Below are 56,064 nucleotides of genomic sequence, written 5' to 3'. Positions count from 1 at the left end.
TCATCGCTCTCCCGAGGATTCTTTTCGCTCAGGCCGCGGAGCGCAGCTCCAGGGCCGCCAGGGGTACGAACCCGCCGCCCGTGCCTCCGGTGGCCGTCCCGGGGCCGGCCAGCCGCCGCAGCATCGCCAGCGCGATCCGCTCGCCCTGCGCCTTGGCCCGCTCGGCCCGCTGCCCCGCGTGCAGTCCGTCGACGCTCGCGTGCCAGAGCTGCACCCACCGGCCGAAGTGGGCGGCGGTGAGCGGCCGGGCGGTGTGGAGGGCGGCGTGCGGCGCGAAGGCGTCCCGGGCGTAGTCGGCGGTACGGAAGAGGGCCCGCTCCCAGAAGTCGGCGATGCGCGGCAGGTGGACCTCCAGGTCGGTCCCGGCGATCTCGGTGAAGAAGGGCCCGATCAGCGGATCGGCGAAGGCGGCGCCGTAGAAGCGCCGCAGCAGCACGTCGAGGTCGTGACGGTCGCTGATGTCCCGGGTGGCACGCATGCCCCCAGTCTGCCCACCGGCCCCCTCCTCCCCCAAGTGCCGAAGGTCCCCGGCCCCGCCGCCTCCCCTTCACCGCTTGTTGATGCACTGTCAACGCCGAACTCCTAGGTTGCGGAAGCGCGCGACCCCGTCGCCGACCGGCATGGCGGGGCGGTTCACCACCCTTCTCAGGAGTGAGACGTGGAGCGACGCAGTTTCCTGCGTGGAGCGGTCATCGGCACGTCGGTCGCCGCCTTCGGCGGCAGCCTGTGGCACGGAGCGGCGTTCGCCGCCCCGGCCCAGCCCGGAGCCGGCCCCTACGGGGCGCTCGGCGCGGCGGACGCGAACGGCATCCAGCTGCCGGCCGGGTTCACCAGCCGGGTGATCGCCCGGTCCGGCCAGACCGTGACCGGCACCTCGTACGCCTGGCACAACGCCCCCGACGGCGGCGCCTGCTTCGCCGACGGCACCGGCTGGATCTACGTCTCCAACTCGGAGATCAACCCGAGCGGCGGCGCCAGTGCGGTGAAGTTCGACGCGGCGGGCACGATCACCGGCGCGTACCGCATCCTCTCCGGCACCCGGCAGAACTGCGCCGGCGGCAAGACCCCGTGGAACACCTGGCTGTCCTGCGAGGAGGTGTCCCTCGGCTACGTCTACGAGACGAACCCCTGGGGCGGCACCGCGACCCGCCGGGACGCGATGGGCAGGTTCAAGCACGAGGCGGCGGCGGCCGACCCGGTGCGCCAGGTGATCTACCTGACCGAGGACGAGACGGACGGCTGCTTCTACCGCTTCATCCCCACCACCTGGGGCAACCTCTCCTCCGGCACCCTCCAGGTCTTCAAGGCGTCCACCGCCACCTCCGGCACCTTCACCTGGCAGAACGTCCCGGACCCCGACGGCTCCCCGACCGTCACCCGCAACCAGGTCTCCGGCGCCAAGCGCTTCAACGGCGGCGAGGGCTGCTACTACGCGAACGACACCGTCTGGTTCACCACCAAGGGCGACAACCGGGTCTGGCAGGTCGACCTGGCGGCCGGCACGTACGAGCTGGCGTACGACGACTCGCTGGTCTCCGGCGGCGGCGCCCCGCTCACCGGCGTCGACAACATCACGGGCACGTCCTCCGGCGACCTGTTCGTCGCGGAGGACGGCGGCAACATGGAGATCTGCCTGATCACCCCGGACGACATCGTCGCGCCGTTCCTGCGGATCACCGGCCAGTCCGGCTCCGAGATCACCGGACCGGCCTTCTCCCCCGACGGCACGCGGCTGTACTTCTCCAGCCAGCGCGGCACGAGCGGCAGCTCGTCGGGCGGTATCACCTACGAGGTGACCGGCCCGTTCCGCGCGTAGTCGCGCGTGTAGCAGCGCAGGTCCACCGTCCGTTGGGCGCCGCCGAGCAGGGCGGCGCCCAACGGCGTCAGGGTGTGCAGGACCGCGTTGCCGTTGCGGAGGGTCGCGATGAGCCCGGCCTCCCGCAGGACGCCCGCGTGCTGGCTCGCCGAGGCCAGGGACACCCCGGCCCGGCGGGCGAGCTCGCTCGTCGTCCCGCCGTCGCCGATGGCGTGCAGGACCGCCGAGCGGGTCTGGCCGACCAGCTTGGCCAGCGAGGAGCCGCCCGGCGAGCGGACGGTCGGCGCCTCGCCGTGTGTGACGGGGTAGACCAGGACCGGCGGCAGCGCGGGGTCGCGCAGCACGACCGGGGTCCCCCGGCAGAAGTACGAGGGCTGGAGCAGCAGCCCCCGCCCGTCGAGGTGGACGTCCCGGTCGACCGGGTAGTCGGCCTCCAGGACGGGCGCGCGCCAGCGCAGCATCGGCGGCAGCGAGGCCAGGAGTTCGTCCGCCCCGCCGTCGAGCAGGGCGCGGCCGCGCCGGGCGCGGTCGGCCTCGACCCGGGCCCGGATGTGCGGCCAGTACGGCTCGACGGCGGCCCGGTGGTAACTGCGCAGGGCCCCCACGAGCCGGTCGAAGGGCTCCGCGCCGCCGTCGGCGAGGGCGCGCAGCGAGTGGGGCACCGTACGGCCGCCGGAGCGGTCGGCGGCGAGCAGCGACAGCTCTCCGCGGAGCCGGCCGGTGCCGGTCGCGCGGATCGCCTGGAGGCCCTCTTCGAGCCCGTGGACGCCCTCCGCGGGCGTCAGGAAGTCGGGAAAATAGCCGCGGCTGGGCACGAGCGCGGCCAGCAGGCGGGTCTCACCGCCGAGCCGCATCCGGGTTTCCGAGCGCCATTCCCCGTAGACCACGGGTCCGCGCCGGTCCCTTAAACGGTGAAAGCTGAGAATCGTTTCCCACAGAACATCCGGCCGGGCAGCGGTCCGCACCCCCGCCAAGTCGTTTCCGGTGAAATGAATCCGCAGCATGACGTCCCCACCTGTGCACTCGCAACCACCCCCGACAACGAGTATGCACAGCATCACAGCACGTTACCAGGGTGTTTCAGCCACAGTTGAAAAGCATCGCGGCAATCGGGCGGAAACGAAAAGCTGTGCGGGTCGGGCAGGAAACCTTCAGGACCGAGGTGACGTGGCGAAGACCGTGGGGGGCTTTGCGCGTCTGGCGGCGGTCGGCGAGGTTGCGGCTCACCTGCCCGGCATCGGTAAAGGGCGCGGCCTCCGGGTGGGGATCCGGAGGTCGCGCCCGAACCGCTCTTTGCGGCGAGGAACAGAAAAGTTCAATAGCGAATAATTCAATCAGCCGCAATTGAACAGGAACTCACATCCGATCGACGACCGCGCGAAATGAGCGGGACGAAAGACGACGGGACGGACACCTCTGCACAAAGGTGTCCGTCCCGTCTCTGTGATTCCGGGGCCGCCGCCCGCCGGTGAGGGTCGAAAGATGACCGACGGCGGCCCCGGTGGTCCGGTGGTCCCGCTGCTGAACCGCGGGTCAGGAGGGCCCGACCGCCACTCCTGACCCCCGGTTCAGCAGGGCTCGGTGGCCGCTGCTGAACCTTCGTTCAGCAGGGCTCAGCGGCTGTCGCTGCCCTTCGCCTCGGCCGCCGCGCGGCCGGCCTCCAGGCGCGCCACCGGGATCCGGAAGGGCGAGCAGGAGACGTAGTCGAGGCCCACCTCGTGGAAGAAGTGCACCGACTCCGGGTCGCCGCCGTGCTCGCCGCAGACACCGAGCTTGATGTCGGGGCGGGTGGCCCGGCCGGCCTGCACGGCGCTGCGCACGAGGGCGCCGACGCCGTCCTTGTCGATGGTCTCGAAGGGGCTGACGCCGAAGATGCCCTTCTCCAGGTACGCGGTGAAGAACGATGCCTCCACGTCGTCGCGGGAGAAGCCCCAGACCGTCTGGGTCAGGTCGTTGGTGCCGAAGGAGAAGAACTCCGCGGCCTCGGCGATCTGACCGGCGGTCACGGCGGCGCGGGGCAGCTCGATCATGGTGCCGAGCGCGAGCTTGAGCTCGACGCCGGTCTGCGCCCGGACCTCGGCGATGACCTGCTCGGCCTCCTCGCGGACGATCTCCAGCTCCTGGACGGTGCCGACGAGCGGGATCATGATCTCCACGCGCGGGTCGCCCTTGGCGTCGATGCGCTGGGCCGCGGCCTCGGCGATCGCCCGGACCTGCATGGTGAACAGGCCGGGGATGACCAGGCCGAGGCGGACACCGCGCAGACCCAGCATCGGGTTCTGCTCGTGCAGCCGGTGCACGGCCTGGAGCAGGCGCAGGTCGTTCTCGTGCGGCTCCTTGCGGGACTCGGCGAGGGCGACGCGCACCGACAGCTCGGTGATGTCGGGCAGGAACTCGTGCAGCGGCGGGTCGAGCAGCCGGACCGTGACGGGCAGCCCGTCCATGGCCTCGAAGAGCTCGATGAAGTCCTGCTTCTGCAGCGGCAGGAGGGCCTTCAGCGACTCCTCGCGCTCCTCGTCGGTGTCGGCGAGGATGAGGCGCTCGACGTACTGGCGGCGCTCGCCGAGGAACATGTGCTCGGTGCGGCACAGGCCGATGCCCTGGGCGCCGAAACGGCGGGCGCGCAGCGCGTCCTCGGCGTTGTCGGCGTTGGCGCGGACGCGCAGCCGGCGGACGCGGTCCGCGTAGGCCATGATCCGGTGCACGGCGGCGACGAGCTCGTCGGCGTCGTCGGCGCCGGCGTGCATGCGGCCCTCGAAGTACTCGACGACCGGGGACGGTACGACGGGGACCTCACCGAGGTACACCTTGCCGGTGGAGCCGTCGATGGAGACGACGTCGCCCTCTTCGACGACCTGGCCGTCGGAGGTGGTCATCCGGCGGCGCTTGGTGTCGACCTCGAGCTCCTCGGCGCCGCAGACACAGGTCTTGCCCATGCCGCGGGCGACGACGGCGGCGTGCGAGGTCTTGCCGCCGCGGGAGGTGAGGATGCCCTCGGCGGCGATCATGCCGTCCAGGTCGTCCGGGTTGGTCTCGCGGCGGATCAGGATGACCTTCTCGCCCGAGCGGGACCACTTGACCGCGGTGTAGGAGTCGAAGACGGCCTTGCCGACGGCGGCGCCCGGGGAGGCGGCGATGCCGCGGCCGATCTGCTCGACCTTGGCGTTCTCGTCGAACTTGGGGAACATCAGCTGGGCGAGCTGGGCGCCGTTGACGCGCTGGAGCGCCTCGGCCTCGTCGATCAGGCCCTGGTCCACGAGCTGCGTGGCGATGCGGAAGGCGGCACCGGCGGTGCGCTTGCCGACACGGGTCTGGAGCATCCAGAGCTGGCCGCGCTCGATGGTGAACTCGATGTCGCAGAGATCCTTGTAGTGGGTCTCCAGCGTCTCCATGATGTGCATGAGCTGGTCGTACGACTTCTTGTCGATCGACTCGAGGTCGGCCAGCGGCACGGTGTTGCGGATACCGGCGACGACGTCCTCGCCCTGCGCGTTCTGCAGGTAGTCGCCGTAGACGCCGGCGTGGCCGGAGGCGGGGTCGCGGGTGAAGGCGACGCCGGTGCCGGAGTCGGGGCCGAGGTTGCCGAAGACCATCGAGCAGACGTTGACGGCGGTGCCGAGGTCGCCCGGAATGCGCTCCTGGCGGCGGTACAGCTTGGCGCGGTCGGTGTTCCAGGAGTTGAAGACGGCCTCGATGGCGAGGTCCATCTGCTCACGCGGGTCCTGGGGGAAGTCGCGGCCGGTCTGGGCCTTCACGATCTTCTTGAAGTGCTTGACGACCTTCTTGAGGTCGGCGGCGTCCAGGTCGGTGTCGCTGGCGACCTTCTTCGCGGCCTTGGCCTCGTCGAGGGCCTCCTCGAAGAGCTCGCCGTCGACGTCGAGGACGGTCTTGCCGAACATCTGGATGAGGCGGCGGTAGGAGTCCCACGCGAAGCGCTCGTTGTCGGCCTGGCGGGCGAGGCCGACGACGGACTCGTCGGAGAGGCCGATGTTGAGGACCGTGTCCATCATGCCCGGCATGGAGAACTTGGCTCCGGAGCGGACGGAGACGAGCAGCGGGTCGTCGGCCTGGCCGAGCTTCTTGCCCATCTTCCGCTCGAGGGCGTCGAGGTGGGCACTCACCTCGTCGCGGAGCTCGACCGGCTCCGATCCGCTCTCGAGGTAGACCTTGCATGCCTCGGTGGTGATCGTGAAGCCGGGAGGGACCGGAAGACCGAGGTTGGTCATCTCGGCCAGGTTCGCGCCCTTGCCACCGAGCAGGTCCTTCAGGTCCCTGTTGCCCTCGGTGAAGTCGTACACGAACTTCTGATCATTGTTTTCCGACACGGGTCCCGACTCCTCGATGACTCGGTTGGCTGCCCTGACGGCGAGGAACATACCCAGATCGAAGGCTTCTGGGGAGGTACGCCTAGCGGACACCCGGTCTTAACCACCCGTCCGCCAGCACTTCGAAAGTTACCGACCAGAAGCTTCCGCTTTCACGGCCCGAAGGGTCCTTAGCCCAAAACAGCGGGATGACGCTCATATGAGCAATCATTCGAGCAAGTGTGTTCAAGTCTTGAACGCAAAAGGGGTGGCACCCAGTGCCACCCCTTCAGGCGGTGCAGCCATTCGTAATGTGCTCATGTGAGCGGCATCCCCCTCAGGGGTGGCGAGGATCACTCCCCAGAATAGGCCGGATCTCAGCCGCCGGACGTGTCCAGCTCGGCTTCCTCGCTCACGCCGGAGCAGTCGTACGGGTCCTTCAACCAGCCGTCCGGCAGGACAACCCGGTTGTTTCCGGACGTACGGCCGCGAGGACCGTCCGCACCCACCGGCCACGGCTGGTCCAGGTCGAGCTCGCTCAACTGAGCACGCAGCTCGTCCAGGGACGAGGTGATCGCCAGCTTCTTGCGCATCTCGGAACCGACCGCGAAGCCCTTCAGGTACCAGGCCACATGCTTGCGGAAGTCGATGACACCGCGTGCCTCGTCACCCAGCCACTCGCCGAGCAGCCGCGCGTGCCGCACCATCGCGTCCGCGACGTCGCGCAGACCCGGCTGCGCGTACGCGCCCGTGCCCTCGAAGCCCGCCACCAGGTCCCCGAAGAGCCACGGGCGGCCCAGGCAGCCGCGCCCGACGACCACGCCGTCACAGCCCGTCTCCCGCATCATCCGCAGGGCGTCGTCGGCCGACCAGATGTCGCCGTTGCCGAGGACCGGGATCTCCGGCACGTGCTCCTTGAGGCGCGCGATCGCGTCCCAGTCCGCCGTGCCGCCGTAGTGCTGGGCCGCCGTCCGCCCGTGCAGGGCGATCGCCGTCACGCCCTCCTCGACCGCGATCCGGCCCGCGTCGAGGAAGGTGATGTGGTCGTCGTCGATGCCCTTGCGCATCTTCATCGTGACCGGCAGGTCGCCCGCGTTGGTCACCGCCTCGTGCAGGATCGCCCGCAGCAGCGGCCGCTTGTACGGGAGGGCCGAGCCACCGCCCTTCCGCGTCACCTTGGGCACCGGGCAGCCGAAGTTCAGGTCGATGTGGTCGGCGAGGTCCTCGTCGACGATCATCCGCACGGCCTTGCCGACGGTGACGGGGTCCACGCCGTACAGCTGGATCGAGCGCGGCTTCTCGGTCTCGTCGAAGCGGATGAGCTGCATCGTCTTCTCGTTGCGCTCGACCAGGGCGCGCGTCGTGATCATCTCGCTCACGAACAGCCCCTTGCCACCGCTGTACTCGCGGCAGAGGGTACGGAAGGGGGCGTTGGTGATGCCGGCCATCGGGGCGAGCACCACCGGCGGCTGCACGATGTGCGGCCCGATGGCGAGAGGGGAGAACGCGGTCATGCGGCCCATTGTCGCGCACCGGCCAGGTCCTTAGTCAGCCGTACTATCCGCGCATGGCCGAGCTCACAGCCACGGGGCCCTCCTGCTCGCGGACCACCAGGTCGAGGAGCCGCTCGATCCCGGCCCGGGTCCCGGCGTCGACGGGGACGTACGTGACGAGGTGCGGGCCCGACGTCGGGCCCAGCCAGAGGTTGGTGTGCTCGAACCTGAGCAGGCCGACACGGGCGTTGTGGATGACCTTGGTGCGGCCGCCGGGGGCGACCACGTCGTGCCGGGCCCAGATCTCCCGGAACGCGGGCGAGGCCGCTTCGAGCCGCTGGACGAGCGCCTTCCAGGCGGGCTCGGCCAGGTGCTCGGCCATGGAGGCGCGGAACTTCCCGGCGAGGATCGGCAGCAGGTCAGGCAGATCGGTGGCCGCGGCCCGGAAGTCCTCGTCGGTGAAGGCCAGCCAGAGGGAGTTGCGGTCCTCGCGGGGCCGGGCGTCCAGGTCGCAGAAGAGGCGCCCGAAGGTCCGGTTGTAGGCGAGGAAGTCGAACCGGCTGTTCTGGACGGCGGCGGGGACGGGCTCCAGCTGCGCCAGGAGCGTCCGCAGCGCGGGCGTGACGGCCGAGGAGGGCGCCCCGGGGTGCGGGTCGCTCTGCCCGGCGAGGGCGAAGAGGTGGCTCCGCTCGGTCGGATCGAGCAGCAGCGCATCGGCGAGGGCGTCGAGCACCTGCGGGGAGACCTGGATGTCCCGGGCCTGTTCGAGCCAGGTGTACCAGGTGACGCCGACGGCGGACAGGTGCGCGACCTCCTCGCGGCGCAGGCCCGGGGTGCGGCGGCGCCGGCCCCGGGGCAGGCCGACCTGCTCGGGGGTGATGCGCTCGCGCCGGCTGCGCAGGAAGGCGGCGAGCTCGTGCCGCCGGGTCTCGGGTGCCGCCGTCATCGCTGTCGTCACGCTCCCAGGGTGCCGGGGCGGTCAGCCCGTTGCCAGGTATTGGTTGTACCAGGATAAAGACACTCTGGTACCAGGCTGAGCGGACGCGGATCGTCTGACGCGTGACTTCGACCCCGGCCCCCGGCCGCACCCCAGCCTCCGGCGGCACGTCCGCCTCCGGCCGCCCTTCCGGCCCCGGCCCGACCGCCGCCTCCGGCCGCACGACCGACCCGACGGCCGCCACCGCCACCGCCTCCGGCCGTACGGGCAACCCGACGGCCGCCGCCACCACCGACCGTACGGCCGCCACCGCCACCGCCCGCACGAAGGCCCCGCCGGGCGGGGCCCCGCCCGCGCTCGGCCCGCTGGGCCTGTTCACCGTCCTCCTCGGCGCCGCGCTGCCACTGATCGACTTCTTCATCGTGAACGTCGCCCTGCCGTCCATCGACCAGGACCTCGCCGCGGGCCCGGTGCTGCTGGAGCTGGTCGTCGCCGGTTACGCCCTGCCGTACGCCGTCCTGCTCGTCCTGGGCGGGCGGCTCGGCGACCTCCTGGGCCGCCGCCGGCTATTCCTCGCCGGCATGGCCGCCTTCGGCCTGACCTCCCTCGCCTGCGGGCTCGCCCCGGACGCGTGGACGCTGGTCGGGGCGCGGGTGGCGCAGGGCGCCGCGGCGGCGCTGATGCTGCCGCAGGTGCTCGCGACCATCCACTCCTCGACGGAGGGGCCGCGCCGGGCCAGGGCGCTGAGCCTGTACGGCGCGACCGCCGGTCTGTCGATGGCGGGCGGCCAGATCCTGGGCGGGGTGCTCGTCGCGGCGGATGTCGCGGGCTCGGGCTGGCGCGCGGTGTTCCTGGTGAACGTCCCCATCGCCGCCGTGGGCCTGCTGCTCGCCCTGCGGACGGTTCCGGAGACCCGCTCGGACCGTCCGGCGCCGGTGGACGTGCCGGGGACGCTGCTGCTCGCCCTGTCGCTGATCACGCTGCTCGCGCCGCTGACCGAGGGGCGGGCGGCGGGGTGGCCGCCGTGGACCTGGGTCTCGCTGGGCGTCTTCCCGTTCGCGGCGGTGGCGTTCTGGCGGGCGGAGCTGCGGGCGGACCGCCGCGGCGACACCCCGCTGGTCCCGCCGAGCCTGCTCGGGCTGGTCTCGCTGCGGCGCGGTCTTGTGATGCTGCTGCCGCTCTGCATGGGCTTCGGCGGCTTCATGTTCGTGATCGCGGTCGCGCTCCAGCAGGGCCTCGGCCTGGGTGCGGTGGCCTCGGGCCTCGCCCTGGTCCCGATGGCGCTGGCGTTCTTCGCGGCGTCCCTGGCGGGCCCCCGGCTGGTGGGGCGCTGGGGCACGCGCGTGGTGACGGCGGGCGCCCTCGCGCAGGGCCTCGGCATCGTCCTGCTGGCGCTGACGGCCTGGCGCGCCTGGCCGGACCTCTCGGTGGGACTCCTCCTCCCCGGCATGGCGATCGCCGGCCTGGGGCAGGGCCTCCAGCTCCCGGTGATCTTCCGGGTGATCCTCTCGGAGGTCCCGGCGGAACGGGCCGGCGTCGGCAGCGGCGTCATGATCACCACCCAGCAGTCCTCGCTGGCCCTGGGCGTGGTCACCCTGGGCTCCCTCTACCTCGGCCTCGCGTCCACCGCCCCGAAGGACTCCCCGACCCCCCTCGTGGCGACGCTCCTGGTCCAGCTCGCCATGGTCGCCGTCACCACGGCCCTGTCCGTACGCCTGCCGAGACCCGCGGCCTAGCGCCCGGGGGCATGACCGGCCGACGCCCGCGTCCCCGGGACCGGGTCCGGGTCCGGGTCCCGGGGATCGCGAGAAGGGCCCGAGGCGGCGAACGCCTCGGGCCCTTCGTCGTGCGGTGGCTGCGGCTACTCCTGGCCGGTGCCGGTGGTGTCGGTCGCCGTGCCGGTGGTGTCGGCGCTCTCGGCTCCCTGGGCGCGTTCGCGCATCTTCTTCAGGAGCTCCTGCTTGCGGTCGTCGGCCGCGCCAAGGGCGGCGGCGCCGCCCTGGACGGCGCCGTGCCGGTCGGCGCGGGACAGCTTCTTGCGCTGCCCTCCGACGCCGAGGAGGTTGTTGCGCTTGGCCATGGGTTCTCCCGTCAGTGAGGTGTGCGGTGGGTCGGTCGCCTGCGCGGCGCGCTCACTCGTAGATCTGGAAGAACGAAGAAGACATGCCGGTGACGCTACCCCGGCCCTCCTCCCCTGGCACCCGCTTTTCCCGCGCCCCCGGCCGGCGCCCCAGCCCCCGAACGACGACCCGCCCGACCCGACCCCACCCCACCCCGCCTCACTCTGACCCAACGAATGACAGATATTGAAATCTGTCATCGGTCATGCCATGCTTCTTCCATGACGACGACACAGAACCCCGTACCCACCCGCTCCCTCGGCACCACCGGCCCCGCCGTCTCCGCCGTGGGCCTCGGCTGCATGGGCATGTCCGCGCTGTACGGCGAGAGCGACCGCGCGGAGTCGATCGCGACGATCCACGCCGCCCTGGACGCCGGGGTGACGCTCCTCGACACGGGCGACTTCTACGGCATGGGCCACAACGAGCTGCTGATCGCCGAGGCCCTGCGCAGCGCCCCCGCCGCCGCCCGCGCGCAGGCGCTGACCAGCGTGAAGTTCGGCGCGCTCCGCACCGTCGAGGGCGGCTTCACCGGATACGACGGCCGTCCGGCGGCCGTGAAGAACTTCGCGGCGTACTCGCTCCAGCGCCTGGGCACCGACCACATCGACATCTACCGGATCGCCCGCGTCGACCCCGACGTGCCGATCGAGGAGACCGTGGGCGCCATCGCCGAACTGGTCGAGGCGGGTCACGTCCGGCACATCGGGCTCTCCGAGGTCGGCGCGGACACCCTGCGCCGGGCGGCCGCCGTGGCCCCGATCGCGGACCTCCAGATCGAGTACTCGCTGATCTCCCGCTCCATCGAGGAGAAGATCCTGCCCACCGCCCGCGAGCTGGGCATCGGCGTCACGGCGTACGGCGTGCTGTCGCGCGGCCTGATCAGCGGCCACTTCGGCCGGGACCGGGAGCTGGCGCCGGGCGACTTCCGGGGCATGAGCCCGCGCTTCCAGGGCGAGAACCTCCAGCGGAACCTGGACCTGGTGGACCGGCTGCGGACGCTCGCCGCGGCGAAGGGCGTGTCGGTGGCGCAGTCGGCGATCGCCTGGGTGCTCGCCCAGCGCGAGCGGCAGGGCGTGGACATCGTCCCGCTGGTCGGCGCCAGGAGCCGGGAGCGGCTCGCGGAGGCGCTCGGCGCCCTGGACGTCGCGCTCGACGCCGCCGACCTGGCCGCGATCGAGGAGGCCGTCCCGGCGGGCGCGGCGGCCGGCGAGCGGTATCCGGCGGCGCAGATGGCCCACCTGGACAGCGAGCACTGACGGGTACTGTCCTTCCATGGCCGCCACCGAGACCCTGACCGCAGAGCGCATCCTCGAAGCCACCGAGGAGGTGCTGCGCCGCTACGGCCCCGCGAAGGCGACGGTGGTCGACGTGGCCCGGGTCCTCGGCGTCAGCCATGGCAGCGTCTACCGTCACTTCCGTACGAAGGCGGCGCTGCGCGAGGCGGTCACCGAGCGGTGGCTGGAGCGGACGATCGTCGCGCTGCGGCCGTACGCCGAGGCCGGGGGCCCGGCGGACGAGCGGCTCACCGGCTGGCTGACGGCCCTCTTCGCCCTGAAGCGGAAGAAGGCCGGCGGTGATCCCGAGCTGATGGCCACCTTCCAGGTCCTCATCGGCGAGAACAGCGCGGTGGTCGACCGGCACGAGGATCACCTCGTCGAGCAGATCGCCCGGATCCTGGAGGACGGCCGCCGCGAGGGCCGGTTCGCCGTCCCGGAGAAGGACGCCACGGTGACGGCCCGCGCGGTCTTCGACGCCACGGACCGCTTCCACAACCCGGCGCACGCCTCCGACTGGTCGGCGCCGGACGTCGAGGACGCGTTCGCGGCCGTCGTCTCCCTGGTGCAGCGCGCGCTGCGGGCCTGAGAAGCACGACCCTCCGGGAAATCCGGGCTTTTGAAGATCATTTGGCTTGGAGTTTCCCCTTCCCTGTCCGGTGCATGACTAACGTTCCCCCGCACCGCGACCGCAAGAGCTCCCAGGGGGAACCATGTCCGCACCCGCCACGCCACCGGCCGGCGCCGCCGCCGAGCGGCCGCAGCCTCCGGCCCGCTCAGGCGCCGCCTCCGCGATCGGCTGGGTCCTCACCATCGGCCTCAACGTCGTCGCGCCGATCCTCACGTACAACACGCTGACCGAGGACCACGGCTGGTCCGAGTTCTCCGCCCTGCTGCTCAGCAGCGCCTGGCCGGTCCTGGACACCGCGATCATGGTCGCCTGGCGCCGCAAGGTGGACGAGTTCGCGCTGGTCACCCTGGTCTTCCTGGTGATCACGGCGGTGGTCTCGCTGGTCGGCGCGCACACCGCCCGCGCGCTCCTGGTCAAGGACTCGTGCGTGACGGGCCTGTTCGGTCTGCTCTGTCTGGCCACCCTGCTCGCGCCCCGCCCGCTGATGTTCTACTTCGGCCGCAAGTTCGCGACCGACGGCACTCCGGCGAGCACGGCGTGGTGGAACGGGATGTGGCAGTTCGAGGGCTTCCGCTCCACCATGCGCACGATGACGCTGGTGTGGGGCGTGGCGTACGTGACGGAGGCGCTGGTCCGGATCGGCCTCGCGTACGTCCTGCCGACGAAGACCATGGTCACCCTCAGCCCGATCATGATCTACGCCGTCCTCGGCGTCCTGGGCGTCTGGACGGCCTGGTTCGGGAAGCGCCGCGCGGCCGAGGGCGCACGGCGCCAGGCGGAGGCCGATGCCGCCGCCGCGGCGGTCGCGTCCGCCTGACGGCACGGGAAAGCCCCCGGTTCCGAGTCGGAACCGGGGGCTTTCGCGTGGAGGCGGGGTGACTCAGCAGCCGAGGAGACGGCTGCCCAGGTAGCCCTGGATCTGGTCGAGGGAGACGCGCTCCTGCTTCATGGTGTCGCGCTCGCGCACGGTCACCGCGTTGTCGTCGAGGGTGTCGAAGTCGACGGTGACGCAGAACGGGGTGCCGATCTCGTCCTGGCGACGGTAGCGGCGGCCGATGGCGCCGGCGTCGTCGAACTCGATGTTCCAGTTCTGGCGCAGGTCGGCCGCGAGGCCCTTGGCCTTCGGCGAGAGCTGCGGGTTGCGCGACAGCGGCAGGACGGCGACCTTGATCGGCGAGAGGCGCGGGTCGAGGCGCAGGACGGTGCGCTTCTCCATGACGCCCTTGGCGTTGGGGGCCTCGTCCTCGATGTACGCGTCGAGCAGGAAGGCGAGCAGCGTGCGGCCGAGGCCGGCCGCGGGCTCGATGACGTACGGCGTCCAGCGCTCGCCGGCCTCCTGGTCGAAGAACGTCAGGTCGGTGCCGGACGCCTTGGAGTGCGCCTTCAGGTCGTAGTCGGTGCGGTTGGCGACGCCCTCCAGCTCGCCCCACTCGCTGCCGCCGAACGAGAAGCGGTACTCGATGTCGGCGGTGCGCTTCGAGTAGTGGGAGAGCTTCTCCTTCGGGTGCTCGAACCAGCGCATGTTCTCCTCACGGAGACCCAGGCCCGTGTACCAGTTCCAGCGCTGCTCCATCCAGTATTCCTGCCACTGCTCGTCCTCGCCCGGCTTGACGAAGAACTCCATCTCCATCTGCTCGAACTCGCGCGTGCGGAAGATGAAGTTGCCCGGAGTGATCTCGTTCCGGAAGGACTTGCCCATCTGCGCGATGCCGAACGGCGGCTTCTTGCGCGAGGTCTGCTGCACCTGGCCGAAGTTGGTGAAGATGCCCTGGGCGGTCTCGGGACGCAGGTAGGCGACGGAGCCGGAGTCCTGGGTCGGGCCGAGGTGGGTGGCGAGCATGCCCGAGAACTGCTTGGGCTCGGTGAAGGTGCCCTTGTTGCCGCAGTTGGGGCAGTTGAGGTCGGTGAGGCCGTTCTCGGGGAGGCGGCCGTGCTTCTCCTCGTACGCCTCTTCCAGGTGGTCGGCGCGGTAACGCTTGTGGCAGGAGGTGCACTCGGTCAGCGGGTCGGTGAAGGTGGCGACGTGACCGGACGCCTCCCAGACCTCGGGGGCCAGGATGACCGACGAGTCGATGCCGACGACGTCCTCGCGCGAGGTGACCATGTAACGCCACCACTGGCGCTTGATGTTCTCCTTCAGCTCGACACCCAGCGGCCCGTAGTCCCAGGCGGCACGCTGGCCGCCGTAGATCTCGCTGCACGGGTAGACGAAGCCACGGCGCTTGCTCAGGCTGACGATGGTGTCGATCTTGTCGGCGGCCACGGTGCTCTCTTCATTACGACGACGAAGTGCGAATGCCTCAGGTTACCGGCGCCCGCACCCCCCGTATCAAATCGGTTCGGTGGCCGGGGCGCGCGAGGGCCGGGGTGGGCAGGGGCACACGAAGGGCAATTGACAACCGTTTCCAGTTTTGTTGAAAATGAGTGTCATGAACGTACGTCGCCTCATACCCAGCACCGCCCTCGCCGGAGCCGTCACGCTCGGCCTCGTCACCCTGTCCGCCTGCGCCGGCACCTCCGACGCGGCCGACAAGGGCAGCGACGGCAAGCTGGACGTGGTGGCGTCGTTCTACCCCATGCAGTACCTGGCCGAGCAGATAGGCGGCGGCCACGTCGCCGTCGACACCCTGACCAAGCCCGGCGTCGAACCCCACGACCTGGAGCTCAAGCCGAAGCAGATCGGCGCCCTCGGCGAGGCCGACGTCGTCCTCTACCTCAAGGGCGTCCAGCCCGCCGTCGACGAGGCGATCGCCCAGGCCGGCGTCGAGAACACCGTCGACGCCACCACCCTCACCAAGCTCGAGGAGCACGGCACCGAGGTCGGCCACGACCACGGTCACGCCGAGGAGGAGGGCCACGACCACGGCTCCGAGGCCGGCGCCGACCCGCACGTCTGGCTCGACCCCGTGAAGTACGCCGAGGTCGCCAAGGGCGTCGGCAGCGCCCTGGAGAAGGCGGACCCGGCCCACGCCGCCGACTACAGGAAGAACACCGAAGCCCTGGTGAAGAAGCTCGGCGCCCTGGACACCGAGTTCGAGACGGGCCTGAGGAACACCGCGACGAAGACGTTCATCACCACCCACTCCGCCTTCGGCTACCTCGCCGAGCGGTACGGCCTGGAGCAGGAGGGCATCACCGGCATCGACCCCGAGTCCGAGCCGAGCCCCGCCCGCATCAAGGAACTCCAGGACATCGCGAAGAAGGACAAGGTCTCCACCGTCTTCTTCGAGACCCTCGCGAGCGACAAGACCGCGAAGACCCTCGCCGGCGACACCGGTCTGAAGACCGACGTGCTCGACCCGCTGGAGGGAATCACGGACAAGTCCAAGGGCGATGACTACATCGAGGTCATGCAGTCCAACCTCGCCGCGCTGAAGAAGGCCCTCGGCGCCAAGTGACCACAGCACAGCAGGAGGCACTCGTGAGCGACGAGCCCGTCATTTCCGTCCGCGGAGCCACGGCGGCCCTCGGTGCCCGGCCCGTCCTCCGGGGCGTCGACCTCACCGTCCACCGCGGTGAGGTCGTCGCGCTGCTCGGCGCCAACGGCTCCGGCAAGTCCACCGCCGTCCGCGCCGTCATCGGCCAGGTGCCGCTGACCGGCGGCACGATCGAGCTGTTCGGCACGGAACGCCGGCGGTTCCGCGACTGGGCCCGCGTCGGCTACGTACCGCAGCGCACCACGGCCGCGAGCGGCGTCCCCGCCACCATCCGCGAGGTCGTCGCCTCGGGCCGACTGTCCCGCCGGAGGTTCGGCTGGACGACGAAGGCCGACCGGGCCGCCGTCACGCGGGCCATCGACCTCGTCGGTCTCGGCGACCGCGCCGGGGACTCCGTCTCCGCGCTCTCCGGCGGCCAGCACCAGCGCGTCCTGATCGCCCGCGCGCTCGCCTCCCGGCCCGAGCTGCTGATCATGGACGAGCCGATGGCCGGCGTCGACCTCGCCAGCCAGGAGATCCTCGCCGCGACCCTGCGCGAGCAGGTCGCGGGCGGCACTTCCGTCCTCCTCGTCCTGCACGAGCTGGGCCCCCTGGAGCCCCTCATCGACCGCGCGGTCGTCCTGCGCGACGGCTGCGTCGTCCACGACGGCCCGCCGCCCGAGGCCCTCGGCCAGCACGCGCTGCCGGGCCACGACCACGTCCATCCGCACGCGGCCGGCGAGCCGCTCCGTACGGGATTGCTGACCTGACCATGGACTTCCTCGAACCTGCCTTCATGCAGCGGGCGCTCCTCGCGGCCGTCCTCGTCGGCATCACCGCCCCCGCCGTCGGCATCTACCTCGTCCAGCGCCGCCAGGCGCTGATGGGCGACGGCATCGGCCATGTCGCCATGACCGGCGTCGGTCTCGGCTTCCTGCTGAACTCCAGCCCGGTCTGGATGGCGACCCTGGTCGCCGTCGTGGGCTCGGTCGCCATGGAACTGATCAGGGCGTACGGCAAGACCCGCGGCGACCTCGCGCTCGCGCTGCTCTTCTACGGCGGCATGGCCGGCGGCGTCATGCTGACCAGCCTCTCGACGACCGGCTCCAACGCCAACCTCCAGTCGTACCTCTTCGGCTCGCTGTCCACGGTCTCCACCGAGGACGTCACGGCGATCGGCATCCTCGCCGCCTTCGTGGTCCTCGTCACGGTCGGCCTGCGCAAGCAGCTCTTCGCCGTCAGCCAGGACGAGGAGTTCGCCCGGGTCACCGGCCTGCCGGTGCGCGCCCTGAACCTGCTGATCGCGGTCACCGCCGCGGTGACCGTCACGGTCGCCATGCGGGTCGTCGGCCTGCTCCTGGTCAGCGCGCTCATGGTGGTGCCCGTGGCGGCGGCCCAGCAGCTGACGAAGTCCTTCCGCGCGACCTTCGTCCTCGCGGTGGCGACCGGCGTCACGGTCACCCTGGCCGGCACGGTCACCTCCTACTACCAGGACGTGCCGCCCGGCGCGACGATCGTGCTGTACGCGATCGGGATCTTCATCGTCCTGACGCTGCTCGCCACCCCGCTCGCCAAGCGGCGGGCGCGGGCGGCGGAAGCGGCCACGAGGGACTGCGACGCACCCCTTCCGGCCACCCGGCGGCCGGCCGACGACGTGAAGGTCTGATCCCGGTCTGACCTCAGGGGTACGGGGGACTGGCAGAATGGCGGGGGCAGACAAGCATTCAAGGAGGCCCCCGTGGTGACGGCAGGACCCCCCGTACGCGGCCGCTCGACCAAACAGCGCGCCGCCGTCTCGGCGGCGCTGAACGAGGTGGACGAGTTCCGCAGCGCCCAGGAGCTGCACGACATGCTCAAGCACCGCGGCGACTCCGTCGGCCTCACCACCGTCTACCGCACGCTCCAGTCCCTCGCGGACGCGGGCGAGGTCGACGCGCTGCGCACCAGCGACGGCGAGACGGTCTACCGCCGCTGCTCGACCGGCGACCACCACCACCACCTGGTCTGCCGCGTCTGCGGCAAGGCCGTGGAGGTGGAGGGCCCGATGGTGGAGCAGTGGGCCGAGGCGATCGCCTCGGACCACGGCTTCGTGAACGTGGCGCACACGGTCGAGATCTTCGGCACCTGCGCGGAGTGCGCAGGGAAGTGACCTGACATACGAGCGGGCCCGCACCGGAGCGATCCGGTGCGGGCCCGCCCGCGTGCGCCCACCCTGTCCGGGGTGTCCCTCGGTGCCGGCTCAGCCCTTTTCGAGGACGGCCAGGTCGGCCGGGTCGACGCCGCCGAAGCGGCGGTCGCGCCGGGCGTACTCGATGCAGGCGCGCCACAGGTCGCGGCGGTCGAAGTCGGGCCACAGCACGTCCTGGAAGACCATCTCGGCGTACGCGCTCTGCCAGATCAGGTAGTTGGAGGTGCGCTGCTCGCCGCTGGGCCGCAGGAAGAGGTCCACGTCCGGCATGTCCGGGTAGTAGAGGTACTTCTGGACGGTCTTCTCGGTGATCTTCGCCGGGTCGAGCCGGCCCGCCTTCACGTCCTCGGCCAGCGCCTGCGCCGCGTCCGTCAGCTCGGCGCGGCCGCCGTAGTTCATGCAGAAGTACAGCGTGAGCCTGGTGTTGTCCTTGGTCTGCTCCTGGGCGACCTGGAGCTCCTTGGCGACCGACTTCCACAGCTTGGGCATGCGGCCCACCCAGCGGACGCGGATGCCGAGCTCGTCGAGCGTGTCGCGGGTCTTGCGGATGAAGTCGCGGTTGAAGTTCATCAGGAAGCGCACCTCTTCGGGCGAGCGCTTCCAGTTCTCGGTGGAGAAGGCGTACAGCGAGATCGCCCCCACGCCCATCTCGATCGCGCCCTGGAGCACGTCGAGCACCTGCTCGGCGCCGACCTTGTGCCCCTCGGTGCGGGGCAGACCGCGCTCCTTGGCCCAGCGGCCGTTGCCGTCCATGACGATCGCGACGTGCTCGGGGACGAGCTCGGACTGGAGCTTCGGCGGACGGGCACCGGACGGGTGCGGCTCGGGGGTCCTGTACTCCCGGCGCTGGCGCCCGAGCAGTCGTGCGATGGCCATGGCGTGGTCTCTCCTAGCTTTTCTCTACATAACGCAGGGAGCGCAGGCCGCGCTCCAGGTGCCAGTGCAGATAGGCGGACACGAGTCCGCTGCCCTCCCTGACGTGACGCGGCTCGCACGCGTCCGCCGTCGCCCAGTCGCCGGTGAGCAGCGCGCTGAGCAGGCCGATGGCCTCCGCAGAGGGTACGACGCTTCCGGGCACCCGGCAGTCGCCGCAGATCACTCCGCCCGCCGCGACCGAAAAGAACCGGTTCGGGCCGTGTATCCCGCATTTCGCGCAGTCCTCGAAGCTGGGCGCGTAGCCGTTCACGGCGAGGGAGCGGAGGAGGAACGCGTCGAGGATCAGGTGGGGCGCGTGCTCGCCCCGGGCGAGCGTCCGCAGACCGCCGACGAGCAGCAGGTACTGCTGGACGGCGGGCTCGCCCTCGTGGTCGGTGAACCGTTCCGCCGTCTCCAGCATCGCCGTACCGGCGGTGTAGCGGGCGTAGTCGGTGACGATCCCGCTGCCGTACGCGGCGATGGTCTCGCTCTGCGTGCAGAGCGGCAGGCCGCGTCCGATCAGCTCACTCCCCCGGGCGAAGAACTGCACGTCCACGTGCGAGAAGGGTTCGAGTCGCGCCCCGAACTTCGACTTCGTCCGGCGCACCCCGCGCGCGACGGCGCGTACGCGGCCGTGACCGCGCGTGAGGAGCGTGATGATGCGGTCCGCTTCACCCAGCTTCTGGGTGCGCAGCACGATGCCGTCGTCGCGGAACAGACTCATGCGCCCCATTCTCGCGTACGGCGGAGCCGGCCGGGCCCGGCTCGGGAAGACGCCCGAGGCCGGACCTCGCCGGGGAGACGCAGGTCACATCCACCCGTGTCACAGGGGATCGGGCTGCCTCGTCCCAAGGGGTGTAGCCAGCGAGCGACACCCACGAAGGAGCACCCCATGGACGCGCGCCTGAACCTCTTCACCAACCCCACCGTCGGCCGGACCCTCAAGCACCTCATGGCGGCGGGCAAGGCGGTCAAGGAGTCGACGGTGCCGGCCGCGACCCAGGAACTGGTCGCCCTGCGCGTGAGCCAGATCAACGGCTGCGCGGTCTGCATCGACATGCACACCAAGGAAGCGGCCCACGCCGGCGAGACCCCGGTCCGCATCAACCTGGTGGCGGCCTGGCGGGAGGCCACCGTCTACACCGAAGCCGAGCGCGCCGCGCTGGAACTCGCCGAGGAGGGCACCCGGATCGCCGACGCGGCCAGCGGTGTCCCCGACGACGTCTGGGAGCGCGCCGCCCTGCACTACGACGAGGAGCAGCTCGCCGCCCTCGTCCTGCACATCGGGTTCATGAACCTGGCGAACCGCCTGAACGCCATCACCCGCCAGCCGGCGGGCGACTACGTCCCCGGCCGGTTCCACTGACGGACACCCGCCTGGACGATCATGAAGCGTCCGCGTCACACGGACCGCGGAAACGCGGACGCGCGGAAACGGGGAGAGGAAGCCGCCATGAGCAAGGTCGAGGAGTTCGAGGAACTGCGCCCCCTGCTGTTCTCGATCGCCTACCGCATCCTGGGCAGCGTCGGCGAGGCCGAGGACGCCGTCCAGGAGACCTGGATCCGCTTCGACGGCTCCTCGACCCGCCCCGCCTCCACCAAGGCGTTCCTGTCGACCACCGTCACCCGCCTCTCGATCGACGTCCTGCGCTCCGCACGGGTCCGCCGGGAGGAGTACGTCGGCCCCTGGTTCCCCGAACCCCTCCTCAGCGACCCCTACCAGGACCCGGCCCGCTCGGCGGAGCTGGCCGACTCCGTCTCCATGGCGGCCCTGCTGCTCCTCGAACGCCTCAGCCCCCTGGAACGCGCGGTCTTCCTCCTCCGCGAGGTCTTCGCCTTCGACTTCCGGGACATCGCCGAGGCCGTCGACCGCTCCGAGGCGGCCTGCCGCCAGCTGCTCGTACGCGCCCGGCGGCACATGCACGACGGACGCCCCCGCTTCACGGCCGACCGCCGGGACCGCCGGGAACTCGCCACCCGGTTCTTCGACGCGCTGCAGAACGGCGACGTCGGCGGCCTCCGGAGCCTCCTGGCCTCCGACGTCCAGCTCGTCGGCGACGGCGGCGGCAAGGCCCCCAACTTCGCCCGGACCATCGTCGGCGCGGACAACGTGTCCCGGCTCCTCTGCGCCGCCTTCCCCGCCCTGACCCGGATCGACGTCACCTGCGAACCGCACGAGATCAACGGCCAGCCCGGTGCGATCTACCGCGACCGCGACGGCAGGATCCTCCAGACCGTCGTCCTCGACGTGCTCGACGGGCGGATCCAGACCATCCGCGCCGTCCTCAACCCCGACAAGCTCGCCCACCTCGGCCCGGTCGCCGACGCCTGGGCCGTCACCCGCGAGGTCCAGCGGCTCCGCCGCCGGACCGACTGACCACACCCGCGGGCCGGCGCCGACTCCCTCGCGCCGGCCCGCGCCGCCTCACGGCACCTCGCCCCGGCTCCGCGCGTTCACGTGCGCCGTCGCCGCGCTCAGCCGCTCCGACGACGTCGCCTCCCGCACCTCCTCCGGCTCCACGTCCCACTCGCGCCCGCCCCCCAGCGGGCGCACCTGCACATAGGGCCCCTCGTGCCCCATCACCCTCCCGACCCGTCCCGTCCGGATCTCGACGACGTACGACCCGATGGGCAGCGTCATGAACGACTCTCCTCCCTCGGCAGTACGGCGGCGGCGAGGAGCCGGGCCGTTTCCACCGTGCAGCATCCCAATTCCACGAGCGGCCTCGGGGAGTCGGCTGCGAGGGTGACGACGTCGAGCCCCGGCGAGGGGAGCGTGATTCCCGCCCTCGCCGACGCCTCGCGCAATTCCGCCACTGCCTCTCGTGCGGCTCCGACTGCCCCCGTGGTCGCCTTCATGAAGTGTTCCTTCACCAACGTATGCCTTTCTGAATCCATTTCCCGCTTCGCCTCTCCAGGGTGGGGGCAGATCCGTAGAATCTGCAGACGCGCAGGCCGTACAACTGCGGCGTAGGGCTGGGGAGTTAATCCATGGCCAGAAGCAAGCACCAGGACGCCTCGGGATTCTTCCGCGAACTCCTCAAGGAGCGCCGCGAGGCGACGGTGCTCTCCCAGGGCGAACTGGGCAGACGGGTGTTCGTATCCGGCGCGCACATCGGCCTGTTCGAGCAGGGAATTCGAAAGCCCCAGCTGGACGTGGCGGCACGAATCGACGAGGTCCTGCAAACCGGGGGTATTTTCGAACGCACGTGGCGCAAGCTCATCAACAAGTCGCCCTGCGCGTCCCCTTTCCAGCTGCCGCCGAACCGGAGGACACGGCCACGAAGATCTGCGAGTTCGAGTCGACGACCGCCCCCCCTACGATCCGCTCAGGGCCGCCGCTCTGTCGCCGGAAGCGCCCCTGCCCCCGATCGAGTCGGCGGCGGAGGACCACAGACGATGCACGCGTACGACCTGAGCAACGCCCGTTGGCGCAAGAGCTCCCAAGTCGGGCGCACACGCACGGTGGAAAGGGACTTCACCGAACGTCGGGCCGCCCCTACGATCACGCACATGTCGATCACCGCGTCCATACCCGTCCTCCACGCCGGCAAGGACACCGTCGTACGACCCGAGGGCGAGGCGCTGCTCGTGCGCCGCCCGCACGAGCAGACGCACATCCCGCTGAAGGCGATCGGGCGGGTGCGCGTCGAGGGGCGGACCGTCACGATCGAGCTGACCTCCGCGCCCGGCACGGAGAGGACGCATGTCCACCGGGTCTGGGACGTGGTGGACGAGGCCGCCGGCGCCGCCTTCGCGGAGGCCGTGAACGCGGCTCTGCCGGAGCGGGCCGAGGCGGTCGACGGCGCGGACCTCGTCACGGGCGAGCGCCTGTACCAGCCGAGCTACCGGGACTGGCTGCGGAGGGTCAAGCGGGGCTCCCTGATCGCGACGCTGACGGTCGTCGCCCTGTGCGTGCTCGTGAGCGTCGCGGGGTACCCGGCCACCCTCATCGTGATCATTCCGTTCGGCTTCCTCGCGCTGCCGATCCTCGCGCTCGGGGTGTGGCTGGCGTTCGATCCGTACGAGGAGTGGTACCTGCGGAGGCACGGCGTCAGGACCGCTGCCATACGACTCCAGGGCGAAGGCGACCTGTACGCCTACCCGGATCCGGGCGGCGTGGTCCGCACCGTGCGGGCCTCCGTCCGGACGTGGGACATCGAGGCGGCCTACGATCCGCGGGACCCCGGACGCGTCGTGCCCCTGCGGTCGCGGTCCCGGCGGATCCGGAACGTCTCCGTGGTGCTGTCCGTCCTCGTCGTCGGCCTCGCCTTCACCGCGGCGGTCGTCGGGGCGGTCGTCGGGGCCTTCTTCTTCGGCAGTTTCGACACCCTGCAGTGACAGGCACAGGCACGCTTATGGAAGTCATAAGTCCGCCTTATGGGCTCATAGACCGGGCCCGGGTACCACTTCCGGCGGGACATTATTTAGGGTGACCTAAGTGTCGGCGGCTTCGCCGCCATGTCGCTTGCGAAGGGAACCCAGCCATGCCCCGCCCCCTCCGGGTCGCGATCGTCGGCGCCGGCCCCGCCGGAATCTACGCCGCCGATGCGCTGCTGAAGTCCGAGGCCGCCGCCGAGCCGGGTGTGTCCATCGACCTCTTCGAGCGGATGCCCGCCCCCTTCGGCCTCATCCGCTACGGCGTCGCCCCCGACCACCCGCGCATCAAGGGCATCATCACCGCCCTCCACCAGGTCCTCGACAAGCCGCAGGTCCGCCTCTTCGGCAACGTCGACTACGGCACCGACATCCACCTCGACGACCTGCGCGCCTTCTACGACGCCGTGGTCTTCTCGACCGGCGCGATGGCCGACCGCGAGCTCCGCATACCCGGCGTCGAGCTCGACGGCTCCTACGGCGCCGCCGACTTCGCGTCCTGGTACGACGGCCACCCGGACGTGCCGCGCACCTGGCCGCTCGAAGCCGAGAAGGTCGCCGTCCTCGGTGTCGGCAACGTGGCCCTCGACGTGGCCCGCATCCTCGCCAAGACCGCCGAGGAGCTGCTGCCGACCGAGATCCCGCCGAACGTCCACGCGGGCCTCCAGGCCAACAAGGCCGTCGAGATCCACGTCTTCGGCCGCCGCGGCCCGGCCCAGGCCAAGTTCAGCCCTATGGAGCTGCGCGAGCTGGACCACTCCCCCACCATCGAGGTCATCGTCAACCCCGAGGACATCGACTACGACGAGGGCTCGATCGCCGAGCGGCGCAAGAACAAGCAGACCGACATGGTCGCCAAGACCCTGGAGAACTGGGCGATCCGCGACGCCGGCGACCGCCCGCACAAGCTCTTCCTGCACTTCTTCGAGTCGCCCGTCGAGATCCTCGGCGAGGACGGCAAGGTCGTCGGCCTGCGCACCGAGCGCACCGAGCTGGACGGCACCGGAAACGTCAAGGGCACCGGCACCACCACCGACTGGGACGTCACGGCCGTCTACCGCGCCGTCGGCTACCTCTCCGACGAGCTGCCCAAGCTCCCCTGGGACACCGCCAGCGGCACCGTGCCCGACGAGGGCGGCCGGGTGATCGAGGAGACCGGCGCGCACATGGCCTCCACGTACTGCACCGGCTGGATCCGCCGCGGTCCCGTCGGCCTCATCGGCCACACCAAGGGCGACGCCAACGAGACCGTGGCGAACCTCCTGGACGACTTCGCGAACGGCCGTCTGCTGACCCCCGACACCCCGGAGGCGGACGCGGTCGTGTCCTTCCTGGAGGAGAAGGGCCTCACGTACACCACGTGGGAGGGCTGGTACGCCCTGGACGCGGCCGAGAAGGCCCTCGGCGAGCCGCAGGGCCGCGAGCGCGTCAAGCTCGTCGAGCGCGAGGACATGCTGCGCGCGAGCGGCGTCGACCTCGGCTGACGCCGGAGTCCGGCCCCCGGGCCCCCGCCGGCCACGTGCCGGCGGGGGCCCGTGCCGTTGCGGCCCCGGAGTTCCCGCCGGCCGTCGCACCGACCGGAAGCGACTGTGTCGTGGATCACGGTTGAGGTTGACCTTGGGGCAGGGTGGAGGCTCGTCACAACGGCACGGCGCCGACCGGGCGCCACCGATGTGAAGGAGCGACATGTCCACCTACCTTTCCGGCCAGGGGCAGGAACGTCCGGAGCTGCAGAAGGCGATCGAGGAGCTGGTCGAGTCCGGTTTCACCGGGGTCCAGCTCCGGGTGAACGACGAGCGGGGAGAGTGGGTCGGCAGCGCCGGTGCGCGCGAGCTGGGCCAGAGCGGCAAGGCACTGACGGACGGGCACTTCCGCATCGGCAGCAGCACCAAGAGCTTCGTCGCCACCACGGTGCTCCTGCTGGTCGCCGAGGGCAGGATCGGCCTGGACGCCCCGGTCGACGACCACCTGCCCGAGTTCGGTCTCGATCGGCGGATCACCCTGCGGATGCTGCTCCGGCACACCAGCGGGATCTTCAACCACACCGGCGAGCTCTACGAGGACGGGACGATCGTGCCGGGGGTCCCCTGGCGGGGCAAGGAGTGGGTGGACAACCGGTTCACGTCCTACTCGCCCGAAGAGCTGGTACGGCTGTCGCTGTCCAAGCCGGCGCGGTTCGCCCCGGGTACCGGCTGGAGCTACGCGAACACCAACTATGTGCTGGCCCGACTGGTGGTCGAGAAGGTCACCGGCCACTCGTTCGCCGAGGAGTTGCGGCGGCTGGTCCTGGGACCGCTGGGGATGACCGGCACCGTGGCGCCGGGCGCCTCGCCGGAGATCCCCGAGCCGCACAACCACGGCTACTACCGCTACGAGGACGCCGGGCAGGAGCGGACGGTCGATGTCACCCGCCAGAACCCGTCCTGGGTCGGAGCCGGTGGCGACATGATCTCGACCACGCAGGACCTGCACACGTACTTCTCCGCGCTGATGGGCGGCAGGCTCCTGCCGGCCGGGCTGCTGGCCGAGATGCGCACGCCGGAGGCGACCGTCGGCTACGGCCTGGGGGTGTTCGCGCAGGAGACGGAGGGCGGCACCCTCTTCCACCACAACGGCGCCGTCATGGGCTCGGCGGCACTGATGTACGGCACTCGGGACGGCGGCACGACCCTGACCGCCGGACTGACCTGGGTGGACGACGCCGACCTGTCGATAGCGCCGGCGTTCCAGACCGCCCAACAGCGTTTCGTCGACGAGGTGTTCTGCGGCAAGCTGGGCCGATGAGCAACGGAGTCACGATCGGGCGGGCGGCGGCGTTCGTCGGCGTCACGGTGAAGACCGTGCGGCACTACCACAAGCTCGGCCTGGTCGCGGAGCCGGAACGGGACAGCTCCGGCTACCGGCGGTACGCATCCGGCGAGCTGCTGCAGCTGGTGCAGGTACGGACGCTGGCCGCCGCGGGCGTGCCGCTGGCCGAGATCGGGCCCATGCTCGACGCCGACGCCGAGCGGTTCGGCGCCGCGCTCGCCGACGTCGAGCGGCAGCTCGCCGAACGCATCGACGAGCTGGTCGCCCGGCGCGACACGCTGCACCGGCTCGTCGACGGCGACCGGGCCCTGCTGCCCGACCGTGCCTGTGCGGTCCTGGACCGGCTGTCCGGTCTCGGCTTCGGCCCCGACTACGTGGCCGCGCAACGCGAGGCCCTGGTACTGGCCCGGGCGCTGGTACCGGAGGGCTTCGACGGCTTCCTGACCCAGCTCGAACACGGGCTGGACGACCCCGAGTACATCGACCTGACCAAGCGCGGCTGGGAGGCCGAGACCTGGGAACCGGACGACCCGAGGATCGAGGAACTCGCGACCGCCATGGCCGACCGCTACCTCGCCAACCCCGCGCTGCTGGGGGATCGCGCCAGCCTGCGGGCATGGGCCAAGGCGTCGGCCCAGTACAAGCTGATCAACAACCACCGCGAGGACCAGGCGCCGGTCGCGGCCCGGCTGACCGCGCTCACCGAGACCAGACTCCGCTCCGCGGGCGTACCCCTGCCGCACCGATGACGGAACCCTCCCGCCACCGGAGCCCCGCCTGACCGGAAGGCAGGCCCTAGGACGTGTCCGGAAAGTCATGGGAGCCAGAGTTGGAGGCAGGCGAGGGTGACCATGGCTTGGTAGTGCCGGGCTCGCTTGTCGTATCGGGTGGCCAGGGCTCGTTTCTGCTTGAGCCGGCTGAAGCAGCGTTCGACGACGTTGCGGCGCCGGTAGGCCGCCTTGTCGAGGCGGCAGCGGGCCTCACCGCGGCGGATGCGGCCGTTGACCTGGTCAATCCGTTCGGGGATGGTGCAGGCGATACCGCGGCGTCGCAGGTAGACGCGGATCTTGCGGGCCGAGTAGCCCTTGTCCGCGACGACACGGTCGGGCCGGGTCCGGGTCCGGGGCCTGCCCGGCCCCGGCCTGGCGATCCTGATCCGGTCCATGACCGCCTCGAACTGGGTGCAGTCATTGACGTTCCCGCCGGTCAGCGTGAACGCGAGGGGACGGCCCTGGCCGTCGCGGGCGAGGTGGATCTTACTGGTCAGCTCGCCGCGCGACCGGCCGAGCGCCTCACCCGGCCAGGGCCCCCTTTTCGGGCCCGGCCGCGTGCTGATGCGCCCGGACCGTCTGACGATCAGACCCCTCACCGGCAGGCGACGCACCCCCTCCCGCCCGCTCCAACACGGGCGGCGCGCCCAACATGCCAGGGCACCGGGAGCACCGTACGGTCACAAAGACGCCCCGATACGGGTGGGGGTGTCCCCCAGGACGGGCTCTGCGCAACGGATGGCGCGGGGCCATCCTCATGAAGCCCGGGCACACAAAAGGCCGGCACCCTTGCCACCGATGCGGGTGGTACGGCGTGCCGGCCGAGCCGAAATCCTCCGAGAAGGAATCCAGTTAGAGCAAAGCCCCCTAACAGCTGTCCCGAATAGGGACGTGAGCTGGAGGTTTGCCTGCCGGTACGGTCCACGCGTGGTTCTTGGCCCGGCAGCGGGGCTGGCGTCATCAGGTGTGGGAGACCGAAACGTACAGGCGCCGGTGCTGGTCGATGTGGACGGCCATGCCCGCAGGCCGTGGGTCACGTGGTTCACCCTGGGTGCTGCGGGACCTCGGGTCCACGAACGGCACGACGGTCAACGGGCGCCGGGTCACGGGGATTGCGCGACGAACGCGATCACGGGGGTGGCGGTCACGCCGGGGCATCCGTCACGGGAGTCGGTACCGGCGGGCTTGCTGGGAGACGGTTCGGCCCGGCGGGCTCGTCGTGGTCCTCGCGCACAGCGGGTTCGACGGTACGCGGAGCAGCGGCGAGCGCTGCTGGTGGGACCCGGGCATCGTCCTGTGCGAGGACTACGACGGCCTCGCACGTGGCAAACATCACCGCGACAGCATCTCGTGGTCCGATGGCCTGTGACGGAGCGTGAGTTCCATCGGCTGCCCGGGGCGGGAGTCGGCCACGACGGGTGCGGGGTGAAAGCGTGGACCGCTCACACCCCGCCGCGGAATCGTCAGTAGACCAGGCCCCATGCCTGGGCGGTGTTGAACTCCGGGTTGCAGGTCCACAGGGTCAGCCAGGTTCCGTTGGCCGAGGAGTTGCCCTTGTTCGTGATGCACTTGCCCCCGAACTTGGTCCAGGTCCGTTCGGAGTTGCCGATGAACACCTGCGGGCTGGTGTCGCTCCAGTCGCAGGTCCACAGGGTCAGGACCGTGCCGTTGGTGGCGGAGGCGTTGCCGCGCGGGGTCAGGCACTTGCCGCTGACGTCGTGCACGATGTGCTGGTTGAGCCAGTGCCAGTTCTGCAGGTTGCTGCCCGTGCAGGACCAGACGGTGATGACTGCCCCGTTGGCGGTGCTGTTGCCCTCGGGTGTGGCGCAGCTGCCCAGGTTGTAGAGCCGGTTGCCGGCGGCGTTGGCCGTGCCGGTCGACAGGACACTGACGCCGAGCGCGGTGAGCAGTGCGATGAGTAGGGCTGACGCCTTGCGTATCATCTCGGTCTTCCTCGAAGGTTGCCGGCCCCGCGGTCGGGGGTGGCGGTGATGTGATGGTTGCCGGCCGGAAGGGCGGGGTCACCTGTCCGCGCCGCGCGGCCATGAGCGCAGATCATGAGGATCGACGCGGCATGGCAGCGTTCGTCGCCCGGGCGGGTGTCCGGCAACAGTGAATCTAGGGCTGGACGGAACGTCAGGGTGTGCGGGGCACGCAGCTTTTCTGTGCAACGGGTGCAGCTCGGCAGAGGCCCGCGTCGTTTCCCGTGGGGGATGTCCGGAGTGCGGGGGCCCAGTGTGCGGGCGTCGTCGGGCTTGCCGGCGCGGTGTCCCTGGACGGCGTCCAGGGCCGGGTCCAGCAGGAACTCGGGCCGGCTGGTCTGGGGCCGACCGGGGCTTGGTCGGTCGGATGAATGCCTATCTGTGCGTTCCTCACTGCTCCTGTCTGACGATCCCGCGGACTTTCACGCCTCACCGATCCCGCCAGGGGCCGCGTCCTCGTTCTCGGCGCCGGTTACGCCGGGGCCTACGTGGCCGGGACCCTGGCGCGGCGGTTGGCGCCGTCGCATGTCGAGATCATTGTGGTGAACGCCGAGCCGGAGTTCGTGCAGCGGTTGCCGCTGCACCAGCTCGCGGCCGGTCAGGAGATCGAGGCCCCGCCGCTCGCCGACGTCTTCGCGGGAATCGGTCCCTCCGTGGGAGCTATGACAACCACGCTTCCCTGAAGCTCCGCAGGAAGGTGACGACGCTCCTTCTCGTGGAAGATCAGTGCCCCACCGTCCTGGGGGACGATCGAGGCTCCGAGGGCTGCCGCCAGCCGGGTGAGAACGCCGAGCATCGCGCCACGGGCAAAGTGCGTCGCCGTCACACACAGCATCCCGCTTTCGCCGTGGGACTCGTGATACAGGTCCGCCTCGCCCCCGTCCTCCGCGCGGAGCTGGGAGAAGCCCTCCTCCAGATCGCCCGCCACCACGTACGGCTCCGTCACATGCCGAAACCGTTCGGCGTCCAACACGACAACCTCGCCGTCTACGAACCGGAGCAGGAAGATGCTGTAACTCACGGGCACACTCTGACATCGTCATGATCCGCCGGACAGGTCCTAGGGGGTGTCCGGAAAGTCATGGGAGCCAGAGTTGGAGGCAGGCGAGGGTGACCATGGCTTGGTAGTGCCGGGCTCGTTTGTCGTAGCGGGTGGCAAGAGCCCGGTTCTGCTTGAGCCGGCTGAAGCAGCGTTCGACGACGTTGCGGCGCCGGTAGGCCGCCTTGTCGAGGCGGCAGCGGGCCTCACCGCGGCGGATGCGGCCGTTGACCTGGTCAATCCGTTCGGGGATGGTGCAGGCGATACCGCGTCGTCGCAGGTAGGCGCGGATCTTGCGGGCCGGGTAGCCCTTGTCCGCGACGACACGGTCGGGCCGGGTCCGGGGCCTGCCCGGCCCCGGCCTGGCGATCCTGATCCGGTCCATGACCGCCTCGAACTGGGTTCAGTCGTTCACGTTCCCGCCGGTCAGCGTGAACGCGAGGGGACGGCCCTGGCCGTCGCAGGCCAGGTGGATCTTACTGGTCAGCCCGCCGCGTGACCGGCCGAGCGCTTCACCCTCCCAGGGCCCCCCTTTTCGGGCCCCGGCCGCGTGCTGATGCGCCCGGACCGTCGTCGAGTCCACGCAGACGATCGACCAGTCGACCGTTCCGGCGGCGTCGGAGTGCTGCTGGACGTGGGCCAGCAGCCGGTCCCAGGTGCCGTCGGCAGACCAGTGACGAAAGCGTTCGTAGACCGTCTTCCACGGCCCGTAACGCTCGGGCAGGTCACGCCACGCGGCACCGGTGGACAGCTTCCGCAAGATCCCGTTCACGACCTGGCGCCGGTCCCGCACATGCCTGCCCATCCGGCCCGGCGCCAGCAACGGAGCGATCAACGCCCACGACTCATCCGTCAGTTCATGTCGACGCACCACGAACGGAGCAACGACCGACTTTACGGACACGGCCTAGGGCTTCGGAGCCGTTTCGCCCGTCGGGGCCACCAGGCCCGACTCGTAGGCGACGATGACCAGTTGGGCCCGGTCCCGGGCCCCCAGCTTGCCCATGGTCCGGCTGACGTGGGTCTTCGCCGTGAGGGGCGAGAGCCCCAGCGCCTCCGCGATCTCCGTGTTGTTCAGGCCCCGGGCCACCAGCGCCAGGACCTGGCGCTCGCGGTCCGACAGCCCTTCCGGCCCTCCCGTCACCGGCGTCCGCGGCGCCGCCAGCACCCGGGCTATCAGCCGCGAGGTCGGGCCCGGGGAGAGCAGGGACTCCCCCGCCGCCACGGTGCGGATCGCGGCGAGCAGTTCGGCCGGGCGGATGTCCTTGACGACGAAGCCCGACGCACCCGCCCGCAGCGCCTCCACGACGTGCTCGTCCGTGTCGTACGTCGTGAGGACCAGCACCTTCACCCCGGCCAGGTCCTCGTCGGCGGCGATCAGCCGCGTCGCCCCGATCCCGTCCAGTTCGGGCATCCGGACGTCCATGACCACCAGGTCCGCCCGGGCGGAACGGGCCAGCTCCACCGCCTCCTTGCCGTTGGCCGCCTGGCCCACGACCTGCATGTCCGGCGCCGAGTCGACGAGCATCGCGAACGACGCCCGGACGAGCGTCTGGTCGTCCGCCAGCAGAACCCGGATCACACCGCCACCTCCCTCCCCGCGAGCGGCAGCGCCGCCGCGACCTCGAAGCCCCCGCCGTCGCGCGGGCCCGCGCTCAGTGTGCCGCCCACGCTCCTGGCCCGCTCCCGCATCCCGAGGATCCCGTACCCGGAGCCGGCCGTACCGCCCGGGGCGGTGCCGTCGTCGGTGACCCGTACCGTCAGCACCCCCTCCGCCAGGCCGACGTCGACCTGTACCACCGCGTCCGGACCCCCGTGCCGGACGGCATTGGTCAGCGACTCCTGCACGATCCGGTACGCCGCCGCCCCGACGGCCGCCGGGACCTTCGCCTCCCCTGTCCGCACCGTCAGGTCCGCGCCCGAGGACCGTACGAGATCGGGCAGCGAGGCCAGGTCGGGCAGCGGGCCGTCGGGCGCGGCCCGCAGCACGTCCAGGGTCCTGCGGACGTCCGTACGGGCCTCCCGGCAGGTCTCGGATATCCCGTCGAGCGCCCGGACGAGCGCCTCCCGGTCGAGCCGGTCGGGGTCGGCGACCAGGACGTGCGCGGCGACCGAAGTCTGCACACCGATGAGGGTGATCGAATGCGCGAGGAGGTCGTGCAGGTCCCTGGCGATCCGCAGCCGCTCCTCCGCGACCTTCCGCTCCGCCTCGCGCTCCGCCCGCTCCACCACGCCCGCCACCAGCTGCCGGTAGAGCCGTATGCTCGCGCCGAACACGAGCATGGCGATCACCCAGCCGGAGACCCGCAGCAGCTCCACCACCTCGTGCGGGTTGACGACGAGCTGCGTGGTGAGCGTGACGGACGTGACGGCGAGCCCCACGAGCACCGTCCGCTTCACACGGCCGGTGGACGCGACCGTGTACAGCGCGGTCATCGAGGCCGGTATCGGCGCCAGATGCATGAAGTCCAGCGCGTGGTACGGGGCGACGCAGGCCACCACGGCGCACAGCACCGGCATCGGCGCCTTGCGCCGCCAGGCCAGCGGGACGTGCGCGGCGAGCAGCAGCGCCCAGCCGACGGCGTCCGGCCGCCGGCCGTCGTCGACGGTCAGCGCGAGCACGACCGCGACCACCGCGAAGCCCGCGGCGAGTGTCGCGTCGCGCCGCACCGGGTGCGGCGACGCCTGCGGGTCACGGGTCAAAGCCGCTGCGAAGTCCATGAGTTCATCCTCCCCGCGGGCGGGGGCTCCTGACAGTCCGGGAAGCCCCCCACCCGCCCCCGATCAGACCCGTACGGGCTCCCGCTCGGCCCCCGAGCCCGCCGTTGACGCGGGCTTCCGGGCCAGCGGTCCCGGCCACCACACCTTCCGGCCGAGCAGGACGCTCGCGCTGGTGACGAGGTAGGTGCGGACCAGGAAGGTGTCGAGCAGGACGCCGACCGCGATCACGAAGCCCAGCTCCGCCAGCTGCACCATCGGCATGTTGACGAGGACCGCGAAGGTCGCGGCCAGCACGAGCCCCGCCGAGGCGATCACCCCGCCCGTCGTGCGCAGGGCGGTCAGGGCCGCGGCGCCCGGCTCCGTCCCGTTCAGGCACTCCTCCCGCATCCGGTGCATCAGGAAGATGCCGTAGTCCACGCCGAGGGCGACGAGGAAGACGAAGGAGAGCAGGGCCAGGCCGGGGTCGGTGCCCTCGAAGCCGAAGAGGGACTCGAAGAGGAGGCCGCCGATGCCCAGGGCGGCACCCCAGACGGCGACGACGGCGGCGACCAGGATGAGCGGTGCCACGAGGCTGCGCAGCAGCACGATCAGGACGATCGTGACGACGACGAGGACGAGCGGGACGACGATGTCCCGGTCGCGGGCGTTGGTGTCGGTCATGTCGAGCTGTTCGGCGCTGGGCCCGCCGACGTACACACCGTCGCCGAGCGCGGACCGCAGCTCCCTGATGGTCGCGGTCTCGGCCGCGGACTGCGGCGGGTGCGCGGCGACGACGGAGATCTCCGTCCAGCCGTCGGCGCTGCGGCCGCGCTCGGCCGTCGCGACTCCCTCGGTCGCCCGGGCGGTCTCGAGCGCGCCGGAGGCGCCGGCCATCGGGGCGACGAGGGTGATCGGCTGGGTCCCCGTCTCCGGATACGCGACGGCCAACGTCTTCATCGCGGCGACCGCTTCCGGAGTGGAGCTGAAGGAGTCCTCCTGCTTGAGGGCCCCGGGCAGGTTCAGCACCCCGAGGGCGAGGGCGCCCAGGGCCGCGGCGCCCACGAGGAGGACGGTGAGGGGACGCCGGCCGGCCGAGGAGCCCATGGCGGCGAACAGGGAACGGCGCGCGGCCTTCGGCTCGCTTCCGTACGCCGGGATCAGCGGCCAGAACACCCGTCGGCCGAGGACCACGAGCAGGGCGGGCAGCAGCGTCATCATCGCGACCAGGGCGCACAGCACGCCGACGGCGGCCGTGGGCCCCATGCCCCGGCTGCTGTTCATGTCGGCGGCGAGCAGGCAGAGCATGCCGAGGGCGACGGTCCCGGAGGAGGCGAGGACGGCCGGGCCGCAGCCGCGCAGGGCGGCGGTCATGGCGTCGTACGGGCGCGGGATCCGGCGCAGTTCCTCGCGGTAGCGCGAGACGAGGAGCAGCGCGTAGTCGGTGCCCGCGCCGAAGACGAGGATCGTCATCACGCCCGTGCTCTGGCCGGAGACGCTGATGTCGAAGCCCTGGTGGAGGGCGTAGGTGACGGCCATCGAGAGGTAGTCGGCGACTCCGGCGACGACCAGCGGGACGAGCCAGAGGAAGGGGCTGCGGTAGATGACGATCAGGAGGATCGCCACGACGGCGACGGTCGTGTAGAGCAGTGGGCCGTCGAGGGAGTTGTAGACCTCGCTCGCGTCGGTGGCGAGGGCGCCGGGGCCGCCGACCTCGCCGCTCACGGTCTCGCGGATGTCGTGGACGAAGGCGTCCCTGGCCGTCTCGTCCGTACCGGGCTCGGTACTGGACACGGCGTACAGGAGGGTGCTGCCGTCCTCGGAGGGGACGGGCCGCGGGGTCGAGGTGAGCGGGTGCTCGGCGGCGACCCGTTCCACCTCCCGGGCGGCGGTGGCCTTGTCGGCGGCGGTCAGCCCGCCCTCGCGGTGGTAGACGAGCACGAGGTCGGTGGAATCCCCGCCGGGCAGCCGCTCGGTGATCTTCGCGACCTGGGTCGAGTCGGCGCTCGCCGGCAGATAGTCGACCGCGCGGTCGCGCTGTACGTCGCCGAGCTTTCCGGCGAGGGGTGCGGCGAGGGCGATCACGATCACCCACAGGGCCAGCACCCCCCAGCCGACGATCCTCTGACGGCCCTCCATCACGGGCCTCCCTCCATCGGTCCTCTTCGGGTCGATCCCAGACTCCCGCCGCCCGACGGGGGATTCGTCGCGCTGAAGGCCGAGCCGGGGGCTACTGCCGGAGAGGGTGCGCGGCCGTGACTACTCCCCCGGGAGTACGGAGGAGTACGACGGCACACGAGGGGCCCGGGGGCGCGCGCGCTCATATTCTGGAAGGACCGGGAAGGGAAGTGAACGGCGATGGCCGTCCCCATCGAGATCGAGCAGGCCCCCGCCGTCGAGCGGGCGCGGTCCGCGGCGGCCCGGGAGTCCTGGGCCGAGGCGTACGCGCTGCTGCGCGAGGCCGACCGGCATCCCACGCGTGCCCTGACCGCCGACGACCTCGACATCCTCTCCGACGCGGCCTGGTGGTCCGGGCACGTCGACGAGTCCGTCGCCGCCCGGCTGCGGACCCACGCCGCGTATGTCGCGGCGCATGACCACCGGGGCGCCGGGCTGGCCGCGTGGTGGCTCCACTACGAGTACGCGAGCCTCGGCCGCCCCGCGGCGGCCTCCGGCTGGCTCCACCGGGCCCGGCACCACCTGGCCGACCTTCCCCCCTGCCCCGAGCAGTGCTTCCTCGCCTGGACGGACGCCGAGGAGGCCGAACAGCACGGCGACCGTGCCGCGGCCCTCGCCGCCGCCCGCCGGATGACCCGCCTCGCGCTCCGCTCCGGCAGCCCCGACCTCCTGGCCCTCAGCCGCCAGGCCGAGTCCTCCGTCCTCTTCGCCCAGGGCCGCCGCACCGAGGCCCTCGCCCTCCTCGACGACGCCATGTGCGCGGTCTCCGCGGGCGAGCTCACCGGCATGTTCACGGGCTGGCTCTACTGCCTCGCCCTCACCCAGTGCATGGAGGCCGCCGACTTCGGCCGCGCCGTGGAGTGGACGAACGCGGCCATGGAGTGGTGCGCACCGCCCTGGTCCGGCCGCCCCCGGACGGCCCCGGAGGCGCCGGCGGCGGCCCCGGACGCCGGAGCGACCGCCGGAACGGGCGCCGTCCCCGGCCCGGACCGTACGGAGACGGGCCCTGGCCCCGACGCCGGCCCGGCCTTCCCGGCCGGCGTCCCCGCCCCCACCGCCCCGCCCATGACCGTCCCGTCCGGCGAGAACCCCTTCCGGGGCGTCTGCCGGGCCCACCGGGTCGAGGTGCTCGACCTGCTCGGGGCGTGGGGGCTCGCGGAGGAGGAGGCGCGGCTGGCATGCCGGGAGGTGCCGGTGGACTGCCTGGAGTCGGCCGCGGCCGCGTACTACGCCGCCGGGGACGTGCAGCGGCGGCAGGGGCGGCTCGACGCGGCGGCGGAGTCGTACGCCCACGCGCACGAACTGGGCCGGATCCCGCAGCCGGGGCTCGCGCTGCTGCGCCTCGCGCAGGGCCGGGCCGACGCCGCGGTCGCGGGCGTCGAGCTGGCGCTCGCCTGCCAGAGCGACCCGCGCCACGACCTCCTGGGCCGGGCCCGGCTGCTCGCCGCCCGCACCGAGGTGGCCCTCGCCGTCCGCGACGTGCCCGGGGCCACGGCGGCCGCGGCGGACCTGGCCGCGCTGGCCGGGGACGTACCGCTGCTCCGGGCGATGGCCGACACGGCGTACGGCGCGGCCGCCCTGGCCTCCCGCCGGGCGGCACTGCCGGCGCTGCGCCGGGCGCTCGCCGGGTGGCTGGAGCTGCGGGTGCCGTACGAGGCGGCGCAGGTGCGGATGCTGCTCGCGGCGGCCTGCCGGGCGGCGGGCGACGAGGAGGCGGCCCGGCTGGAGCTGGCCGCCGCGGGTTCCGTGTTCGAGCGGCTCGGGGCCGTCCCGGACGCCCGGCGCGCGGCGGCGCTGCTCTCCGGCGGGAAGCGGCGGCGGCTGCCGGGCGGTCTGACCGCGCGCGAGGCGGAGGTGCTGCGGCTGGTCGCCGGCGGCGGGACGAACCGGGACATCGCCCATGCCCTGGTGATCAGCGAGCACACCGTCGCCCGGCACCTGAACAACATCTTCGCGAAACTCGGCGTCGGCTCCCGCGCCGCCGCCACGGCATACGCGTACGCGCACGACCTGGTCTGACCCGGGCCGCCCCCGCCATGGGCCGTACGGCCCATCCGGTGCCCGCGCCGGCCATGGGCGGTTCGGGCGATGCGGCCCCGCGGCCCGCGGGGCTACACCGGAACCATGACCACCACGACCAACCCCCTGGACACGCTCCGCGGTGCCGTGCGCGGCACCGTCGTCACCCGCGGCGACCCGTCGTACGACGTCTCCCGCCGGGTCTACAACGCCCTGCACGACCGCCGGCCGGCCGTCGTCGTCCACGCCGTGGACGCCGGCGACGTCATCGCGGCGGTGCTGTACGCCCGGGAGCACGGCCTCCCGACGGCGGTGCGCGGCGGCTCCCACTCGGTCGCCGGGTTCGGCACCGTGGACGACGGCCTCGTCGTCGACCTGTCCCGGATGCGCGGGGTCCGGGTCGACCCGGAGGCGCGTACGGCACGGGCCGAGGGCGGCGCCACCTGGGGCGACTTCAACCACGCCACCCACGCCTTCGGGCTCGCGACCACCGGCGGGGTGGTCTCCACGACCGGCGTCGGCGGTCTGACGCTCGGCGGTGGCATGGGGCACCTGGCCCGCCGGTACGGGCTGAGCTGCGACAACCTGGTCGCGGCGGACGTGGTGACCGCCGAGGGGACGCTCGTGTCCTGCGACGCCGAGCGCCACGCGGACCTGTTCTGGGCGCTGCGCGGCGGCGGCGGGAACTTCGGTGTCGTCACCTCGCTCGCCTACCGGCTGCACCCCGTCGACGTCGTCTTCGGCGGGATCACCTGCTACCCGCTGGACGGGGACGTGGCCCGCGCCTGGCGGTCGATGAACGCGGACGCGCCGGTCGAGCTCAACTCGATCTTCGTGATCGCGCTCGGTCCCGAGGAGCCGTTCCTGCCGGAGCGCTGGCACGGCCGCCCGATCTGCGCCGCGTTCACCTGCTTCACCGGCTCCGCGACGGAGGACGAGAAGGTGCTGGCCCGCCTGGACGGGCTCGGCCCGGTCGTCGGCCGGTTCATGGACCGCATGCCGTACCCGGTCATCAACACCCTCTTCGACGAGCAGCTGCCGCCGGGGCTCTACCACTACTGGAAGGGCAACTTCAGCCGCGAACTCTCCGACGGCGCCATCGCGGCCCACATGGCGTTCGGCGAGACGATGCCGTCGCTGGAGTCGGACACGGCCATCTTCCCGATCGACGGGGCCTGCCACGAGGTGGGACCGGAGGACACCGCCTTCGCCTACCGCGACGCCGTCTTCTCGCACTCCTTCGGCGGCACCTGGACCGACCCGGCGGACTCGGAGCGGAACATCGCCTGGACCCGCGCCTACGACGAGGAGCTGCGGCCGCACACCCAGGAGGGCGGCTACGTGAACTTCATGGACACCGACGACCAGGACCGGGTGCGGGTCAACTACCGCCAGAACTACGACCGGCTGCGCGAGGTCAAGCGCCGGTACGACCCGGACAACGTGTTCCGGCTCAACCAGAACATCGTCCCCTGAGCCCCTCAGGGCATCCCCTACGACACCGTCCGGGCCGAGGCGAGCAGCCGGACCGTGTCGTCGGGGGCGAACGCGAGCGCGTTCCCGACGGTCCCGAGGACCTCCATCTCGGCCGGGCTGTACGCCCCGTCGGCGAGCGCGATCCGCGCGGCCTGGAGCAGGATCGCCTCCCGCCCGGCGGGCGCCAGGTGCGGGGTGAGCGGCTCCAGGGCCTCGTGGAGCTCGATCGCGAGGAGCGTGCCCTCGGGGTTCACCTCGGGCATGAACCGCCCGGTGTCGGCCTCCAGCGCCTCGACGAGGTCGACGAGCTGGACGGCCGTGCACTCGGCGAAGCCGGCGGACCGGACCGCGCTCACCGCGCGGTCCAGGACCGCGCGGGAGCCGGTGCCGCCGGCCGCGAGCACGGCAAGGGCGACGGTGTGCACGCCGTCCCGCAGCATCGCCGAGAAGCGGCTCGTCGTCGGGTGGTCGAGGACCTCCGTGCCGAAGTGCGTGTGGCAGGCCGCGCATTCGACGACGGGGCCCGTACAGCCGCGCGGCAGGACCGGGACGCCCAGGACGGCGAACCTGCGGCGGCCGGTGCGCCGCCGGTAGTTGCGGTCGCCCCCGCACTCCTCGCAGAAGAACTCGCCGTCTCCGACCGTGTTCCAGGAGGTGCGGATTCCGCAGACGCCCACTTTCCCACCACGTGAATTCCGGGCAGACCGCACACGCACCTCCTCAACGGCCCGGCTGCACTGCCGGCGTTGGCGTGATGTTAGCCACATCCTTGATGCGACGTCAGCACCCCGTCAGGAGTTCACCTCGGAGTTGGCCGAGACACGTCATCCGGCCGGGGAGCTCAGGAGGCGCGGCGACGACGCTTTCCGAAGGCCAGGAAGCCTCCGCCGATGACGACCGCGGCCACCGCGGCACCGATCACACCAGGACCGATGGCCGAACCGGTCGTCGCGAGATCACCCTCCGGGGTGGCGGACGGTGCCGGCGCCGGGGTGGCACCCGGGGCGGTGGTGGCCTCGCCGGGGCCGGCGGGCGCGGACGGGGAGGCGGAGCCCTCCGGGGTCGCGGAGGCGCCGGGGGTCGCGCCGCCCTCGCCGGGGGTCTCCTCCGGGGCCGGCGGCGGAGTCGGGACGGGCTTCTCGGTCGGCTTCGGCGTCTCCGGGGTGACGACCGGGCCCGGCTCCGTGCCCTTGGGCAGGCAGCCGGTGAAGTTCATCTGGTGGGTCTCGGCGCCGGGGACCGTGACGAGCGCCTCGGCGATGACGGAGCCGTTGACGTGCCCGGGGCCGACGTTCTTCCCGCCCATCTCGACGGTGGCGTTCGGCGCGAGGATCGTGCCCGGCCAGGAGGTGTAGTTCTTCTTCACGCTCTCGGCCTGCGGGAAGTTCCACAGCAGCTTGGCGCGGATCTGGCGGTACTCGTCGCGCGGCACGTTGTAGTCGTCGATGACGGCGCCGCCCCCGTCGAGGTTCTTGTAGTAGACGCCGTAGGTGGCCGAGGTGCTCATGTCGTACGAGGCGCCGAGCACGTTCACCAGGGTCGAGGAGCCGACCGGGACGTCCAGGGTGATCGCGCGGACCTTCTCCAGGTCGGCGGCGTTCACCGCGAAGACGTTGAGTTTCGCGTCGGTACCGGTGAGGAACAGCCCTTGGGAGCTCGCGGCGATCTCGCCGTTGGGCCGGACGCCCGCCCAGCCGGTGGACAGCGCGCGGAGGTTCTTGAACTCCCGCGCGAAGTCGACCGGGGACTCGCCCGTCGCGACCTTGCCGCCGTCGACGCCGAAGCCCTGCCCCGGGGTGGAGCGGTCGACGACCTTGCCGGCCACGCCGGTGCCGTGGTCGAGGACGACCTGGTTCGCGTAGAGGGTGCCGCCGACGACCAGGCTGCGGCCGCCGGGCAGCTTCGCCAGGTCGGCGCCGGTCAGCTTGTGGCCGATGGAGAAGCCGGAGGGCTTCGCCGGGTCGCCGAAGTACGCGTCCCCGCCGACTGCGACCGCGCCCTCGGAGTCGGAGTGCCGGACGGAGTCCTTCTCGACGAACTCGGCGTACAGACCGGCCGTTCCGAGCGGATGGCCCGCACACTCCGTGGAGGTCGTGGCGGAAGCGGCGGGGGCCCAGGTGAGGGCGGCACCGGTCACCGCGAGAACGGCGGCCACGGCAGCGGTCGTGCGCATGCGAAACTCCAGGTCAGGGGAGGTACGGAGAGGGCGCGTGGGGGGCGTGTCCGAGCGGACGAGCCGACCTTCCGCCATTCCCCGATCTGCCGTCAACTCACCCCATACGGTCCTGATTCCGGCATCACGGAACGATCTTCCTTAAGCGAACCTGAAACCGTGACGCAGCTCACACGCGACACCGCCCCGCCCCCTCCGGAAGGGAGGGTGCGGGGCGGCGGCGGAGGGTGGGGCGGGTCAGCGGGCGGAGCGGTTGACCGCCGAGATGACCGCCTTCAGGGAGGCGCGGGTGGTGTTGGCGTCGATGCCGATGCCCCACAGGACCTGGCCGTCGATGGCGCACTCGATGTACGAGGCGGCCTGCGCGGAGGCGCCCTCGCTCATCGTGTGCTCCTGGTAGTCCAGCAGGCGGGCGTCCACGCCGATCGACTGCAGCGCGGCGAAGAAGGCCGAGATCGGGCCGTTGCCGGAGCCGGACAGCACGGTCTCGGCACCGTCCACGACCGCCTCGACGGTCAGCGTGTCCGTGCCGTCGGTGTCGGAGGTGCTCTGGCCGGAGCGCAGCTGGATGCGTCCCCAGGCGTTGTCCGGGTTGGGCAGGTACTCGTCCTGGAAGACGGACCAGATCGCGGCCGGCGTGACCTCGCCGCCCTCGGCGTCGGTCTTCTGCTGGATGATCTTCGAGAACTCGATCTGCATCCGGCGGGGCAGGTCCAGCTTGTGGTCGTTCTTCAGGACGTACGCGATACCGCCCTTGCCGGACTGCGAGTTGACCCGGATCACGGCCTCGTACGAGCGGCCGACGTCCTTGGGGTCGATCGGCAGGTACGGCACCGCCCACTCGATGTCGTCGACGGTCTTGCCGGCGGCGGCCGCGTCGGCCTCCATCGCGTCGAAGCCCTTCTTGATGGCGTCCTGGTGGGAGCCGGAGAAGGCGGTGTAGACCAGGTCGCCCGCGTAGGGGTGGCGCGGGTGGACCTCCATCTGGTTGCAGTACTCGGAGGTGCGGCGGATCTCGTCGATCTGCGAGAAGTCGATCTGCGGGTCGACTCCCTGGCTGAACAGGTTCATGCCCAGGGTCACCAGGTCGACGTTGCCGGTCCGCTCGCCCTGGCCGAACAGGCAGCCCTCGATGCGGTCCGCGCCGGCCATGACGGCCAGCTCGGCCGCCGCGACCGCCGTGCCGCGGTCGTTGTGCGGGTGGACCGACAGGCAGACGTGCTCGCGGCGGGTCAGGTTCCGGGACATCCACTCGAACCGGTCCGCGTGCGTGGACGGCGTCGAACGCTCCACGGTGGCGGGCAGGTTGAGGATGATCTCGCGGCCCGGGCCGGGCTGCCAGACGTCACAGACCGCCTCGCAGACCTCCAGGGCGAAGTCCAGCTCGGTGTCGGTGAAGATCTCGGGGCTGTACTGGTAGCCGAAGACCGTGCGCTCGTCGAGCAGCTTCTCCGCGTACTCCATCACCAGCCGCGTGCCGTCCACGGCGATCTGCTTGATCTGCTCCTTCGAACCGCGGAAGACGACCCGGCGGAACGTGGGGGCGGTGGCGTTGTACAGGTGGACGGTGGCACGCTTGGCGCCGACCAGGGACTCCACGGTCCGCTCGATCAGGTCCTCGCGGGCCTGGGTCAGTACGGAGATGGTGACGTCGTCCGGGATCGCGCCCTCTTCGATGATGGAGCGCACGAACGCGAAGTCGGTCTCGCCGGAGGACGGGAAGCCGACCTCGATCTCCTTGTAGCCCATGCGGACCAGCAGGTCGAACATCTCGCGCTTGCGGGCCGGGGACATCGGGTCGATCAGGGCCTGGTTGCCGTCGCGCAGATCGGTCGACAGCCAGCGCGGCGCCTTGGTGATCCGCTGCCCGGGCCAGGTGCGGTCGGGGATCTCGACGGCCTCGTACCGGCCGTACTTGTGGATCGGCATCCCGGACGACTTCTGCAGCTGCGTCGCGTTGGTGATGGGCGTGGGCCGGCCGATGAAGGGGGACTGGGACATTGCGTAGGGCTCCTCGGGTCCAACGGGAGGGACGGCCGACTGTCGAACGCAACACCAGGTCCCGCGGGGAGGGGGTCGGCCTACGACTACAGGCCCTCGCCGCGGCAGCTAAGGAGAAGCAGCCCGAAACGCATGATGTGCCGCAGCTTAGCCCAGGGACGCGGAGGCGGACGTCCCGTTCCAGTATGCGGGACGGCCTCCGCGTCAAGCCCGAACAGTGACGCATCACTCCATTTCGCCAATCCTCGTCTCCCCTCGTGACAGCGGGGTCACACAGTGCCACATTGCAGGGATGACTCCCCAGACGTCCGTCTTCTGCTCGATCGTCCCTCCCCACCTCCTGGAGCACCTGGCCCGCTCCTCGAACGCGGCGGTCGCCTCCGCCGCCCGCCGCACCCTGGTCGCCGACGCCGCCGCCCGCACCTTCCGCGTGCTGCCCCTGCCCGGCGCGGCGCCGACGCTCGCCGCCGGCGACACCGGCCGGCCCCACCGCACCGTCCACGACTGCGGGCGCGGCACCGACCTGCCGGGCGCCAAGGTCCGCGGCGAGGGCGAGGAGGCGGTCGGCGACGCCACCGTCAACCGGGCGTACGCGGGCCTCGGCGCCACCTTCGACCTCTTCCTGAACGCCTTCGGGCACGACTCGGTCGACGGCTCGGGACTCCCGCTGATCGCCTCCGTCCACTACGACGAGAACTACGGCAACGCCTTCTGGAACGGCGAGCAGATGGTGTTCGGCGACGGCGACGACGAGATCTTCCTCGACTTCACCCTGCCCGTGGACGTCATCGGCCACGAGCTCGCCCACGGCTTCACCCAGTACACGGCGAACCTGGAGTACTTCAGCCAGTCCGGTGCCCTCAACGAGTCGGTCTCCGACGTCTTCGGCTCGCTCGTGAAGCAGTACGCGCGCGGGCAGAGCGCCGAGCAGGCCGACTGGCTCATCGGCGAGGGCCTCTTCCACCCGAACGTGCAGGGGACGGCGCTGCGCTCCATGAAGGCGCCGGGCACCGCGTACGACGACGACGTCCTCGGCAAGGACCCGCAGCCCGGCCACATGGACGACTACGTCCGCACCGGCCGCGACAACGGCGGGGTGCACATCAACTCCGGCATCCCCAACCACGCCTTCTACCTGGTCGCGACCGAGCTCGGCGGCAACGCCTGGGAGCGCGCCGGGCAGATCTGGTACGACGTGATGACCGGCGGCGGCCTCACCCCCGAGGCCCGCTTCTCGGAGTTCGCGGCGGCCACGGTGGCGGCGGCGAAGGCGCGGTACGGCGACGGCGCGGAGATCCAGGCGGTCCTGAAGTCGTGGGCGGCGGTGGGGGTGCCCACCGACTGACGGGCTGGTAGACAAGGCCCATGCGGATTCGAGTGCGGCGCACGGGCGGCTTCGCGGGCATCGAGCGGTCGGCGGAGGTGGAGACCTCCGGCCGGCCCGACGCGGCCGACTGGCACACCCTGGCCGGGGCCGTCCTCGCCGACGGCGACGACGGCGGCCGGGGCGTGCCGGACGGCTTCTCCTACGAGATCACCGTCGGCGACCGCACAGTCCGCTGCCGCGACCCGCGCCTCACGGACGCGCAGAGGACCCTCATCGCGAGGGTCCTCAAAGAAGGCGCCTGAGCCGCGCCCCCGCGTCACACGCGGCGGCGGTGACCGACGCCATTCGGTCCTCCGGCCCCGGAGGGGGCCGGAGGGGGCCGGAGGGCTAGAAACCGAGCTTGCGCAGCTGCTTGGGGTCGCGCTGCCAGTCCTTCGCGACCTTGACGTGGAGGTCGAGGAAGACGGGGGTGCCGAGGAGGGCCTCGATGTGCTTGCGGGACTTCATGCCGACCTCCTTGAGGCGGCTGCCCTTCGGGCCGATGATGATGCCCTTCTGGCTGGGGCGCTCGATGTACACGTTGGCGTGGATGTCGAGCAGCGGCCGGTCCGCCGGGCGGTTCTCGCGCGGGATCATCTCCTCGACGACGACCGCGATCGAGTGCGGCAGCTCGTCCCGTACGCCTTCGAGCGCGGCCTCGCGGATCAGCTCCGCGACCATGACCTGCTCCGGCTCGTCCGTCAGGTCGCCCTCCGGGTAGAGCGGCGGGGACTCCGGGAGGAGCGGGATGAGGAGGTCGGCGACGAGCTGGACCTGCTTGTTGCCGACGGCCGAGACCGGGACGATCTGTGCCCACTCGAAGCCCAGCTCCTTGCCGAGCTGGTCGACGGCGATCAGCTGCTCGGCGAGGGTCTTGGAGTCGACCAGGTCGGTCTTGGTGATGATGGCGACCTTGGGGGTCTTCTTGATCCCGGCGAGTTCCTTGGCGATGAACTTGTCACCGGGGCCGAGCTTCTGGTCGGCGGGCAGGCAGAAGCCGATCACGTCGACCTCGGCCCAGGTGGTGCGCACGACGTCGTTGAGCCGCTCACCGAGGAGGGTCCGCGGCTTGTGGAGGCCGGGGGTGTCCACCAGGATCAGCTGCGCCTCGGGGCGGTGCACGATGCCCCGGACGGTGTGCCGGGTGGTCTGCGGCCGGTTCGAGGTGATGGCCACCTTCTGACCGACCAGAGCGTTCGTGAGAGTGGACTTGCCCGCGTTGGGGCGGCCGACGAAGCAGGCGAAGCCGGCCCGGTGGACGGCTTCGGTTTCTTGGTTGCGAGCGCTCATGGGGGCCATTGTCCCCGATGAGCGCCCGCCTCACGCACTCAGTGCCCGGCGGCGTCGTATCCGCAGGCCGTAGACCCCGGCCGCGCCGCCCACGAGGAGGACCGCGGCGGCGAGCCAGGGCACGGCCAGGAAGGACACCGTGCCGGTCTCCCGCACGTCCTTCGCGGTGGCCGTGAGGGTGATGTCGCCCCAGTCGAGCTGGGGGGAGCCGGTCCAGCGCTCGGTGAGCCGGATCTTCTGGCGGGGCAGCAGCTCGGACGGGACCTCGGCCAGGTCGCGGTCGAGGAGGGTGCGGCCGAAGAGCCCCCGGGCCTTCAGGGCGACCTGGGGGTTGAGGGTGACGTTTCCCCGGTTGTGCAGGGTGTACGAGACGACCGCGCTGCTCGTGCGGGTGCCGGGGACGAGCGGCCGGTCCTGGTCGAGGGTGACGTCCTCGACGGCGAGGGCCGAGAGGGTCGGCCCGTTGACCCGGAGGTAGAGGCGGGCGGCGACCGCGCGCTGCACGCCGACGGCGACGGCCCCCTTCCCGCCGGGGCTGATCCGCTCGTCGAGCGCGACGAGGGCGCCGGGGTGGTCGCCGGGGTCGGCGTCGGCGGGCACGGTCAGGGTGTACGCCACGGTGACGGCGGAGCGGGGCGGGACGGTGATCCGGCTCCGCTCGGGCGTGATCCAGGCACCGGCGCCGGTCTGCTTCTCCTGCCGGGTGCGGACGGCGAAGCCGCCGTCCCGGTCGGTGTTGTAGGCGTCGGCGCCGTACAGCCGGAAGGTGAGCGGGGCGGCGGTCTTGTTGGCGACGGTCACCCGGTCGGTGAGGGTGGCGCCGGGGTCGGCGGAGAGGAAGAAGTACGGGCGGCTGCCCAGCCGGGCGGCCGCCGGGTACACGGCCCATTCGCCGTTCTCGGCGGCCCGCGCGCCGGGCGCGGGGGCGAGCAGCGCGACGAGGACGCTCAGGAGGAGTACGTACAGCTTGCGCACGGTGCGGAACCCCCCGGGGTGCGGAGACGGAGCGGGCCGGCCGGGTGCGCGCCCGGCCCGCGGGTGGTCAGGACAGCGTCAGCGTCAGCACGCCCGCGTACGCGCCGGGCGCGGTGAACGCCGGGACGTCGAGGGAGAGCTGTGCGTCGACGGTGAACTCGCCGCCCGTGAGGGTGCCGTTCGGGGTGGAGGCGAGGGTCGCGCCGCCGCTGCCGACCGGTCCGGCCGACCCGGCCGCACAGGCGCTGGGGCTGCCGGCCTTGGCGGTGCAGGCGGGCGTCCAGCGGAGGTTCCCGGCGCCGATGGCTCCGCCGGGTCCGGCGAAGTCGGTGACCTTGCCGGTCAGGGACCATCCCGCGGGGCCGCCGCGGAAGTCCTTGACGGTCACCGTCTGCAGGGCGCCGGTGGCCGCGCCGCCCTGGCCGAAGTCGACGGCGGACAGCTGGACGGCGTCCCCGGCCTGGGTCATGGACAGCTCGCCGGCGTTGACGGCCGCGGTGATCGTCTGGCTGTTCGGCGGGGCCGGTACGACGACCTTGTACGCGGCGGGTCCGGCACCCTTGTCGGGGTCCCAGGCCGCACCCTCGTACGCCACGATCCCGGTGGTCGCCACGTCGTTGACCTTCAGGCGCGCGGCGAACCCGCCCTCGCTGTCGGTCGTGACGGTCATCCGGTCGGCGGTCTCCGCCGCTCCGGCCCGGCCGACGACGGTGACCTCGGTGAGGGGGGTGAACCTGCTTCCGGTGACGGTGACCCGGACGCCGGGGTCCCCGGAGGCGTTGTCGAGCTGGAGCGTACGGGTGTTGGGGTTGGTCACGGGGCTCGCGACGACGGTCTCGGAGACCGGGGCCGGCGGGTCGAGCACCGTACAGGGGGTGTCCAGCTCCATGAGGTAGCTGGTGTGGATGTTGTAGTCGCCGGGCGAGAGGGTGATCGAGCCCGCCTCGGTGGCCGTGAAGGTGCCCGTCATGGAGAAGGCCGGGAAGGAGCCCTTGCCGGGGACCGGCGGGTTCTTCCGGGGGCCGGTGACGGTGACCTGGCCGGTCTGGGCGCCGCCGAGGACGACCTTGCCGGTCGGCGTCATGATGTCCGCCGGGAGCGCGAGGTCGACGGGGTTGGACGCGGCGGGCTTGGTGATCGTGTAGGTGACCGTCACGGTCTCGCCGACCTTGGGACTGGTCTTGTCGACCGTGATCTCGGCGGTCGTGGTGCCCGTGATCGGCGGGATGCCGGCGATCGGCGGCGGGACGCAGCGGGTCTGGAATTCCACCGGCTGGGAGGCCGTGGCCGCGCCGGCCGGGGCCGCGAGCGCGCCGCCGGCGACCGCGAGGGCGGTGGCGCCGAGGACGGCGGTCCAGCGCCGTCTTCGGGCCGCCGCCCGGGATCGGGTGAGTGCCATGGGTGTGCCCCCTCCTGAGGGTTGAGTGGGCGCCATTGACGGCCGCGGGCGGAGAGAAGTCAAGGGAAGCGAAACACATCGACTGATGACCCATCAGATAATGTCAAGATCAGCATGCGGGTGGCGTTTCCCCAGGTCACCGGCGGTCGGGACACGACAGAGACCGGTGCCGCCGAAGGCGACACCGGTCCGGGATGGAGCAGACTCAGCTGAAGACGAACGGGCCGGGCGACTGCGACGTGAGTGCGTCGCAGTTCACCGTGACCCCGAAGATCACCATCTTGAGGGCGACCCCCGCGAAGTACGAGTTGAGGCTGTCACCCGAGGCCACGGTCCCGTTGAGCGGGCCGATGACGACGGACTGACCGGCCCCGAGCGCCGGGTTCTTCTTGCCGGTGAAGACCCGGGTGCCGCCGCCGCCCTTGGCCATCGTCAGGGTGGCGTTGATCGTGTCGGCGCCTACCGCGATCGGGGTCGTGATGGCCGAGGTGAGCTTGACGGTCGCGGCGGTGCCGCTCTGCGTGGCCGTGAGGGTGGCGGTGCCACCGCCCCAGGTTCCACAGTCGTACGTCGCCGTGGCGGAGCCCGGCGAGACTGCGCCGGCCGTCGGGGCGAAGGCGAGTCCGGCGGCGGCGAGCGCTCCGGTGAGTACCGCGACGGTTCCTAAGGTGCTTCTGCTTCTCATGGCGAGTTCGTACCCCTTCCGATGACGAACGCAGGGGTGCGGACACTGCGTGGATGGCGAACATCTGACGGTCCGTCGGGCGAACCGATGCCATTGATGCGCAGACGACCGGGGAAGGCAAGAGAAGATGCGGTGATCCTTCACAAACGCGCAAGGGCCCGGCGCGCCGCCGGGCCCTCGGGATCACGCTCCCCGCCGTCCGGCTCAGCCGGCGGTGACGGCCGTCCGCAGCTGCCCGTCGGGGCCCGCGAGCAGCACCGGGGTCTGCGGCCCGCCGAGGTCGCGCACCGCCGCGCGGTCCTCGTCCGACGCGGACTCCGCGTTCGACACGACGGCCGCCGCCTCCAGCGACCGGGCGCCGCTGGCCACCGCCATCGCGACCGCGGTCCGCAGCGCGCTCAGCCTGAGCGACTCCAGCTCCACGGTCCCGGCGACGTAGGTCCGGCCCGTCTCGTCGCGCACGGCCGCGCCCTCGGGCACGCCGTTACGGGCTCGGGCGCTCCGCGCAAGGGTGATGATCTTGAGGTCCTCGGCGCCGAGGTCGCCGTGCTCGCTGCTGAGTGTCATGCCCCCGAGCATAGGTCGGGGTCCCTGGACGCCCCGATGGCGTCTCACCCCTCGACCGGATCGTCTCAGCCCGCGACCGGATCGGGCCTCAGCCCGCGACCGGGTACATCGCACCCCGGCGTCCCGCGGGCGACACCAGCCACTCCAGCTTCTCGGCCGTGTCCGCCTCCTGGAGCGGGGTGTGCATGACGATGACCAGGTCCGGCCGGGCCGGGACCCTGAGCTGGGTCGCCTCGACGACCAGCGTCCCGACCAGCGGATGCTCCAGCTCCTTGCGGTTCTGGCCGCCCGGCAGGATGTCCCGCCGCTCCCACAGCTCCACGAACTCCTCGCTGCGCTCCTTGAGCTCGCCGATCACCGCCTGGAAGCCGCCGTCGTCGTCGCACTCCGAGCACGCCGAACGGAACTGCGCGACCACCTTCGGCGCGATCTCCTCCCAATGACCCACCCGCGAGCGGTACAGCGGGTCCGTGAAGAAGTCGATCAGGCAGTTCTGGGTGATCTCCGGCCGCATCCCGAGCACGATCGCCGCCGCGTCGTTGTACATGACCGTGTTCCAGTACTGGTCCATGATGTGCGCCGGGAACGGCATCCACGCGTCGATCAGGCGCCGCAGCCCGTCGCACATGTCCCGGTCCTCCGGGGCCGCCTCCAGGGCCGGCGGGTTCAGCGCCGCCAGGACGTACAGATGGCGCCGCTCCGCCGGGCTCAGCCGCAGCACCCGCGCGACCGAGTCGAGGACCTGCGGCGAGACCGTGATGTCCCGGCCCTGCTCCAGCCACTGGTACCAGGAGACGCCGACGCCCGCGAGGACCGCGACCTCCTCCCGGCGCAGACCCGGGGTCCGGCGGCGCGCACCGCCGTCCGGGAGTCCCGCCTCCGCCGGGGTGACACGGGCCCGACGGCTCATCAGGAACTCGCGCAGTTCGCCGAGTCGGCGCTGCTTGGCACCGGTGCTCTCGAGAACGGTGGCCACGTGTGCTTCCTCCCCCTGGACGCATGGTGGTTGCCTGGTGGTGCGACCAACAGGATAAGTTCCCGCTCCCCACGGTTGTTCCCGTACGCCGAAGGTGGGGCCATGGCAACGACGACCTCTCCCCCCTCCGCCCCCACCACACCCGCGGCTCCCCCGACACTCACCGGCCGCACCCGGCTCATCCTCTTCGTGCTCTGCGCCGCCCAGTTCATGGTGGCGCTCGACTTCTCCGTCCTGAACGTGGCGCTGCCCGTCCTCGGCGCCGACCTCGGCCTCGGCCAGTCCGCCCTCCAGTGGGCCGTCACCGCCTTCGCCCTGCCGTCCGGCGGCTTCCTGCTCCTCTTCGGACGGATCGGCGACCTCTACGGACGCAAGAAGCTGTTCCTCGCCGGACTCGTGCTCTTCGGCGCCGCGTCGCTGCTCGCCTCCTTCGCCTGGAACCCGGCCGTCTTCCTCACCGGGCGCGCCCTCCAGGGCCTGGGCGCCGCCGCCATCGTCCCCACCGGCATGTCGCTCCTGACGACCACGTTCCCCGAGGGGCCGCTGCGCGACCGGGCGCTCGGCATCTCCGGCACCCTGCTCTCCCTCGGATTCACCGTCGGCATGGTGCTCGGCGGCGTCATGACCGACACCCTCGGCTGGCGCTCCACGATGGGCCTGCTCGCCCTGTTCACCCTGGTCGTGCTGCCGCTGGCTCCGGGCCTGCTGCCCGAGTCCCGCACCCCCGAGCGGCCCCGGCTCGACGTGCCGGGCGCGGTGACCGTCACCGGCGGTCTGCTCGCCCTGATCTACGCCCTGTCGACGGCGGCCCAGCGCGGCTTCGGCGGCGCGGACGTGCTGGTCACCCTGGTGGCAGGCGTGCTGCTGCTCGCGCTCTTCGTGCGGGTCGAGTCCCGGCACGCGGCCCCGCTGGTCTCGCTCCCGATGCTGCGGAAGCGGACGGTCGCCTTCGGCAACCTGGCCGGTCTCGTCACCTTCTCGATGATGTCGACCGTCGTCTTCGTCCTGACCCTGTACCTCCAGGAGACCCTGGAGCTCTCGGCCTTCGCCACCGGTCTCGTCTTCGGCGTGCAGGGCCTGGCCGCGGTCCTGGCCGGCACCCTCGCGCCGAAGGTGATCGGCCGGCTCGGCACCCGCCGTGTCCTGGTCGGCTCGCTCGCCGGACAGGGCGTGCTGACCGCCGCGATCCTCGGCATCGGCCGGGACTCGGGCGTGGTCCTGGCGACCGTCGCGGCCTCGCTGGCCTGCATGTTCCACCTGGGCGCGATCATCTCGTACGGGCTGACCGTCACCTCGGGCGTCCCGGACGAGGAGCAGGGGCTGGCGACCGGCCTGGTCACCACCACCCAGCAGGTCGGCCTCACGATCGGCATCCCGCTGCTCGGCGTGCTCGCCACGACCGGCGGCGACCTGTACGGCGGCGTCCGCACGGTCCTCGCCCTGGACGCGGCGATCGTCGTCGCCACGGCGGTCCTCGTCGGCCTCGGCCTGCGGCGCAGGTCCTGAACTACGGCCTGTCGAGGCGCAGCCGTACGGCCTTCGGCAGACCGGCGACCACCAGGTCGTACGAGTCCTCGACGAGCTCCCGGACCATCCGGTCCGGGAGCTCTCCGACGGTCACGGTGTTCCAGTGCCGCTTGTTCATGTGGTACCCCGGGGCGATCGCCGGGTGCTCCTCGCGGAGCCGTACCGCCTCGTCCGGATCGCACTTGAGGTTGACCCGCAGCGGCTCGGCTTCGAGCCACGACAGCGCGAACATCTTCCCGGCGACCTTGAAGACGGAGACGTCCGGGCCGAACGGGAACTCCTCCGTCGCGTCGTTGAAGTCCAGGCAGAAAGCACGCAGCCGGTCGGGGGTCACGCCGGGTCCTCCTTCGGTTCCAGGGGCTCCACGAGCACGGTGACGATCTTGTTCCGGCGGCCCGCCGGGGCCTCGGCCGTCAGCCGCAGCGAACGCCCGTCCGGCAGCTCCACCACCGCCTTCGCACCCGCGATCGGGACCCGGCCGAGCGCCTTGGCGAGCAGCCCGCCGACGGTCTCCACGTCCTCGTCGTCGTACTCGTCGGGACCCAGGCCGTACAGCTCGCCCAGGTCGCCGATGTCCAGCCGGGCGGTGACCCGGTGGCGGCCCTCGCCGAGGTCCTGGACCGGCGGCAGCTCCCGGTCGTACTCGTCGGTGATCTCGCCGACGATCTCCTCCAGGATGTCCTCGATGGTGACGATGCCGGCCGTGCCGCCGTACTCGTCGATGACGACGGCGACGTGGTTGCGCTCCTGCTGCATCTCGCGCAGCAGGTCACCGGCGTTCTTGGTGTCCGGCACGAAGGCGGCGGGCCGCATCGCGGTCGACAGGACGTCCGCCTCGGAGTCCCGGTTGATGTGCGTCTTGCGGACCAGGTCCTTCAGGTACACGATGCCGACGATGTCGTCCTCGTTCTCGCCGGTGACCGGGATCCGGGAGAAACCGGAGCGCAGCGCGAGCGTGAGGGCCTGCCGGATCGTCTTGTACCGCTCGATGCAGACCAGGTCCGTCCGGGGCACCATCACCTCGCGGACGAGCGTGTCGCCCAGCTCGAAGACCGAGTGCACCATGCGGCGCTCCTCGTCCTCGATCAGCGACTCCTGCTCGGCGAGGTCGACCATCGCCCGCAGCTCGGCCTCCGAGGCGAAGGGCCCCTTGCGGAAGCCCTTGCCCGGGGTCAGCGCGTTGCCGATGAGGATGAGCAGCTGCGGGATCGGGCCCATGATCCGGGCCAGCGGCAGCAGGACGTACGCGGCGGCGGTCGCCGTGTTCAGCGGGTGCTGGCGGCCGATGGTGCGCGGCGAGACGCCGACGGCCACGTACGAGACGAGGACCATCACGGCGATCGCGACGAGCAGCGCCTCCCAGGTCTCCGGGAACGCCTCCAGGCAGGCATACGTGACGAGGACGCCGGCCGCCATCTCGCAGGAGACACGGACCAGCAGCGCCACGTTGAGGTAGCGGGTCGGGTCGGCGGCGATCTGGGCCAGCTTCTCCGCCCCGCGCCGGCCGGACCGTACGGCCTCGGCGGCGCGGAAGGTGGAGACACGGGCGAGTCCGGCCTCGGCGCAGGCGGCGAGCCAGGCCACGATGATCAGCGCGACGGCGCCGAGGATCAGCGAGACGTCCATCGGGTCAGGACACGGTCGGCGCCGGGGACGGGCCGGTGAGGCCCTTCTCCGCGCGCCAGCCGTCGACGATCGCCGCCTGGAGGCCGAACATCTCGGCCTTCTCGTCCGCCTCCTCGTGGTCGTACCCGAGGAGGTGCAGCACCCCGTGGACGGTGAGCAGCTGGAGCTCCTCGTCCATGGAGTGCTCGGTCGGCGCGTCCTTGCCCTGCTGGGTGGCGACCTCGGGGCAGAGCACGATGTCGCCGAGGAGCCCCTGCGGGGGCTCCTCGTCGTCCTTCGTCGGCGGACGCAGCTCGTCCATCGGGAAGGACATGACGTCCGTCGGCCCCGGCAGGTCCATCCACTGGATGTGGAGCTGCTCCATCGCCTCCTCGTCCACGACGATCACCGAGAGCTCGGAGAGGGGGTGGATGCGCATGCGCGCGAGCGCGTAGCGGGCGATGTCGAGGATCGCCTGCTCGTCGACCTCGGTACCGGACTCGTTGTTGACGTCGATCGACATGGTGCTTGTTGCTACTTCCCGTTGCGGCCGTTTCGGCTGTCGTACAGCTCGTACGCGTCGACGATACGGCCGACGAGCTTGTGCCGGACGACATCCTGCGACGTGAGCATCGAGAAGTGGACGTCCGGGACACCGTCCAGGATGTCGCGGACCTGCCGGAGACCGCTCTTCGTCCCGTTCGGCAGGTCGACCTGCGTCACGTCACCGGTGATGACGATCTTCGAGTCGAAACCGAGGCGCGTCAGGAACATCTTCATCTGCTCGGGGTTCGTGTTCTGCGCCTCGTCGAGGATGATGAACGCGTCGTTCAGGGTGCGGCCACGCATATATGCCAGGGGCGCGACCTCGATCGTCCCGCTCGCCATCAGCTTGGGGATCGAGTCGGGGTCGAGCATGTCGTGCAGGGCGTCGTAGAGCGGGCGCAGGTAGGGGTCGATCTTCTCGTAGAGCGTGCCCGGGAGGAAGCCGAGACGCTCGCCGGCCTCGACGGCGGGGCGGGTCAGGATGATCCGGGTGACCTGCTTGGACTGCAGGGCCTGGACCGCCTTGGCCATGGCGAGATAGGTCTTGCCGGTACCGGCGGGGCCGATGCCGAAGACGATCGTGTGGTGGTCGATCGCGTCGACGTACCGCTTCTGGTTGAGCGTCTTGGGGCGGATCGTGCGGCCCCGGCTGGAGAGGATGTTCTGCGTGAGTACCTCGGCGGGGGTCTCGTCGCCCTCCGCCGAACCGTTTCCGCTCGCCCTGAGCATGGCGATCGAGCGTTCCACTGCGTCCTCCGTCATCGGCTGACCGGTGCGGAGCACCAGCATCATCTCGTCGAACAGGCGCTGGATCAGGGCGACTTCCGCCGCGTCACCGACCGCGCTGACCTGATTGCCCCGGACGTGGATGTCCGAGCCCGGGAACGACCGCTCGATGACGCGGAGCAGCGAGTCACCGGAGCCGAGGAGGCTCACCATCGGGTGCTTGGCGGGGACCGTGAACTGGGCGCGGGCCTGACCGGGCGTGCCGTCGTGCGGCGCGCCGTTGGGGGCTGTGGGTGTCTGAGTCATGGGCCGGCACTGTGGCCTGCGCATACCTCCCGCTGAAGGGTTCTCGCTGCTCGACAACCTCTCGGCCTCCAAGCCTACGACTCGATCGCGACGGGCCGAAGGGATTTACGAGGCGGCGGCCCGGAAGCCGATCGTCGGCACCGCCCGGCGCAGCGGCCAGGGGCGGGCGGGGGCCGGCAGGAGGCGCTCCAGGAAGGCGTAGCGGCCGCGCAGGGCCTCGGGATCCTGCTTGGCGTGGCCCTGGACGTGCTGCCACCAGGCGGCGATCTCGCCCCAGGTGGGGGCGGAGAGGGAGCCGCCGAACTCCTGGACGGAGAGGGCGGCGGTGAGGCCGGCGAAGGCGAGCCGGTCGGCGAGCGGCCAGTCGGCGAGGGTGCCGGTGACGAAGCCGGCGACGAAGACGTCCCCGGCGCCGGTGGGGTCGAGGGCGGCGACCTGGATGGCGGGGACCTCGGCGGTCTCGCCGGTGGCGCCGTCGACGGCGTAGGCGCCTTCGGAGCCGAGGGTGACGACGGCGTAGCGGACCTTGTCGGCGAGGGCTCGGGCGGCCGCCCGAGGGCAGTCGGTGCGGGTGTACCGCATGGCCTCGGCGGCGTTGGGCAGGAACGCCTCGCAGTGCTCCAGGTCGGTGAGCCCGGCCAGGTCCCAGCGGCCGGTGTCGTCCCAGCCGACGTCGGCGAAGACCTTGGCGCCGCCGCGGGCGGCCTGGGCGACCCAGTCCTCGCTCCGGCCGGGGACGAGGGAGGCGACGGCGGCGCGGGCGTGCGGCGGGTAGGCGGGCAGGGCGCCGTCGAGCGGCGGGGCCTCGTGGCCGTGGGAGACCATCGTGCGCTCGCCCTCGTAGGCCATGGAGACGGTGACCGGGGAGTGCCAGCCGGGGACGGTGCGGGAGAGCGAGAGGTCGATGCCCTCGCCCTGCTCCAGGGCGTCCCAGCAGTACTCGCCGTAGTGGTCGTCGCCGAAGGCTGCGGCGAGGGAGGTGCGCAGGCCGAGGCGGGCGAGGGCGGTGGCCATGTTGGCGACGCCGCCGGGGCTGGAGCCCATGCCGCGGGCCCAGGACTCGGTGCCGCGGACGGGGGCGCTGTCGAGGCCGGTGAAGATGATGTCGAGGAAGACCGTGCCCGTCAGGAAGACGTCGCAGTCGGGGTCGGTGGGTTCGCGCAGGCACACCAACGGGTCGACCCCGGCGTCGTGTTGCGGCTGGTCTCCCCTTGCTGTGGTCACGGCAGGCTCCCCGGTTGCGGTGCGGATCAGGTCAGTGTGCCTGATGGGGGGCGGGTGACGGGTGGGACGCAGCGAGGAAAGCGGCCCCTACCCGGGAATCCGTGGGTCAAACCGATAGTGACCCAGATCACGTGGCGAATCGGCGGATACCACCTTCTCCCGCCACTCACCTGCTTGATACACATGGTTCCGCGACCCCGTGTTCCCCGCACCACCGGGCGCTCTCCCCTCCCCCTTCTGTTCCTGGGAACGCCC

At 71.5% G+C, this 56,064-nt stretch carries 49 protein-coding genes and 5 pseudogenes; 23 read left to right on the top strand and 31 right to left on the bottom strand.

The window, feature by feature from the left end; all coding sequences use genetic code 11:
• Positions 1-28: 28 nt before the first annotated feature.
• Complete coding sequence (locus tag ACFVZH_RS05270; protein WP_384893405.1) at positions 29-478, bottom strand: group III truncated hemoglobin; 450 nt, start codon at positions 476-478, stop codon at positions 29-31.
• 180 nt (positions 479-658) lie between these two features.
• On the opposite strand from ACFVZH_RS05270, the gene ACFVZH_RS05265 reads away from it, so the two are divergent.
• Entirely contained in the window at positions 659-1,816 is a 1,158-nt protein-coding gene (locus ACFVZH_RS05265) for an alkaline phosphatase PhoX (protein ID WP_384893403.1), read from the top strand.
• Here ACFVZH_RS05265 and ACFVZH_RS05260 read toward each other — a convergent pair.
• The 4 genes from ACFVZH_RS05260 to ACFVZH_RS05245 all read right to left on the bottom strand — a co-directional run bounded on the left by ACFVZH_RS05260 (position 1,786) and on the right by ACFVZH_RS05245 (position 8,559).
• Positions 1,786-2,820, bottom strand: coding sequence for a helix-turn-helix domain-containing protein (locus ACFVZH_RS05260; RefSeq protein WP_384893401.1), 1,035 nt, complete (start codon positions 2,818-2,820; stop codon positions 1,786-1,788). The two genes, ACFVZH_RS05265 and ACFVZH_RS05260, sit on opposite strands and share 31 nt — an antisense overlap.
• Before the next feature lie 609 nt (positions 2,821-3,429).
• Positions 3,430-6,141 carry a pyruvate, phosphate dikinase gene (ppdK, locus tag ACFVZH_RS05255; RefSeq protein ID WP_384893399.1) on the bottom strand — a complete coding sequence of 904 codons (2,712 nt, stop codon included), beginning with the start codon at positions 6,139-6,141 and terminating at the stop codon, positions 3,430-3,432.
• 356 nt (positions 6,142-6,497) lie between these two features.
• Positions 6,498-7,634 carry a tRNA dihydrouridine synthase DusB gene (gene dusB, locus ACFVZH_RS05250; RefSeq protein WP_384893397.1) on the bottom strand — a complete coding sequence of 379 codons (1,137 nt, stop codon included), beginning with the start codon at positions 7,632-7,634 and terminating at the stop codon, positions 6,498-6,500.
• Between the two features lie 43 nt (positions 7,635-7,677).
• Positions 7,678-8,559, bottom strand: coding sequence for a helix-turn-helix domain-containing protein (locus ACFVZH_RS05245; protein WP_384893655.1), 882 nt, complete (start codon positions 8,557-8,559; stop codon positions 7,678-7,680).
• A 356-nt stretch (positions 8,560-8,915) separates the two neighbouring features.
• On the opposite strand from ACFVZH_RS05245, the gene ACFVZH_RS05240 reads away from it, so the two are divergent.
• On the top strand, positions 8,916-10,286 hold the full coding sequence (locus tag ACFVZH_RS05240) for an MFS transporter (RefSeq protein ID WP_384893653.1): 1,371 nt from the start codon (positions 8,916-8,918) through the stop codon (positions 10,284-10,286).
• 125 nt (positions 10,287-10,411) lie between these two features.
• Here ACFVZH_RS05240 and ACFVZH_RS05235 read toward each other — a convergent pair whose 3' ends face one another.
• Positions 10,412-10,630, bottom strand: coding sequence for a DUF6243 family protein (locus ACFVZH_RS05235; RefSeq protein ID WP_384893395.1), 219 nt, complete (start codon positions 10,628-10,630; stop codon positions 10,412-10,414).
• A 261-nt stretch (positions 10,631-10,891) separates the two neighbouring features.
• Between ACFVZH_RS05235 and ACFVZH_RS05230 the strand changes: the two genes are divergently transcribed.
• The 3 genes from ACFVZH_RS05230 to ACFVZH_RS05220 all read left to right on the top strand — a co-directional run bounded on the left by ACFVZH_RS05230 (position 10,892) and on the right by ACFVZH_RS05220 (position 13,395).
• Positions 10,892-11,929, top strand: coding sequence for an aldo/keto reductase (locus ACFVZH_RS05230; protein ID WP_384893393.1), 1,038 nt, complete (start codon positions 10,892-10,894; stop codon positions 11,927-11,929).
• A 16-nt stretch (positions 11,930-11,945) separates the two neighbouring features.
• Positions 11,946-12,536 (top strand): TetR family transcriptional regulator, encoded by a 591-nt coding sequence (locus ACFVZH_RS05225; protein WP_384893391.1) that lies wholly within the window; start codon positions 11,946-11,948, stop codon positions 12,534-12,536.
• A 124-nt stretch (positions 12,537-12,660) separates the two neighbouring features.
• A complete protein-coding gene (locus ACFVZH_RS05220; RefSeq protein ID WP_384893389.1) occupies positions 12,661-13,395 on the top strand; it encodes a VC0807 family protein in 735 nt (244 codons plus the stop codon).
• Positions 13,396-13,458: 63 nt separating this feature from the next.
• Here the strand turns inward: ACFVZH_RS05220 and ACFVZH_RS05215 are convergent, their stop codons facing one another.
• Positions 13,459-14,841, bottom strand: a complete 1,383-nt coding sequence (locus ACFVZH_RS05215; RefSeq protein WP_384893387.1) for a glycine--tRNA ligase — start codon at positions 14,839-14,841, stop codon at positions 13,459-13,461.
• 166 nt (positions 14,842-15,007) lie between these two features.
• On the opposite strand from ACFVZH_RS05215, the gene ACFVZH_RS05210 reads away from it, so the two are divergent.
• The 4 genes from ACFVZH_RS05210 to ACFVZH_RS05195 all read left to right on the top strand — a co-directional run bounded on the left by ACFVZH_RS05210 (position 15,008) and on the right by ACFVZH_RS05195 (position 18,143).
• Positions 15,008-15,976 carry a metal ABC transporter substrate-binding protein gene (locus ACFVZH_RS05210; protein WP_384893384.1) on the top strand — a complete coding sequence of 323 codons (969 nt, stop codon included), beginning with the start codon at positions 15,008-15,010 and terminating at the stop codon, positions 15,974-15,976.
• A gap of 23 nt (positions 15,977-15,999) precedes the next feature.
• The gene (locus ACFVZH_RS05205) at positions 16,000-16,764 is read left to right on the top strand and encodes a metal ABC transporter ATP-binding protein (protein ID WP_384893381.1); all 765 of its coding nucleotides are present in this window, start codon (positions 16,000-16,002) and stop codon (positions 16,762-16,764) included.
• Between the two features lie 2 nt (positions 16,765-16,766).
• On the top strand, positions 16,767-17,660 hold the full coding sequence (locus ACFVZH_RS05200) for a metal ABC transporter permease (RefSeq protein WP_384893378.1): 894 nt from the start codon (positions 16,767-16,769) through the stop codon (positions 17,658-17,660).
• Positions 17,661-17,732: 72 nt separating this feature from the next.
• Positions 17,733-18,143: a Fur family transcriptional regulator gene (locus ACFVZH_RS05195; protein WP_384893375.1), complete on the top strand. Its 411-nt coding sequence runs from the start codon at positions 17,733-17,735 to the stop codon at positions 18,141-18,143.
• A 90-nt stretch (positions 18,144-18,233) separates the two neighbouring features.
• Here the strand turns inward: ACFVZH_RS05195 and ACFVZH_RS05190 are convergent, their stop codons facing one another.
• Both ACFVZH_RS05190 and recO read right to left on the bottom strand, forming a co-directional pair.
• Positions 18,234-19,058, bottom strand: coding sequence for an isoprenyl transferase (locus tag ACFVZH_RS05190; protein ID WP_384893372.1), 825 nt, complete (start codon positions 19,056-19,058; stop codon positions 18,234-18,236).
• A gap of 13 nt (positions 19,059-19,071) precedes the next feature.
• Positions 19,072-19,821: a DNA repair protein RecO gene (gene recO, locus ACFVZH_RS05185; RefSeq protein WP_384893369.1), complete on the bottom strand. Its 750-nt coding sequence runs from the start codon at positions 19,819-19,821 to the stop codon at positions 19,072-19,074.
• 168 nt (positions 19,822-19,989) lie between these two features.
• Here recO and ACFVZH_RS05180 point away from each other — a divergent pair, with 168 nt between their 5' ends.
• Together ACFVZH_RS05180 and ACFVZH_RS05175 are read left to right on the top strand one after the other, a co-directional pair.
• Positions 19,990-20,463 (top strand): carboxymuconolactone decarboxylase family protein, encoded by a 474-nt coding sequence (locus ACFVZH_RS05180; RefSeq protein WP_384893366.1) that lies wholly within the window; start codon positions 19,990-19,992, stop codon positions 20,461-20,463.
• 87 nt (positions 20,464-20,550) lie between these two features.
• Complete coding sequence (locus tag ACFVZH_RS05175) at positions 20,551-21,474, top strand: RNA polymerase sigma-70 factor (protein WP_384893363.1); 924 nt, start codon at positions 20,551-20,553, stop codon at positions 21,472-21,474.
• A gap of 48 nt (positions 21,475-21,522) precedes the next feature.
• Here ACFVZH_RS05175 and ACFVZH_RS05170 read toward each other — a convergent pair whose 3' ends face one another.
• The gene (locus ACFVZH_RS05170) at positions 21,523-21,738 is read right to left on the bottom strand and encodes a hypothetical protein (protein ID WP_384893360.1); all 216 of its coding nucleotides are present in this window, start codon (positions 21,736-21,738) and stop codon (positions 21,523-21,525) included.
• 350 nt (positions 21,739-22,088) lie between these two features.
• Here ACFVZH_RS05170 and ACFVZH_RS05165 point away from each other — a divergent pair.
• From ACFVZH_RS05165 to ACFVZH_RS05145, 5 genes and pseudogenes are all read left to right on the top strand, one after another.
• Positions 22,089-22,232 (top strand): annotated as a pseudogene (locus ACFVZH_RS05165) (transcriptional regulator); the annotation flags it as partial.
• A 378-nt stretch (positions 22,233-22,610) separates the two neighbouring features.
• Positions 22,611-23,438 carry a hypothetical protein gene (locus ACFVZH_RS05160; protein WP_384893669.1) on the top strand — a complete coding sequence of 276 codons (828 nt, stop codon included), beginning with the start codon at positions 22,611-22,613 and terminating at the stop codon, positions 23,436-23,438.
• Between the two features lie 146 nt (positions 23,439-23,584).
• Positions 23,585-24,958 (top strand): FAD-dependent oxidoreductase, encoded by a 1,374-nt coding sequence (locus ACFVZH_RS05155; protein ID WP_384893357.1) that lies wholly within the window; start codon positions 23,585-23,587, stop codon positions 24,956-24,958.
• A 202-nt stretch (positions 24,959-25,160) separates the two neighbouring features.
• Positions 25,161-26,258, top strand: coding sequence for a serine hydrolase domain-containing protein (locus ACFVZH_RS05150; RefSeq protein WP_384893354.1), 1,098 nt, complete (start codon positions 25,161-25,163; stop codon positions 26,256-26,258).
• Entirely contained in the window at positions 26,255-27,031 is a 777-nt protein-coding gene (locus ACFVZH_RS05145; protein WP_384893351.1) for a MerR family transcriptional regulator, read from the top strand. The genes ACFVZH_RS05150 and ACFVZH_RS05145 overlap by 4 nt, the downstream gene beginning before the upstream one ends.
• A 65-nt stretch (positions 27,032-27,096) precedes the next feature.
• Here ACFVZH_RS05145 and ACFVZH_RS05140 read toward each other — a convergent pair.
• A pseudogene (locus tag ACFVZH_RS05140) lies at positions 27,097-27,640 on the bottom strand (IS5 family transposase); the annotation flags it as partial.
• Between the two features lie 448 nt (positions 27,641-28,088).
• On the opposite strand from ACFVZH_RS05140, the pseudogene ACFVZH_RS05135 reads away from it, so the two are divergent.
• Positions 28,089-28,169 (top strand): annotated as a pseudogene (locus ACFVZH_RS05135) (FHA domain-containing protein); the annotation flags it as partial.
• A gap of 346 nt (positions 28,170-28,515) precedes the next feature.
• Here ACFVZH_RS05135 and ACFVZH_RS05130 read toward each other — a convergent pair.
• The gene (locus ACFVZH_RS05130) at positions 28,516-28,995 is read right to left on the bottom strand and encodes an RICIN domain-containing protein (protein WP_367826989.1); all 480 of its coding nucleotides are present in this window, start codon (positions 28,993-28,995) and stop codon (positions 28,516-28,518) included.
• 527 nt (positions 28,996-29,522) lie between these two features.
• On the opposite strand from ACFVZH_RS05130, the pseudogene ACFVZH_RS05125 reads away from it, so the two are divergent.
• Positions 29,523-29,681: pseudogene (locus tag ACFVZH_RS05125) on the top strand (oxidoreductase); the annotation flags it as partial.
• Here ACFVZH_RS05125 and ACFVZH_RS05120 read toward each other — a convergent pair.
• From ACFVZH_RS05120 to ACFVZH_RS05100, 5 genes and pseudogenes are all read right to left on the bottom strand, one after another.
• Complete coding sequence (locus tag ACFVZH_RS05120) at positions 29,633-30,055, bottom strand: hypothetical protein (protein ID WP_384893347.1); 423 nt, start codon at positions 30,053-30,055, stop codon at positions 29,633-29,635. The pseudogene ACFVZH_RS05125 and the gene ACFVZH_RS05120 sit on opposite strands and share 49 nt — an antisense overlap.
• Positions 30,056-30,113: 58 nt before the next feature.
• A pseudogene (locus ACFVZH_RS05115) lies at positions 30,114-30,944 on the bottom strand (IS5 family transposase).
• A 36-nt stretch (positions 30,945-30,980) separates the two neighbouring features.
• On the bottom strand, positions 30,981-31,655 hold the full coding sequence (locus ACFVZH_RS05110; protein ID WP_384893344.1) for a response regulator: 675 nt from the start codon (positions 31,653-31,655) through the stop codon (positions 30,981-30,983).
• Positions 31,652-32,794, bottom strand: a complete 1,143-nt coding sequence (locus tag ACFVZH_RS05105) for a sensor histidine kinase (RefSeq protein WP_384893341.1) — start codon at positions 32,792-32,794, stop codon at positions 31,652-31,654. Before ACFVZH_RS05105 ends, ACFVZH_RS05110 begins: the two co-directional genes overlap by 4 nt.
• Positions 32,795-32,857: 63 nt before the next feature.
• A complete protein-coding gene (locus ACFVZH_RS05100; protein ID WP_384893338.1) occupies positions 32,858-34,909 on the bottom strand; it encodes an MMPL family transporter in 2,052 nt (683 codons plus the stop codon).
• A gap of 219 nt (positions 34,910-35,128) precedes the next feature.
• On the opposite strand from ACFVZH_RS05100, the gene ACFVZH_RS05095 reads away from it, so the two are divergent.
• Positions 35,129-36,967: a LuxR C-terminal-related transcriptional regulator gene (locus ACFVZH_RS05095; protein WP_384893335.1), complete on the top strand. Its 1,839-nt coding sequence runs from the start codon at positions 35,129-35,131 to the stop codon at positions 36,965-36,967.
• A 105-nt stretch (positions 36,968-37,072) separates the two neighbouring features.
• Complete coding sequence (locus ACFVZH_RS05090) at positions 37,073-38,443, top strand: FAD-binding oxidoreductase (protein WP_384893332.1); 1,371 nt, start codon at positions 37,073-37,075, stop codon at positions 38,441-38,443.
• Between the two features lie 17 nt (positions 38,444-38,460).
• Here the strand turns inward: ACFVZH_RS05090 and ACFVZH_RS05085 are convergent, their stop codons facing one another.
• The 3 genes from ACFVZH_RS05085 to leuA form a co-directional block, all read right to left on the bottom strand.
• Positions 38,461-39,153 carry a TerB family tellurite resistance protein gene (locus tag ACFVZH_RS05085; RefSeq protein ID WP_384893329.1) on the bottom strand — a complete coding sequence of 231 codons (693 nt, stop codon included), beginning with the start codon at positions 39,151-39,153 and terminating at the stop codon, positions 38,461-38,463.
• A 131-nt stretch (positions 39,154-39,284) separates the two neighbouring features.
• On the bottom strand, positions 39,285-40,616 hold the full coding sequence (locus ACFVZH_RS05080) for a choice-of-anchor A family protein (RefSeq protein ID WP_384893327.1): 1,332 nt from the start codon (positions 40,614-40,616) through the stop codon (positions 39,285-39,287).
• Between the two features lie 237 nt (positions 40,617-40,853).
• On the bottom strand, positions 40,854-42,617 hold the full coding sequence (gene leuA / locus ACFVZH_RS05075) for a 2-isopropylmalate synthase (protein ID WP_384893324.1): 1,764 nt from the start codon (positions 42,615-42,617) through the stop codon (positions 40,854-40,856).
• Positions 42,618-42,909: 292 nt separating this feature from the next.
• Here leuA and ACFVZH_RS05070 point away from each other — a divergent pair, with 292 nt between their 5' ends.
• Positions 42,910-43,962: a M4 family metallopeptidase gene (locus tag ACFVZH_RS05070; protein WP_384893321.1), complete on the top strand. Its 1,053-nt coding sequence runs from the start codon at positions 42,910-42,912 to the stop codon at positions 43,960-43,962.
• A 20-nt stretch (positions 43,963-43,982) separates the two neighbouring features.
• A complete protein-coding gene (locus ACFVZH_RS05065) occupies positions 43,983-44,246 on the top strand; it encodes a protealysin inhibitor emfourin (RefSeq protein WP_384893318.1) in 264 nt (87 codons plus the stop codon).
• A gap of 85 nt (positions 44,247-44,331) precedes the next feature.
• Here ACFVZH_RS05065 and era read toward each other — a convergent pair whose 3' ends face one another.
• The 6 genes from era to ACFVZH_RS05035 form a co-directional block, all read right to left on the bottom strand.
• Positions 44,332-45,282, bottom strand: coding sequence for a GTPase Era (gene era, locus ACFVZH_RS05060; RefSeq protein ID WP_374115426.1), 951 nt, complete (start codon positions 45,280-45,282; stop codon positions 44,332-44,334).
• A 21-nt stretch (positions 45,283-45,303) separates the two neighbouring features.
• Positions 45,304-46,248, bottom strand: a complete 945-nt coding sequence (locus ACFVZH_RS05055; RefSeq protein ID WP_384893315.1) for a WxL protein peptidoglycan domain-containing protein — start codon at positions 46,246-46,248, stop codon at positions 45,304-45,306.
• Between the two features lie 67 nt (positions 46,249-46,315).
• Positions 46,316-47,647: a beta-xylosidase gene (locus ACFVZH_RS05050; protein ID WP_384893312.1), complete on the bottom strand. Its 1,332-nt coding sequence runs from the start codon at positions 47,645-47,647 to the stop codon at positions 46,316-46,318.
• 205 nt (positions 47,648-47,852) lie between these two features.
• Positions 47,853-48,332: a hypothetical protein gene (locus ACFVZH_RS05045; protein ID WP_384893309.1), complete on the bottom strand. Its 480-nt coding sequence runs from the start codon at positions 48,330-48,332 to the stop codon at positions 47,853-47,855.
• Between the two features lie 204 nt (positions 48,333-48,536).
• Positions 48,537-48,899, bottom strand: coding sequence for a cytidine deaminase (locus tag ACFVZH_RS05040; protein ID WP_384893306.1), 363 nt, complete (start codon positions 48,897-48,899; stop codon positions 48,537-48,539).
• Positions 48,900-48,987: 88 nt separating this feature from the next.
• Positions 48,988-49,875 carry a helix-turn-helix transcriptional regulator gene (locus ACFVZH_RS05035; RefSeq protein ID WP_384893303.1) on the bottom strand — a complete coding sequence of 296 codons (888 nt, stop codon included), beginning with the start codon at positions 49,873-49,875 and terminating at the stop codon, positions 48,988-48,990.
• A 102-nt stretch (positions 49,876-49,977) separates the two neighbouring features.
• Between ACFVZH_RS05035 and ACFVZH_RS05030 the strand changes: the two genes are divergently transcribed.
• Entirely contained in the window at positions 49,978-51,381 is a 1,404-nt protein-coding gene (locus ACFVZH_RS05030; protein ID WP_384893300.1) for an MFS transporter, read from the top strand.
• Between the two features lies 1 nt (position 51,382).
• Here the strand turns inward: ACFVZH_RS05030 and ACFVZH_RS05025 are convergent, their stop codons facing one another.
• The 5 genes from ACFVZH_RS05025 to ACFVZH_RS05005 form a co-directional block, all read right to left on the bottom strand.
• The gene (locus ACFVZH_RS05025) at positions 51,383-51,736 is read right to left on the bottom strand and encodes an MmcQ/YjbR family DNA-binding protein (protein WP_384893297.1); all 354 of its coding nucleotides are present in this window, start codon (positions 51,734-51,736) and stop codon (positions 51,383-51,385) included.
• The gene (locus ACFVZH_RS05020) at positions 51,733-53,028 is read right to left on the bottom strand and encodes a hemolysin family protein (protein WP_384893294.1); all 1,296 of its coding nucleotides are present in this window, start codon (positions 53,026-53,028) and stop codon (positions 51,733-51,735) included. The genes ACFVZH_RS05025 and ACFVZH_RS05020 overlap by 4 nt, the downstream gene beginning before the upstream one ends.
• A 4-nt stretch (positions 53,029-53,032) precedes the next feature.
• Complete coding sequence (ybeY, locus tag ACFVZH_RS05015; protein ID WP_384893291.1) at positions 53,033-53,530, bottom strand: rRNA maturation RNase YbeY; 498 nt, start codon at positions 53,528-53,530, stop codon at positions 53,033-53,035.
• Between the two features lie 11 nt (positions 53,531-53,541).
• On the bottom strand, positions 53,542-54,585 hold the full coding sequence (locus ACFVZH_RS05010) for a PhoH family protein (RefSeq protein WP_384893288.1): 1,044 nt from the start codon (positions 54,583-54,585) through the stop codon (positions 53,542-53,544).
• A gap of 105 nt (positions 54,586-54,690) precedes the next feature.
• Positions 54,691-55,809, bottom strand: coding sequence for a carbohydrate kinase family protein (locus ACFVZH_RS05005; RefSeq protein ID WP_384893286.1), 1,119 nt, complete (start codon positions 55,807-55,809; stop codon positions 54,691-54,693).
• Positions 55,810-56,064 lie beyond the last annotated feature (255 nt).

The sequence above is a fragment of the Streptomyces sp. NPDC059534 genome, assembly GCF_042743475.1.
GTDB lineage: Bacteria > Actinomycetota > Actinomycetes > Streptomycetales > Streptomycetaceae > Streptomyces.
Note: the sequence above shows the minus strand (reverse complement) of the source record. Positions and strands in the feature narration are given on the sequence as shown.

Bases quoted from the DNA above. Each gene is read 5' to 3' on its own strand.
- leuA (WP_384893324.1), bottom strand. From the start codon at position 42,617: ATGTCCCAGTCCCCCTTCATCGGCCGGCCCACGCCCATCACCAACGCG.
- ACFVZH_RS05260 (WP_384893401.1), bottom strand. From the start codon at position 2,820: ATGCTGCGGATTCATTTCACCGGAAACGACTTGGCGGGGGTGCGGACC.
- ybeY (WP_384893291.1), bottom strand. From the start codon at position 53,530: ATGTCGATCGACGTCAACAACGAGTCCGGTACCGAGGTCGACGAGCAG.
- ACFVZH_RS05100 (WP_384893338.1), bottom strand. From the start codon at position 34,909: ATGGAGGGCCGTCAGAGGATCGTCGGCTGGGGGGTGCTGGCCCTGTGG.
- ACFVZH_RS05245 (WP_384893655.1), bottom strand. From the start codon at position 8,559: ATGACGGCGGCACCCGAGACCCGGCGGCACGAGCTCGCCGCCTTCCTG.
- ACFVZH_RS05030 (WP_384893300.1), top strand. From the start codon at position 49,978: ATGGCAACGACGACCTCTCCCCCCTCCGCCCCCACCACACCCGCGGCT.
- ACFVZH_RS05270 (WP_384893405.1), bottom strand. From the start codon at position 478: ATGCGTGCCACCCGGGACATCAGCGACCGTCACGACCTCGACGTGCTG.
- ACFVZH_RS05020 (WP_384893294.1), bottom strand. From the start codon at position 53,028: ATGGACGTCTCGCTGATCCTCGGCGCCGTCGCGCTGATCATCGTGGCC.
- ACFVZH_RS05080 (WP_384893327.1), bottom strand. From the start codon at position 40,616: ATGCGCACGACCGCTGCCGTGGCCGCCGTTCTCGCGGTGACCGGTGCC.
- ACFVZH_RS05170 (WP_384893360.1), bottom strand. From the start codon at position 21,738: ATGACGCTGCCCATCGGGTCGTACGTCGTCGAGATCCGGACGGGACGG.
- ACFVZH_RS05200 (WP_384893378.1), top strand. From the start codon at position 16,767: ATGGACTTCCTCGAACCTGCCTTCATGCAGCGGGCGCTCCTCGCGGCC.
- dusB (WP_384893397.1), bottom strand. From the start codon at position 7,634: ATGACCGCGTTCTCCCCTCTCGCCATCGGGCCGCACATCGTGCAGCCG.
- era (WP_374115426.1), bottom strand. From the start codon at position 45,282: ATGGCCCCCATGAGCGCTCGCAACCAAGAAACCGAAGCCGTCCACCGG.
- ACFVZH_RS05225 (WP_384893391.1), top strand. From the start codon at position 11,946: ATGGCCGCCACCGAGACCCTGACCGCAGAGCGCATCCTCGAAGCCACC.
- ACFVZH_RS05235 (WP_384893395.1), bottom strand. From the start codon at position 10,630: ATGGCCAAGCGCAACAACCTCCTCGGCGTCGGAGGGCAGCGCAAGAAG.
- ACFVZH_RS05190 (WP_384893372.1), bottom strand. From the start codon at position 19,058: ATGGCCATCGCACGACTGCTCGGGCGCCAGCGCCGGGAGTACAGGACC.
- recO (WP_384893369.1), bottom strand. From the start codon at position 19,821: ATGAGTCTGTTCCGCGACGACGGCATCGTGCTGCGCACCCAGAAGCTG.
- ACFVZH_RS05210 (WP_384893384.1), top strand. From the start codon at position 15,008: ATGAACGTACGTCGCCTCATACCCAGCACCGCCCTCGCCGGAGCCGTC.
- ACFVZH_RS05230 (WP_384893393.1), top strand. From the start codon at position 10,892: ATGACGACGACACAGAACCCCGTACCCACCCGCTCCCTCGGCACCACC.
- ACFVZH_RS05010 (WP_384893288.1), bottom strand. From the start codon at position 54,585: ATGACTCAGACACCCACAGCCCCCAACGGCGCGCCGCACGACGGCACG.
- ACFVZH_RS05065 (WP_384893318.1), top strand. From the start codon at position 43,983: ATGCGGATTCGAGTGCGGCGCACGGGCGGCTTCGCGGGCATCGAGCGG.
- ACFVZH_RS05050 (WP_384893312.1), bottom strand. From the start codon at position 47,647: ATGGCACTCACCCGATCCCGGGCGGCGGCCCGAAGACGGCGCTGGACC.
- ACFVZH_RS05040 (WP_384893306.1), bottom strand. From the start codon at position 48,899: ATGACACTCAGCAGCGAGCACGGCGACCTCGGCGCCGAGGACCTCAAG.
- ACFVZH_RS05070 (WP_384893321.1), top strand. From the start codon at position 42,910: ATGACTCCCCAGACGTCCGTCTTCTGCTCGATCGTCCCTCCCCACCTC.
- ACFVZH_RS05045 (WP_384893309.1), bottom strand. From the start codon at position 48,332: ATGAGAAGCAGAAGCACCTTAGGAACCGTCGCGGTACTCACCGGAGCG.
- ACFVZH_RS05220 (WP_384893389.1), top strand. From the start codon at position 12,661: ATGTCCGCACCCGCCACGCCACCGGCCGGCGCCGCCGCCGAGCGGCCG.
- ACFVZH_RS05175 (WP_384893363.1), top strand. From the start codon at position 20,551: ATGAGCAAGGTCGAGGAGTTCGAGGAACTGCGCCCCCTGCTGTTCTCG.
- ACFVZH_RS05130 (WP_367826989.1), bottom strand. From the start codon at position 28,995: ATGATACGCAAGGCGTCAGCCCTACTCATCGCACTGCTCACCGCGCTC.
- ACFVZH_RS05155 (WP_384893357.1), top strand. From the start codon at position 23,585: ATGCCCCGCCCCCTCCGGGTCGCGATCGTCGGCGCCGGCCCCGCCGGA.
- ACFVZH_RS05160 (WP_384893669.1), top strand. From the start codon at position 22,611: ATGTCGATCACCGCGTCCATACCCGTCCTCCACGCCGGCAAGGACACC.
- ACFVZH_RS05145 (WP_384893351.1), top strand. From the start codon at position 26,255: ATGAGCAACGGAGTCACGATCGGGCGGGCGGCGGCGTTCGTCGGCGTC.
- ACFVZH_RS05180 (WP_384893366.1), top strand. From the start codon at position 19,990: ATGGACGCGCGCCTGAACCTCTTCACCAACCCCACCGTCGGCCGGACC.
- ACFVZH_RS05150 (WP_384893354.1), top strand. From the start codon at position 25,161: ATGTCCACCTACCTTTCCGGCCAGGGGCAGGAACGTCCGGAGCTGCAG.
- ACFVZH_RS05105 (WP_384893341.1), bottom strand. From the start codon at position 32,794: ATGGACTTCGCAGCGGCTTTGACCCGTGACCCGCAGGCGTCGCCGCAC.
- ACFVZH_RS05090 (WP_384893332.1), top strand. From the start codon at position 37,073: ATGACCACCACGACCAACCCCCTGGACACGCTCCGCGGTGCCGTGCGC.
- ACFVZH_RS05095 (WP_384893335.1), top strand. From the start codon at position 35,129: ATGGCCGTCCCCATCGAGATCGAGCAGGCCCCCGCCGTCGAGCGGGCG.